Below are 54,053 nucleotides of genomic sequence, written 5' to 3' on the forward strand. Positions count from 1 at the left end.
CCGCCGCGTCGGTGTAGAGCGGATACACGCTCTTCTCGACCGGGATGGGGATGCTGAGCGGCTGGTTGAAGCCGAACTTGTCCGCCTGGTCCTTGATGACCTCGGGCTTGAGTTGCATGCCCAGCTCGGCGAACGGGATGTTGCACGACAGGATCTGCGCGGTCGCGATCGACACCGTCGCGCCCGGTCCACAGGTGGTCAGGGAGTCGTTCTTGACGACGGTGGGGGAGTCCGGCAGCGGCAGCGACGCCGGGTTCGGGAGCTGGCTGTCCTTCGTGTACTGGCCGGTGCCGAAGGCGGCCGAGCTCATCACCGGCTTGAAGGTCGATCCGGGCGGATTGAGGTTGCCGCCGATCGTGCGGTTGATGAGGGGATCGCCAGGAGCGGCGAGCAGCCCCTGATACGCCGTGTCGACCGCCTTGCCATCGTGCGACGCGAGCTGGTTCGGGTCGTACGTCGGCTTCGAGACCATCGCGAGGATCTTGCCCGTCTTGGGCTCCAGCAGGACGACGGCGCCCTGCAGGTCGCCGAGCGCATCCCACGCCGCCTGCTGGGCGACGGGGTCGATGGTCGTCTCGACGGTGGCCCCCTGGGGATTCTTGCCGGTCAGGATGGCGTTGATCCGGTCGAAGAACTGCGAGTTGGCGGAGCCGCTGAGCTTCGCGTTGAGGGCGCCCTCGAGGCCGGTCGGCTCTCCGTTGATCGGGAAGAAGCCGGTCACGGCCGAGTAGAGCGGGCCGTTGCCGTAGACCCGCTGCCACTTGTAGACGTCGTTCGACGGCACGGACTGCGCAATCGGCTGACCCTTGACGAGGATCGCGCCGCGCTGCGCCGAGTAGCTGTCGTTGAGCGCCCGGGTGTTGCGAGCGTCCGTGTTGAGCGTGTCCGCCGAGAACACCTGCAGGATGGACGTCGACACGAGCAGCGCGAGGAACATCCCGAGCACGATCGTGCTCACACGCTTGATCTCACGATTCATGTGTCAGCTCACCACCAGCCGGGGTTGATTGCGGACGGTGTCCGACAGGCGCAGCAGCAGCGCCACGATGATCCAGTTGGCGACGAGGGACGACCCTCCCGCCGCAAGGAACGGCGTGGTGAGGCCGGTCAGCGGGATCACGCGGGTCACGCCGCCGATCACGATGAAGCACTGCAGGGCCACGGTGAACGACAGGCCGACCGCGAGGAGCTTGCCGAAGTCGTCCTGTCCGGCGAAGCCGATGCGCAGGCCGCGCGCCACGAACACGAGGTAGAGGGCGAAGATCGCGAACAGACCGGCGAGACCGAGCTCCTCACCGATGCTGGCGATGATGTAGTCGCTCTGCGAGATCGGCGTGATCCACGGCTGACCCTGACCGAGTCCCGTGCCGATGAGGCCGCCGTGCGCGAGGCCGAACAGCCCCTGCACGAGCTGGTAGCTGCCGCCGAGCTCGGCGTCGTAGCGGCCCGAGGTGAAGGGCGTCAGCCAGTTCGCGAACCGGTCGTGGACGTAGGGCAGGATCTGGCTGGCGATCACCGCTCCGCCGATCACGAGCAGCAGACCGAGGATGACCCAGCTGATCCGGGAGGTCGCAACGTACAGCATGACCAGGAAGAGGCCGAAGATGAGCAGGCCGGTGCCGAGGTCGCGCTGGAAGACGATGACCGCCATCGACGCGAGCCAGACGACCAGGATCGGGCCGAGGTCGCGGGCGCGCGGGAACCGGATGCCGAGGAACTTCTTGCCGACGACCGACAGCGAGTCCCGGGTCTGCACGAGGTAGCCGGCGAAGAAGATCGCCAGGCAGAGCTTCGCGATCTCGCCCGGCTGGAAGCTGAACGGGCCGATGCCGATCCATACCCGTGCGCCGTTGATCTCCTTGCCGATCCCAGGGAGCATCGGAAGCAGCAGGAGGATCAGCGCCGCGAAGCCGAACACGTAGGTGTAGCGCTGCAGGATGCGGTGGTTGCGGATGAGGCTCACCACGAGGATGGCGGCCACGATCGCGATCGCCGCCCACACGATCTGCTTGACTCCCGCGCTGTCCCAGCCCGCGTCCTTGTAGTGGATGTCGATGCGGTAGATCTCGGCGATGCCGATTCCGGTCAGGAGGGTCGCGATCGGCAGGAGGAACGGGTCGGCCTGCGGTGCGACGAAGCGCAGCGCGATGTGCATGCCGACCACCAGCGCGGAGAGACCCGCCCCGAGGTAGACCAGGGTGAGGTCGACGTGGCCGAGGGCGCCCAGCTGCACCAGCACGACCGCGGCGGCGTTGATGGCGCAGGCGATGACGAGGAGGAAGAGCTCCAGGTTGCGGAGTTTGGCGGGGAGGCGCAGCCGTTTCACCGGACCGGTGGCGGTCCGGGGTCGCTGGGGCGCCTGCGCGCTACTGCTTGCCGGCATCGCTCAGCTGCTCCACGATCGTCTTGGCTGCTTGGAGGTCGTCGGCGTTGATGGTCTGCTCGACCTGCTGCTGGTCGTACACCGGGAGGTCGTCGACCGTCACATTCGACTCCTGGTAGAGGTGCGACAGGCTGATCGGCCCGATTCCCTGCTGCACGCCCTGGTAGATCGCCACCTTGCCGTCAGGCGACGCGCCCACGTAGTAGCGGGACTGCGTCCACTGGTACCCGACGACGATCGCGAGGACGATCGCCAGGACCAGGAGGATGAGCCCGATCATCCAGGTGAGGCGCCGGCGGCGGGCGCGGCGGGCATCCTCTTCGATGAGCTCGTCGAGGTAGTCCTCGGACTGCGGCTCGAAGTGGGTCGGCCCGGTGGCCGGCCGGATGGGATGCAGGCGCAGGCCCGGGAGCCGCGCGGCACGGGTCGTCGGCTTCGGCTCGGCGCCGAACTGCAGCGGGGAGGCGGCGGACCCGACGGTCACCGGGTCCTTCATGACCTCGCCGCGGGCCGTGTCCGCGATGTCGAGCACGACGGCGGTGACGTTGTCCGGCGCTCCCGCGTCCAGGCTCTGCTTGAGCAGCCGTTCGGCGACCTGCTTCGGGCCCTCCTTCGACGCGAGGGTGGCGAGCATGTCGTCGTGCTTGACCACGCCGCTCAGGCCGTCCGAGCAGATCAGCCAGCGGTCGCCGGGCTTGGTGTCGAGCGTCCAGGTGTCGATCTCAGGCGAGGCGTCAACATCCCCGAGCACGCGCATCAGCACGGAGCGGCGAGGATGGACCATCGCCTCCTCCTCGGTGATGCGTCCCGAGTCGACGAGGCGCTGCACGAAGGTGTGGTCGGTGGTCACCTGCTTCAGCTCGCCGTCGCGGAAGAGGTAGATGCGCGAGTCGCCGATGTGCGCGAACGCGATCTGGTCGCCGACGCGGACCATCGCGCTGACGGTCGTGCCCATCCCGGTGAGCTCGGGATGCTCGAAGACGGTCTCGGCGAGGAGCGAGTTGGCCGCGATGAGGGCCGACTGCAGGGCGAACTCCGCCTCGGAGGACGACGCGTACTCGCGGTCGGCCTCGCGGATGCGGTTGACGGCGATCGCGGAGGCGACGTCACCGCCGGCATGGCCTCCCATGCCGTCGGCGACGACGAACAGGTCCCGTCCGGCGTAGCCGGAGTCCTGGTTGTTCGAGCGGATCTTCCCGACATGGGAGATGGCCGCCGCCTTGTTCGCCGCCACGGGTTACCGCCGCAGCTCGAACGTGGTCGTGCCGATCTTGATCGGCGTGTCGAGCGGGACCTGGGTCGGGACGGTCACCCGGCGGCCGTCGAGGAACGTGCCGTTGGTGGAGTCGAGATCCTGGATCATCCACTCGTCGTTCCAGAGGAGCAGGCGGGCGTGGTGGGTGGAGGTGTAGTCGTCGCGGATGACGAGGTTGGACTCGCTGGAGCGCCCGATCGTGATCGGGTCGCGGCCGAGCGGGAGCTCCGTGCCGGCGCGCGGTCCGGACGTGATGACGAGGCGGCGGGCGGTCTGGACGCTCGCGTTGGTCTGCGTGCTCGCGCGGTTCGCGCCCGACGGGAGCGAGGAGACCGGTGCGGCCTTCATGACCGGCTCGGTCGGGCCGGCGGGGACGGCGGCGGGAGCCGGGACCGGGGCCGGTGCGACGGCCGGGCTCGAAGGGAACGGTCCGGCGGGCGCGGCGGCCTGCGACTCCGGCAGCTTGCGGACGCGCTGCCCGAACAGGTCGGTGCGCAGCGCGTAGACGATGCCGAACACGAACAGCCAGAGCAGGAGGAGGAAGCCGAACCGCAGCACCAGCAGGGTCAGCTCACTGGGGTTCACGACGGACTCCAGAAGTTGCCGGCGTCGCTGCGGCGGGTTCCGCCAGGCGCCGCCTGCGGGAGCACGCGGAAGACGATGCGGGTGCGGCCCAGCGTGATGACCGACTCCGGCTCGAGGATGGCCTTGCGCAGCGGCTGGCCGTCGAGCTTGGTGCCGTTGGTCGAGCCGAGGTCCTCCACCTGGGCGCGGTTGCCGTCCCAGGTGATCATGACGTGGCGGCGGGAGATGCCGGTGTCGTCGACGGTGATGTCCGCATCCGCGCCGCGGCCGACGACCGTGCGGGAGTGCGTGAGCGGGTAGTGGGTGCCGTTGACGTCGAGCACCGGGGTCCAGGCGACGTCGCCCTTCACGTTCTCGGACTCGACCTGCAGCATCCCGACGGAGAGGTCGTCGTCCTTCTCGAGGTCGATCGAGATGCCCCCGGCGAACTGGTAGTGCTGCGCGGCGGCGTGCTTGGTGACGAAGTCGATGAGCTCGTCGGTGAGCGCGGCGCCCATGGAGCGCATGCGCGCGTAGTCGTCGGCGGACATGCGGAGCACGAAGCGGTTGGGCGCGAGGACGCGGTCGCGCGCGACGACGGCGGCCTTCGTGTCCAGCTCTTTGCGGAGCGCGCTGGTGAGCTCGACAGGCTGCAGCCCGGAACGGAAGGTCTTCGCGAACGCGCCGTTGACGGCACGCTCGAGCCCCCGCTCGAAGTTGTCCAGAATGCCCACGCTCTCCCGCTTCCGGCTCGATGACTACATGCATGTTAGTCGGAACCCTGGAAAACCCCCTGGCGATCCGGTGAAGATCAGTCGTCGGAGGTACGGCCCGATTCGTGAACGGTCCGGGCGTCGTGTTAGAGTTCCTGGGTTCGCGCGAGTGGCGGAATTGGCAGACGCGCTGGCTTCAGGTGCCAGTGCCCGCAAGGGCGTGGGGGTTCAAGTCCCCCCTCGCGCACGGACGAATGAAGGGCCGGATCGACTGTATAAGTCGCTCCGGCCCTTCGCCGTCAGACCGCTGATCGGGCAGAGTAGCGGTGTGCAGACTGCCAACGTGCCGACCGCCCGTCACGTGGTGCGGCCTCCGGGGCTGCACCGGCTCGGAGTGCGCCCACCGGTCTGGGTCGACGATGTCGGAGTCGAGGTGCGGGACGCGGCCACGCTCGCGCGGCTCGCGGCGCTGCGCATCCCGCCGGCGTGGACGCACGTGTGGGCGGCCCCGAACGGAGACGCGCCGTTGCAGGCGACCGGGGTGGATGCGCGCGGGCGCACGCAGTACCTCTATTCTCCAGAGGCGGTCGCGCGGGCGGAGGGCCACAAGTTCGCAGCGCTGATGGACTTCGCCGCGGTCCTCCCTGCACTGCGCGAGAGGGTGGAGGCGGACCTCGGTGGGGTGGACGCTCCGTCGCCCGCGGTCCCGCTGACCGCCGCAGCGGTCCGGCTCCTCGATCAGGGGCTGTTCCGCGTCGGAACGGATCGGTACGCGCGCGACAACCACACCTTCGGGCTGACGACGCTGACCCGCGCCCATGTCAGCGTCGACGGGGATGCGCTCGCCTTCGACTTCGTCGGCAAGGAGCACATCGCGCACCACATCGTGGTCGAGGACGCCGCGGTCGCCGGGGTGATCCGCGGGCGGCTGGCGTACGACGACGGCGACGACGCGGCACTGTTCTCGACGGCCGAGCGACCGACACCGCGGCGTATCGACAGTGTGACGGTCAACTCCTACATCCACGCGCATTCGGGCACGGCGTCGAGCGCGAAGACGTTCCGGACGTGGGGTGCGACGGTGGCCGCCGCGGCCGTCGCCGGAGGGGCGCGGTTCGATGCCGACAAGCGCGTGCGCGACGATCTCGCTCCGTATCACGCTGCCGCGCAGCTGCTCGGGGACACCCTCGCCGTCGCGCGGCACTCGTATGTGCACCCGTCGGCGACGCTCGTCGGCGGTTCTGCGCCGGTGAGGGAGGCGGTGTCGGCGGCTTCCGCGGAGGCGGGCACGGACGCAGTACACGCGATCCTGCGTGCCGAAGTCCTCCGCAGGGCTGTGTACGAAGGGCTTCTCTCCACAGATTCATGACCCGCTCCCCGCCGAGCGATCGTGCCGCCTAGTCTGAGCCTCAACAGCGAAGGGAGGTGCCGGATGCGCATCGTGCAATGGCTGGGTCGGCACGATCCCGGCTTCAGCGCGCTCCGTCGCGCGGGAAGGGCAGCGATCGTGATGCCGCTGCTGTTCGCGCTCGGGACGCAGGTGATCCGCAACCCGGATGTCGCCTTCTTCTCGGCGTTCGGGACCTTCGCGATGCTGCTGTTCGTCGACTTCGGCGGCACGCTGCGCGAGCGGGTGCAGGCGCTGGTCGCGCTCGCCGTGGTCGGCGCGGTGCTGGTGTGCCTCGGCACGCTCGCGTCCGAGCCGGTGTGGCTGTCCGCGATCGGGATGGCCGTCGTCGCGCTGCTCGTGCTCTTCGCGGGCTCGGTGAGTTCGGTCACGGCGTCGGCGAGCACGTCCCTGCTGCTGGCGTTCATCCTGCCGGTGACGCTGCCCGGCACGGTCGCCTCGATACCGCCGCGACTGGCCGGGTGGGGGATCGCGTCGGTGGTGTGCATCGTCGCGGTCACGGTGCTCTGGCCGGCGCCGGCGCGGGAGCCGCTTCGCGGCCCGGCGGTGAAGGCGATCGACGCGCTCGCCGCGCGGCTGCGGGCGGAGTCGGCGTTCCTCCGCGGCGACGGGGAGGCGGCGCTCGCCGCAGAGCGCGACCGCGCGACCGCCGAGGCGGGCTCCGCGGTCGGCGCACTGCACGAGGCGTTCCTCGCCGCGCCCTACCGGCCGACAGGACTGAGCACACCGGCGCGAACGATCGTCCGGCTGGTCGACGAACTGGTCTGGCTCGACACGGTCATGACGCAGTACGACCGGCTCGACCGGCCGCGCGGGGATATCCGATCAGCCACGCACGCGGCCGCGTGGACGGTGAAATCGGCTGCGGCCGACGTCCTCGATGCCGGGGCTCTGGCGCTCGCCCAGCACGGCGCCGATCCGGCGCCGCTCGAGGATGCGCTGCGCCGCCTCTCCGAGGCGCGCGTCGCCGTGGAGGCGGCGATGCTGGCTCAGCCGGCGGTATCGGCGGGTGCCGGTGCTGTGGCGCAGGAGATGATGACGACGCTCGACCCGGGGTTCCGTGCGCAGGAGCTCGCCTATGCGGCCGCGATCGTCGGGCGGAACATCGCGCTCACTGCACGCGCGGAGCGGCGGGGGTGGTGGCAGCGGATGCTCGGGCATCAGCCGGGCGGGCTGAGCGGGCCGGTCGCAGCGGCGGCCGAACGGGCGAGCGGATTCGTCGGCTGGAACTCGGTGTGGCTGCGTAACAGCATCCGTGGGGCGATCGCGCTGGCGCTCGCGGTGTTGCTCGCGAAGCTCACCGGTGTGGAGCACTCGTTCTGGGTGGTGCTCGGCACGCTGTCGGTCCTCCGGTCCAACGCCCTGAGCACCGGGCAGAACGTGCTCCGCGGCGTGCTCGGGACGGTGGTCGGCGTGATCCTCGGCGCCGGGCTCCTGCTGCTCATCGGCAAAGAGCCGGTGGTGCTCTGGATCGTGCTGCCGATCGGAATCCTGATCGCCGGCGTGGCGCCGGCGGCGATCTCGTTCGCTGCGGGCCAGGCGGCGTTCACGGTCGTGCTCGTCCTTCTGTTCAACATCATCGCGCCGACGGGATGGACGGTCGGGCTCATCCGGATCGAGGACGTCGCCCTCGGCTGTGCGGTCAGCCTTGTGGTGGGCGCGCTGTTCTGGCCGCGAGGAGCAGCGACGTCGCTGCGGCGCGCGCTCAGCGACGCGTATCGGGAGGGCGTCCGGTACCTCGAGTCGGCGGTCGCGTACGGCGTGGGGGAGCGGGACGCGTCGAGCGACCCGCGGGCACAGGAGACCCGGGCGGCGGCGGCGTCCCGCCGACTGGATGACGCGTTCCGCACCTATCTCGCGGAGCGCGGCGCGAAGCGACGCCCGCTCGCGGAGGTGTCGGCGTCGGTGACCGGGGTCGCAGGCGTGCGGCAGGCGAGCGACGCGATCGTCGAGCTGTGGCGCGGGCAGCCGGCGGCGGACGTCCACACGGCCGAGGCGAGGGAAGCCCTCGATGCGGCGCTGGAGAGTCTTCGTTCCTGGTACGCCGAGCTCGCGGCCCAACTGCTCGCTCGCGGCGCGCTTCCCGAGCCGCGACCGGCCGATCCGGCGATGGTACAGCAGCTCGCCGGCGCGGTACTCGACTCGCAACGCTCCGCGGACGACATGCACGACACCGCGACGGCGGTGCGGCTCATCTGGACGGCCGACTACCTGGAGGTGGTCAGTCGGCTCGAGACGGCGATCGTCGCTCCCGTGGGCGTGCTCAGCGACGACGTGTCCCGCTGACCGGTGGAGCTACCCGTCAGTCCGCGCGCGGCAGCCGGACGGTCACCACGGCGCCGCCCTCCGCGGCGTTGACGGCGGCGACGGTGCCTCCGTGCCGGCTCACCACCTCCGACACCAGGGCCAGTCCGAGCCCGTAGTGACGCGGACGGTCGTCCGCGGGCTGCGCATCCCGGGCGGTGGCGAAGCGCTCGAACGCCCGGGCCTCCGTGCCCGCCGAGAACCCCGGCCCGTCGTCCCGCACGACCAGCTCGACGCGGTCCCGGGCGACCGTCACGGTCAGCCGGACGCGCGACACCGCATGGTCGAGGGCGTTGTCGAGCAGGGCGACGACCATGCGCCGGAGGGACACGGGCGCACCCGTGACCACCGCATCCTGTGCGGTCTCGACCTCGATGCGGAGGCCGCGCTCGGCGGCGCTGGGCTGCGCCGACCGTGCGACGGCACGGGTCACCTCTCCGAGGTCGACGCCCTCGCTCTCAGCGGTCTGGCGCGGATCGGCAGCGGTCAGCAGGTCCTGCACGATCTCGCCGAGGGCTCGACTGTCGTCGACGATCTCATCCAGTCCCGCACGCACCTCGGCCTCGGAGGCGGCGCCTCCGGCGACCTGACGTCGCAACAACTGCGCGCGCGTGCTCAGCAGCGTGAGCGGGGTGCGCAGCTCATGGCCGGCATCCGCGACGAACCGCCGCTGCAGGCCGAGCGCATCCGCGAGCGGGCGGATCGACCGTCGTGCCAGCAGCAGCCCGATGCCCGCCGCCGCGACGGTCGCGATCAGACCGGAGATCACGAGCGCCACGACGAGTCGGTTCAGCTCCTCCTGCTGCTCGCCGAGCCCGTACGCGATCTGCACGACCTTGCCATGGCGAACGTCCGTCTCGACGAGGTAGCGCTGACCTCCGGCCTCGACCGTTCCGGAGACGGAGCCGCCATTGGCGATGACCGACTGCAGGGCCGCCTCGTCCGGGAGCCCGTCCGGCATGTTCGGCGAGCTGTCGCGCCCCTGCGGCATGACGACGGTCACCAGCAGGTTGCGAGGCGCGTCGTGCGTCGAGTCCACCATGGAGGCGTCCTCGAGCACCCGCTTCGCCGCCTCCGCCTGACCCGCGGCGACGACGGTGTACACGACGACGCCGAGGGCGATGAACAGGCCGAGGATGATGAGCGCGAACTGCAGGGCCAGGCGCCGTGAGGCCGAGCGCAGCTCCTGATCGTCGCGCATGCCCGTCACAGGGACCCCATCCGGTACCCGACGCCGCGCACCGTCTCCACCAGGGAGCGGCCGAACTTGCGGCGCAGGTGGTGCACGTACGTGTCCACCACGCCGGGGTCGTCGGCGTCCGCGAACACCTCCTCCAGCAACAGCGCACGGGAGAACACCTGGGCGGGGCGCCGGGCCAGGCGCTCCAGCAGCGCGGATTCGCGTTCGGACAGGGCGATGCGCTCTCCGTCGTCGAGCGTCACTGTGCGACTCTCGGTGTCGAGGCGCCCGCCGGGGAAGCGGACGGTCGGCACCACCGCGGAGGCCCGGCGGGTGAGAGCGCGGACCCGTGCGACCAGTTCGTCGATGTCGAACGGCTTGGCGAGGTAGTCCTCCGCGCCGGCGTTGAGCCCGTCGACGCGGTCCGGGGGAGTGCCGAGGGCGGAGAGCACCAGGATGGGTGTGGTCACACCGCTCTCGCGGAGCCCCCGCAGGACGTCCAGCCCCTCCAGTGCCGGAAGGCCGCGGTCGAGCACGATCGCGCCGTAGGCGGACGTGAGCCCGAGGTGGAGCGCCCGCTGGCCGTCGCGCGCCAGCTCGACGTCGAACCCCTCCGAACGGAGCAGGGCGTCCAGCATCCCGGCGAGACGGCTGTCGTCCTCAGCGATCAGAACGCGCACCCGGTCGTCCACATCCACAGTGTAGAAGCGGGAGTCCGGGACCGGCTCGGCAGGCGTGTTCATACGTTCGCGGCGGGCGGTGCGAAGTCAAGGTCGCCGACGCCGAGGAGTCGGCCGGACGCGTCCAGCGCGAGCACGCCGCGCGCCCCGTGCTCGAGCGCCCAGCGCAGTCCGGCGGCTCCGAGGACGAAGACGGCAGTCGCGAGCACATCGGCGGTCGCCAGATCGTCCGCGACGACGGTCGCGCTCAGGAGGCCGGACGGGATGGAGCCGTCCCGCCCGTCCACGATGTGCGGTCCGCGCTCGTACAGCCCGGAGGTCGCGACGCCCGCACCGGTCACCGCGAGCACGGCGAGCATGTCGGCGGGGGCGTGCGGGGACCTGATGCCGACGCTCCACGGCCGGCCGTCGCCCGGGCTCCCCGACACGACGACATCGCCGCCGGCGTTGAGGCAGTAATCGCGGATGCCCTCTGCGTCCAGGACGCGCGCGGCCCGCGCGGCCGCCCATCCCTTCACGACCCCGTCGAGGTCCCAGGTGCCGTCGGGCCGTCGGATGCGGAACGCTCCGTCCGACGCGCGTGCCACTTCTTCGCCGAGGGCGATGACCTCACGGAGGTCCGCGCTGGGTTCGCTGATCGCCCCTGCAGCCGCGTTGGCCCGGCTCACCTCACTGTCGGGGCGGTACGTGCTGAAGCGCGCATCCGCATCCCGCAGGACCGCGAAGGCGCGTTCGGCGGGGGGCGCCGCATCCACGTCGTCACGGATGTCGATCGACATGGGGATGCCCATGACGGTCTCCACGAACCTCATCGCTTGTCGATCGCCGACTGCAGCGACTGGATGTAGCCCTCCGACGTATAGGTCGCGCCCGACACGGTGTCGATGTTCGCGGACTGCGACGACAGGGCCTCCTGCTGCAGGATCGGCAGCGCCTGGTCGTTGATCTCGATGTCGCGCCCGTTGCCGCTCGGCGACTGCACCGTGTCGACGGCGGTGATCGTCGTGCCGGAGAACGTCACCTTGACCTGGACGGGACCGTAGCGCGTGTCGACGGCGTCCCCCGTCACCGTCGTCGTTCCGGTGGAGGTGGAGGCGGAGGCGCTGGGGGAGGGCGTCGAACTGGCGGAGGAGTCGTCACCGGACGAGGTGGAGCTCGATCCTGTATCGCTGCTCGATCCGCTGCCCGTGCTCCCGGAGGTCGTCGACCCGCTCGTGGTGGACGCGGCGGCGGGTGCGGCGGCGACCTGCTCGCCCACCCCGTAGAGCTTGAGCCCGACCGTGGCCCCCATCACGACGAGGATGATGGTGAAGAGTGCGGTTCCGCGCCAGTTGCTGCTCATGACATGCTCAGTTCTTCTCGGTGGATGAAGCGTTTCGGCATCCGCAGGGTGCGCAGGGAGGCCTGGACACGGTCCGCCATCCCCGCAGGTCCGCAGATGAAGGCCTCCCAGTCGTGGACGTCCGGGATGAGTCGGTGCAGAGCCTCCGCGGCGAGCGGGTCGAAGCCGAGCTCGGAGCGGCGGCCGACCAGTGGGATGACGGTGACGCCGGGCATCGCCTGCAGTTCGCCTAGCAGGGCCAGGTGGCGGGCCGAGCGGGCGCGGTACAGCACGACGGGCTGCGCACCGCGGCGGACCAGCTCCTCGGCGAGGGCCCGGATCGGCCCGATCCCAGCGCCGCCGGCGACGAGCAGGATGCGCGGCCGGCTCGCGCGGTCGGCGGTGAAGCGGCCGAACGGCCCCTCGGCGAAGACGAGCGAACCGGGCCGCAGGTTCGGCAAGCGGCTGGAGTGGTCGCCGAGCGCCCCCACGGTGATCCGCAGGTAGCCGTTCGCGGGCACCGCCGAGACGGAGTAGGGATGCGCGGTGCCGAGGTGGCCGCGGCTGAAGAAGCGGAACAGCAGGAAGTTACCCGCTCGCACACCCAGGTCGGCGACCCGCGGCCCGGTCAGCCAGACGCTGTTCACGCCTTCGCTCTCCGGGACGACCGCGGCGACCCGCATCCGGCCGCGCCAGGCGTCCAGCCCCGGAAGGATGAAGCGCCAGGTCAGTACCGCCGCGGCCGTGCCGAGGTAGAGGGCGAGCCACAGGATGCGGTTGACCGGCTGCGACACGAAGTGAGCTCCGCCGCTCAGCTGGTGCAGGAAGGTGAGGAAGATCGAGATGTACGTCGTCACGTGCAGCCAGTACCAGACCTCGTACGACAGCTTCGTGCGGATCAGGCGGGCGCTGCTCAGACCGACGACGAGGAAGGCGATGGTGCCGACGAGCGCGGTGACCATGTCCGGGTAGGAGTTCAGGATGGAGACGAACTCCGTCCACGGAGGGTTCCGGTCTGCGAGCTCACCGCCGAGGACGAGGAGGAGCACGTGCGCGACGATGAGGAACAGCACCGAGGCGCCGAGCGAGCGGTGCCAGGACACCAGCTTGTCGAGCCCGACCGCGTTCTCGAACCACGGCACCCGGGCGATCAACAGCACCTGCGCGCAGACCAGGAACCCGCCCACCATGCCGGCCAGCTCACCGAACGACGTCAGAGCGTTGGCCGGTGTCGCGGCGTAGCCGGCCGGGACCGTGAACCACCACATCCCGAGCACGACGACGGCGCCCAGAACCAGCGCCGCTCGAACAGCGAACGCCGAGCCCCGGTGACGACCGGCCCGGCCGGCTCGCCGCGGGCGCACCTGCGGCGCCGGTGCGGTGACGCTCAACGTGTGATCCATGCAGTTCAGAATGCATCCGCATTCTTTCGGGATTCTTACGTCGGCTGTGGATGGGCTGAAGGACCCTTATGGCCTTGCCCAGACCGCGTCAGACCGCCTTGTTGAACCCCGTCACCGGCTGGTTCTCGTCGAAGGCGGCGACGGGTCGGCGGAAGCCACGCGTGAGGAACAGCAGGTACGCGAAGCCGATGACCGCCCAGATGATGCCGCCGATCAGGGCATCCGCGTGGAGGTTGACCCACAGGATGCCGGTCAGCAGCATCCCGATGCCGGGAAGGACGATGAAGCGCAGGACGTCTTTCGCCGTGTGCCGGCGCCCCTGCCTGATCGCGAACCAGGCGATGACGGAGATGTTCACGAACGTGAAGGCGATCAGCGCGCCGAAGTTGATGAACGCCGAGATCAGCTCGAGGGAGAAGGTGGCCGCCAGGAGCGAGATCACGCCGACCAGGATGATATTGAACGTCGGCGTCTGCGTCTTGCCGTCGATGTGGCCGAAGAAGCGGTGGGGGAGCACGTTGTTGCGTCCCATCACCAGCAGCATGCGCGACACCGAGGCGTGCGAGGCGAGCCCCGACGCGAGCGTGGCGGCGAAGCCGGCCGAGACGAAGATGGCCTGGAACACCGGGCCGCCGACGATGAGCCCGATCTGGGGGAGCGGGTCGTCGGTGAACTCGCCGAAGGGCGCGTTGGTCGGGAAGCGGAGCTGCGCGAAGTAGGCGGCGACCAGGAAGATCGCGCCGCCGATGAGCACGGTGAGCAGGATGGCGCGAGGCATGACCCGCGGCGTCTTGGCCTCCTCCGCGTACATGGTCACGGCGTCGAACCCGATGAACGAGAAGCAGACGACCGTGGCGCCGGTGAGCACCGCGCCGAGGGTGACGCCGTCGTGGAAGAACGGCTTGACGGAGGCGACCGTGCCGTCACCCGCGCCGTTCGCCAGCTGCACGACCACCATCGTCACGAACACGGCCATGACGACGATGGCGAACACCAGCAGGATCATGTTGACGTTCGAGGTGCCCCGCATCGTGAAGTAGATGAGCGTGGTGACGCCCGCGCAGTACAGCACCACCCAGATCCAGCTCGGCACCGCGGGGAAGACCTGCTCCAGGTACAGGCGGATGATCAGGCAGTTGACCATCGGCAGCAGCACGTAGTCGATCAGCGAGGTCCAGCCGACCATGAAGCCCAGGTTCGGGTGGATGGACTCGCGCACATAGGTGTACGCCGATCCCGCGCTCGGGATGGCGCCCGCCATCTTGCCGTAGCTGACGGCCGTGAACAGCATGACGACCAGCGCGACGAGGTACGCGGCCGGGACGGCGCCCTTGGTCTCGTCCGACACGATCCCGAAGGTGTCGAAGACGACCGTCGGCGTCATGTACCCGAGGCCGAGTCCCACGATGGCCCAGAGGCCGAGGCTTCGCCGGAGCGAGGCTCCCTTGGTCGCGGATGCGGGCGCGGTCGTCGTCACGGGCTCTCCTTCGTCGCTGTGAGGATGTTCAGAGAACGTTATCCGATTCCGCGGGCCTCCCTTCACCACCGCTGTTCTCCCTGCGATGCTGGGGGAGTCGGAGGGAGACGGCAGTGGACGACAACGCGTTCTTCGAGCGGGCGATCCTCGCGCACGCGGCGGGACCGGACGACGAGGATGCGGTGCGGCGGCTCCGCGAGGAGTTCACGGCCGACGAGTTCGCGGCGTGGGAGGAAGCGGCTCGTTCGGAGCATCCGGTCGTGGTGGCGGTGGAGCACGACGACCTCGCGGACCGCTATGTGGCGGAGTTCGGCGAGTTCGGAATCCGCGGCGCGTCGCCGGACTCGTACGAGGCGGCCATCGCCGACCTGGTCGGACGCGTGCGTGCCTGGGCCACGGAGCTGGGGGACGACGGCTCGCGCCTCGGCGCGACTCCGGAGCTCTCCGCACTGGTGAAGCAGCTCTCCGGGCTCGACGACGACGCGCTCCGTACGTACCTCCTGGTGCGCGTCTCGTTCGACCGCGGCGGGCTCAGCTTCCGGCTGGCCGACTTCGTCGAGGAGGACGGGACGACCACGCAGCGCGCCGTCCCGTTCGCGGACGGCCAGCCGCCGGCCGAGATCGAACTGCCCGTGGACGGCAGGAGGAAGCTGTACCAGTCGAGCACCCGCGGCGACCGGGTCGCGTTCTCGCCGGTGGGGGCGGGGCCCAGCATCGCCGACACGCTCCGCCAGGAGGAGCCGACGGGCGACCTGCGCGCGGACTTCCCCCAGCAGGGCTTCGGCCCGGAGGAGCGCGAGTTCCGGACGCGATGAGAGAACAGACGAGCGCGTACACCCGTTGACAGCTGGTCCGCCGTCCGGTTCTATCGCAGGGACCCTGTGGAGGAGGTAGCGGGTGACGACGGCCGAGCTGGACGCGCAGGACCTTGCCCACGCGATCGAGACGGACCAGCTGCGCATCCACGTGCAGCCGCAGATCGACCTCTCCACCGAGCGCGTCGTCGCCGTCGAAGGACTGAGCCGCTGGACGCATCCCGCCCTTGGCCCGATACCGCCCGCGGAGTTCGTGGCGCTCGCCGAGTCGACCGGCCTCATCCACGACCTCGGGCTCTTCGCGCTGCGCGAGTGCTGCCGCATCGGCCGGGAGTGGCGTGAGCGCGGATTCGACCTCGCTGTCGCCGTGAACGTCTCGCCGCTGCAGCTGCAGACGGACCGCTTCTTCGACGAGCTGGAACGCCAGCTCGGCGACTCGGGGCTGGCGCCTGCCGACCTCATCGTCGAGGTGACGGAGGCCGAGCGGATCGCCGACTACGGGACGGTCGCCGGGCGCCTCGACATCATCCAGCAGTGGGGCGTGACCGTCTCCATCGACGACTTCGGCTCGGGGCACTCCTCCATCGAGCGAGCGGTCGCCGTTCGCGCGCGCGAGTTGAAGATCGACCGGGCGCTCGTGGCGTCCGGCGACTGGGCCCAGGTGGCCGACGCCGTCTCGCTCGCCCACGACGGCGGCATGCGCGTGGTCGCCGAAGGCATCGAGACCGCCGAGCAGCTGCAGCGGGTGCGTGAGGCGGGCTGCGACCGGGGGCAGGGATACTTCATCGCCCGGCCGAGTTCACCTGATGAATTCATTGCCTGGTTGCAATCATTCGTAGGCTAGGTTTATGTGACCACCCGCCATCAGCGGTCCGGCCTCCTGAAGGGAATGACGAGCGGTGCGCCCCATTACTGCGGACGACCTGCCCTGCGCCCTTGTGGAGTTGGATGCAGAAGGCAGGATCGTCGATTCCAATGACCTCTTCCGTCAGTGGACGGGATTGTCGCCCGACGAACTGAGCGGGCGGCCGTACGCGTCGCTGCGCCAGCGGATCGTCGGGATCGGCGGCCGTTCGGAGAGTCTTGTTCGTCTGGCGAACATCGACGGGACGTCCCGCGCCGTGATGGCCAGCAGCCGCACGGTCGACGGGCGTGATGTGGTCGTCCTCGTCGACGCGAGCGAGCGGGCCGAGCACGAGCGCGAGATGCTGCAGTCGCAGGTGCTGCAGGAACGTACCCGTAACCGGCTCCAGCTCATCATCGACTCCTCGATCGCGTTCTCCGGCGCCACGACGGAGCAGGAGCTGGTCGACATCCTCGTGACGACCGTCGCAAAGGCGTACCAGGCGGAACAGGCGGCGGTCTTCCTCCTCGATGACTTCGGGGCCTTCACGCAGGCAGGCGGCAGCAATCCCCTTCTCGCGGTCGAAGATGCCGCTCCCCTCGTCGCACAGGCGTCGAGCCTGCAGAGCGTGATGACCATCAGCGGCACGACGGCTGCCGACGAGGTCACCCCCGTCCTCGGCCATGCCATGCGCGACGCCGGCGTGGATGCCGTCCTCGTCGCGCCGATCCAGCACGACGACGTGCTGTTCGGGGTCTTCGTGGCGTTCTTCCTCCACCCGCGCCAGTTCGACTCCGAGGCAGCCCCTCTGGCCGACGCTCTCGCCGGTCAGGCGGCGCAGGCGATCACGACCCTCCGCCTGCAGCGGCAGCTCGAGCACGCCGCGATGCACGACGAGACCACGGGCCTCCCGAACCGGCGCCGACTGGAGACGCAGCTGCTCGAGTACGCCCGGGCCACGCCCGCCCTCATCGCCACGCTGTTCATCGACCTGGACGGCTTCAAGCGCGTCAACGACAACCTGGGCCACCACGTCGGCGACCTCCTGCTGAGGGAGGTCGGATTCCGGCTGCAGACCACGGTCAGGACCGAAGACCTCGTCGCACGATACGGCGGCGACGAGTTCGTCGTCGTCTGCGAAGTGCCCGAGCTGGGCGCCGCCGAAGAGGTGGCGGACCGCATCCGTCAGGCCATCGAGCAGCCGTTCACCGACCTGCCCGACGGCTTCCCGATCAGCGCGAGCATCGGGATGTCGATCGCGCGCACCGAGGACCCGGGCTGGAACCCGGACCGGCTCATCCGCGAGGCCGACCACGCGATGTACGCCGCGAAGAACGCGGGCGGCAACCGCGTGGTCGGCACCTCGGTCGGCTAGTCCCGGTCCGCGTTCTCGCGCACCTTCCGGGACTCGTCGATCAGCTTCTCTTCCTTCTGCTCCGACTTCTCGCTGAGCTTCGTGTCGCGCGGCGGCAGCTGGATGGTCTCCTCGGCCTCCATGCCGGCCTGCAGCTCGCGGCCGCGCTCGGTCTCGGCGTCGAACTCCGCGCCGAACAGCAGCGCGATATTCGCGATCCACAACCAGAGCAGGAAGACGATCACGCCCGCCAGCGGTCCATACGTCTTCTCGTAGTTGGCGAACGTCGCGACGTAGAACGCGAAGAGGAAGGTCGCGATCGCCAGCACGACGATCGCGATCACCGCTCCCATGCTGATCCAGCGGAACTTGGGCTGCTTGGAGTTCGGGGTCGCGTAGTAGAGCACAGCGATGATGACCACCACGATGATCAGCATGAGCGGCCACTTGGCGATCTCCCACGCGACGCGGACGCCCGAGCCGAGGCCGAGGGCGTTCCCGACGGCCGTCGTCACAGGACCGGTGACGACCAGCATCAGCGCGACGATCGTCACGAGCACCAGCGTGATGACGGTGACGAGCAGCTGCTGCGGCTTCAGCTTCCAGAACGGCCGGCCCTCGTCGATCTCGTAGATCCGGTTCATGGCCCGCGAGAAGGCGCCGACGTAGCCGGAGGCCGACCAGATCGCCAGCACGATGCCGAAGACGAGCGCGAAGCCGGAAGCCGGTGAGTTCACGGCGTTCTGGATGGGGCCCTCGAGCAGCTTCGCCGTCGAGCCCGGGGCGACCTGCGTGACGATCCCCATGAGCGCCGTCGTCGCCGACGTGCCCTGTCCGAAGATGCCGAGAAGGGAGACCAGTGCGATCAGGCCGGGGAACAGCGACAGCACGCCGTAGTACGTCAGGGACGCAGCGATGTCGGTGCACTTGTCGGTGCTGAACTCGCGGAGGGTGCGCTTGAACACCAGCTTCCACGAGGGCTTGTCGAGGTGCTGAGGTCTGTCGGGCTTCCGGTCGTCCTCAGGGGCGGGGGCATCGGCCAGTCTCTTGCTGGCGCCGATATCGCTCATGGGTGGGTCCTCTCTTAACAGGGAAACGCGGCGGAAGGTCCGGGGGGATGGCCTTCCGCCGCGCGATTCAGGGGATGCGGGCTACTGGTCCGACTGCAGCCGCTGTCCCGATTCCTTGGCCTCGTCGGCGACCTCGCTCGCGCGGTCGGTGGCCTCGTCCTTGACGGTGGCCACCCCCTCCTGCGCGGTCTCCTTCACCGACTGGACGGCCTCCTGGGCCGGCTCCTTCATGTCGTTCGCGACCTGCTTGCCCACCTCGGCGGCCTCCTGGAGGAGCGGCTGCGCGGCGTCCTTGGCGGATGCGGCCAGCTCCTTCTCCTTGCTGCTCGCCGGGATGAGGGACGCCACCAGGGCGCCGACGCCGAAGGCGATGAGCCCGACGGCGAGCGGGTTGCCCTGCGCCTTGTTCACGACGGTACGGCCGGCGTCGGCGACGGTGCTGCCGGCGTCGGAGACGGCGCCGTGCACATTGCTCGACACGTCGTCCGCCGTGCCCATCACGCGGTCGGTGACGGAGTGCCAGGCGCCTTTGACCTTACGGGCCTGGCGGTCCACGATCTTGCTGGGGGTGACCTTGTCGGCCAGGGCGTCCACATCACCGCTCAGGTTGCGGCGGGTGGCTTCGATTTCGGCGCGGATCACGTCCGGGTCGTCGCTCATCGGTTCTCTCCGTTCGGTTTCAGTGTCGGGGGGATTTCCTTGACCGTCTCGACGGTCTGCGGGGCGCCTTTCACGGCCGCCAGCTGCTTACGCCCGACCAGGTACAGGACGAGCGCGACGATGGCCCAGATGATCGCGACGATCACGCCGGACCAGGCGTTGCCCACCAGGTAGCCGAGCGCCCACCAGAGGGCGATCGACAGGAAGAACACCGCCATGAGGCCGGCGTATCCGGCGCCGCCGAGCAGCCCTGCGCCCTTTCCGGCGCGGGTGGCGGTCTGCCGGATCTCGGCCTTGGCGAGTTCCATCTCCTGGCGGATCAGGGTGGAGAGGTCACGACTGACCTCTCCGAGGAGTTCGCCCAGCGAACTGTTCGCTGCGCGTTCCTCTGCGGGACTCGGCTGGTCGGTCATGCCCGGCCTCCGGTGTACCCGGCGCCGGGGATCTCCGGGAGGTCGGTGCCGGCGCCGTCGTCGTACAGGTCGTCGTCGCCCAGGGCGCCGCCGGTTCCGCCGACGCCGGCCGTGCCTGCGGCGTAGCCCACGTCGCTGCCGGAGTATCCGCTGGCGGTGCCGGTTGTGCCCGTGGTGCCGGTGGTGCCGGTGTACGACGTGCCGGTGCTCGAGGAGCCGCTGCTGCCGCTCGAGGAGTCGTCACCGCCGCTGGCGAGGGCGCGGGTCAGGCGACCCGCTAGAGCGCCGGCGATCGCGGCCGCGGCGATGAACGTGCCGGGGTTACGCCGTGCGTACGACTTCACCTCGTTGAGCAGCGAGCCCGGGTCGCGCTGGTCGAGCCAGCCCGCGACCGAGTGGGCGCGCTGTGCGGCCTGGCGCACCAGGTCGGTGGCGATGCCGCCCTGCTGGGTCGAGGAGGCCATCTGATCCAGCTCGTCGCCGACGGAGTGGAGGCCGCTGGCGACCCGCTCCTGCTGCTGGGCGGCCTGATCACGCAGCTCCCGCTGCGTCCGGTGGTAGAGCTCTCTGGCCTGGGACTTCGCCTCACCGGCGACATTCTTGGCCTGCTCCTTCGCGGTGCCGGCGACGTCCTTGCCGGCCTGCTTCGCCGTTTCCGTGACGCGGCCCGCTTCTTCCTTGACGCTGCCGCCTTGACCGCCGGTGGAGCTCGTGCTCGTGCCCCCGGTGGTCCCGGCCGTGCCTTCAGGCAGCACCGTCTCCGGCAGACCGGCCTCCGGGTCCAGCGCGTCGCGCCTGCTGTCGAAGATCGGTGTGTCCGCGGACTGGTCGTCTGACATGGTCATGACTGACGTTTCCTTTCGGTGGTGTGTCCGGTTGGGATGTGCGGCCCACTGAAGACACCCGGTGGAGGCGGGTCCAGAGATTGACACGGCACTCGCTCGGGGGGTACCTGTGCGCGCAGGTGCGCCTTCCTGAGCTTGGGGCTAGCGTGTGGCGCATGGACGCCGTGGACTGGTTGCTCGATTCCGACCCTGCGATCCGCTGGCAGGCGCTCCGGGACCTGACCGATGCGACACCCGCGGAGGTCGCGGCCGAACGGGCCCGGATCCCGCACGAGGGCTGGGGAAGGACCCTCCTCGGGGAGCAGGCCGAGGACGGTCTCTGGGACGGCGGCACCTACCGGCCCGGGTGGATCTCGCCGGAGCGCGACGGCTTCGACGCCTGGAGCGGGACGCACTTCACGCTCCAGCAGCTGGTCGATTTCGGGCTGGATCCGGAGAGCCCGGAGGCGCGGACCGCGGTCGGGCGGGTCCGTGAAAATGTTCGCTGGGAGCACGCCGGCGAGCCGTACTTCGAGGGCGAGACCGAACCGTGCATCAACGGAGTCACCCTCACCATCGCGTCCTACTTCGGCGAAGGCGGTGACACGATCGCCCGGACGCTGGTCGATTCACGGCTGGACGACGGCGGCTGGAACTGCTGGGCCGAGTACGGGGCGCGCGTGTCGTCCTATCACTCCACGATCTGCGCGGTGGAGGGCCTGCGCGACTGGCAACGGGCCGGCGGCGACGATCCGCAGGTGGAGGAGGTCGCCCGCGCCGGCGAGGAGTACCTGCTCGAGCGCGGGCTCTACCGCCGGCTGTCGGACGGCTCCGTCCCCGATCCGCGGATGACGATGCTGTCGTATCCGGTGCGCTGGTACCACGACGTGCTGCGCGGGCTCGAGCACTTCCGGCGGCTGGACCGGCGCGATCCCCGGCTCGCGGATGCGGTCGAGCTGGTCCGCGGCGAGGCGGACGCCGAGGGGCGTTGGGTGCTCGAGAACCTGCACGAGGGCTCGGTGATCGTCGAGTTCGAGATGGAGGGCTTCCCGAGCCCGTGGATCACCCTCCGGGCGCTGCGCGTGCTGCGGTGGTGGGACGCCGCCTGACGGTCACGGCGCGACGGCCGTGAGGTCGTCGAACGAGACCGTCACCGGCGCGTTGGCGACGCCGCCCGACAGGTACCCGGTGAAGGCCAGGCCGCCGGCGCCCTGGAGAGCGGCGGTGCTGTCGCTCGCGGACCGCTGCCAGGCGGCCGGCTCCGTCGTGCCGTCGACCCAGACCTTCATCTGCACCAGGGTCGGGGACGTGCCGGTCGTCTGCACCCGCACGTCCAGCCGTGTGCCCGCAGTGTACGTGAGGCCCAAGGTGGTCCCGGCTTGCACCGTGACCTCGTTCCCGCCGTTCTGATCCAGCCGGACGAGCTGGACGGTGACCTTGCCGGCGGACGAGATGATGACCTTGCCCGCGTACGATCCCGCCGTCGCGATGCGCCGGCCCTGGAGGGTGAGGTAGACGCTGCCGGACGAGGGCAGCTTGTCGACCGCGACGGTCGTCCGCAGGTCGATGCCCGTGGCGCTGACGCCCGCCAGCCGTCCCGTGCTGCTCGTGCCGGCCGGGAGGGAGAGCTTGGCCGTGCCGCCGCTCACCGAGAACAGGCTCGAGATACCGGCCACCGTCCAGGCTCCGCCTGTCGGAGCCGTTCCCCAGCCGTTCGTCACCGTGCGCTCGAACGGGTCGGCCGCCAGGGTGCTCGGCGGAGGCGGAGGTGCTGTCGGACTGACGCTGCGCGTGGTCGTCGCCGTCGCCCCGGCGTCGTCCGTCACCGTCAGTCGAGCCGTGTACGTGCCCGGCGCGGCGTACGTGTGGGAGGCGGTGACGCCGGTGCCCGTCGAGCCGTCGCCGTAGTCCCAGGCATAGGACCCGATGGTGCCGTCCGGATCGCTGGACCCGCTTCCGTCGAAGGAGCAGGCGAGGTCGGTGCACGACGTCGTGAAGGAGGCGTTCGGCGGTTGATTGCCGGCCGGCGGTGGACCGATGACGAAGCTGTCGGAGTAGGCGGCGCCTGCCGTGCGCACGAAGTTCGCGTTGAGCTGGGTCGACGTGGCGGTCACGTCGAGCAGCCCCCACAGCGGTGCCGCGCTGCTGCCGTAGGCCGTGGCGAAGTAGCCCGCCTCACTGTCGTTGGGGTTGATGTCGTAGTTGGTGTTGCCGCCCGTGCCGACGGTGGCGAAGACCGTGCCGGCGCCCTTCGTCAGGGTATTGCCCGCATTCGCGACGCATCCGGCGGCGTAGACCCCCGGGGTGATGGACGCGCATCCGCCTCCGGTCGCGAGCTGCTTGGTGCGCTGGTACAGGTGTTCATGCCCGGAGAGCACGAGGTCGACCCGCTTGGAGACGAGTAGGTTGAGGAGGTCGGAGCCGGGGTCGCACGCGTACTGGCCCATCGTGAGGCAGGGCTTGTGCATGCCGACGACGACCCACGGGACGTTGGCGGCGCGGGCGCCGTCGATCGCGTTCTGGGTCCAGGTGTAGTGGCTGGTCCCGCTGGCGTAGGTCCAGGTGCCGTCGGAGAACGGCAGGCCGGGGGAGATCATGATGAACCGGACCAGGGGCGCTCCCTGGGGCACGTCGACGTAGTACTCGCGACCATACGTGCCGACTGCTCCCGGCAACTGGTTGGGCAGGCAGGCGGAGAAGTCGTTGATGTTGCCGTTCTGCCCGTTGCTCTCGTGGTTGCCGGAGACCAGCTCGAACGGGAAGCCGGCTCCGACCGTGCGCGTGACGAAGTCGCACCATGCCTGCTCCTGTCCCGTCGTCCCATAGGAGAGGTCTCCGAGGGCGAGGTTCAGGTCCGGAGCCGCGTTCTTGATGCCGGTGAGCACCGACTGCGCGGACGACGCGGACGCGTAGTCGCCCGCCGCGGTGAAGTGCACGCTCGCGGCTCCCGGAGCGATGCCCTGCACGCTCTGGGGCACGCCGAGCGTCAGCACGAGCACGGCGGCCGCCGTCCCGGCGACCGCAAGGACGCGATGTCTGGTCATCGCCGGCCTCCTCCGGCCCGGCCTCCGCCTGGCCTTCGGGCACAGGCTAGTGCGTCGTCCCGATATGCGCGAGTAGAAACTGAGGTCTTGTCACCGAACGGCGTAGTGCAGACCGACCGCCCCGCGCGCGAACCGGCGCTCGTCGAGCAGCTCGAGGTCGAGACGCAGACCGACGGGCAACGCCGGCGTGCCTCCGCCGACCGAGACGGGGGAGAGGAACAGCCACACCTCGTCCACCAGTCCGGCGGCGAAAGCCTCGGTCGCCAGTGTCGGGCCGCCGATCGAGACATCCCGCTCGGAGTCCTCGACGAGATGCCGCACCTCGTCCGCGTCGAAGCGCTGCAGCACTCGCGTCCGCGGCGTCGTCGCCTCGGCCAGCGACGACGAGTACACGACCTTGTCCGCGTCCTGCCAGATCGCGGCGTACTCCGCGTAGACCCCGTCGTCCTCTGTTAGCGGCGGATCCTGCCAGAAGCGCATGGTCTCGTACATCCGCCGGCCGTAGAGATAGGTGCCGATCCCGCGCTCGAGATCGTTGACGAACGCGTGCAGCTCCGGTTCGGGCTCGGCCCAGTCGAAGGAGCCGGACGCATCCACGGTGTAGCCGTCGAGCGAGGCGATGGCGGAGAAGATCAGGCGTCCCATGCCGCGACTCTAGGGCCGCGTGCGCGCGGCGGCCAGCCTCAGCCGAGCTGCGGCAGGAGCGCCCGCAGCGTCCGGAACTCATCGTCGAAGACCCACGGCAGGGCGATGTTCAACACGAGCCCGATCCCGATGGTCAGCAGCGCGAGACCGGTCGCCACGAGCAGCAGCGTGACCGCCAGCTGGAGGTACGGGTTCCCGGTGACGGCGGCGAGCAGCCCCCGCGCTCGCCGCCGCACCGGTTCCGACGGCGATGCGAGCGTCGGTGCGGTTCGCACTCCGTGGCCCAGCGTCGTCATCGGTCTCCCCCTTCACGTCGAGGCCGGGGCGGATGCCCCGGCCGACGTCTCCGAGTCAACCGCGGGAGCACGTGGCGGGGCATCGACCGGAGGTCGGGGGAGGGTCATCCCGTGGGATGATCTGCGCGGCGTGTCAGACGGGCGTGACGGTGCACCCGCAGCCGTGGGCCGGCTCCGGGATGCGGTCCTCCGCACCGGCCAGCCGGCGCGCCAGGAGGTCGCGGCGCCGCTCCAACTGAGCGATGGCCGCATCCAGCTCCGCGAGGCCGTCCCGGTACGCGTCCCGGGAGGCCGGGCACTCGTCGCTGTGGGCGTGGCCGGACCCGAGGCAGTCGATGAAGGGCCGCGCCTTCCCCGGCGGGATGCCCGTCGCCGCCAGCTCCCGGATCTCGCGGACCACCCGCAGGTGGTCGTCGCCGTACTCGCGGTAGCCGTTGCCGAGTCGCGCGGGGGAGACGAGCCCGAGCCGTTCGTAGTAGCGCACGGCCTTGACCGTCACCCCGGCCTGTTCGGCCAGTTCGCTGATGCGCATGTCGCCCTCCGCCGTCAGCGTAGACCCTGACCCCCGGGTCAGGCTCCAGCGGGCTCCGGGATCCGCGCCGCGGCCGAGATGATCGTGTGGAGGCTGTTGCGCAGTTCGGCCAGCTCGGCCTGCGGCAGCCCCAGGCGCTCGACGATGCGGCCCGGGATCTTCTCCGCCTCGGCCCGCAGCGCCCGGCCGCGCTCGGTCAGTCTGACCTCCAGGGCCCGCTCGTCGGCGGCACTGCGCTTGCGCTCGACATAGCCGATGGCCTCCAGCCGCTTGAGCAGCGGTGACAGGGTCGCGGGCTCGAGCGCCAGCGTGTCGCTCAGGTTCTTGACCGACCGGGGCTCCTGCTCCCAGAGGGCGAGCATCACGAGATACTGCGGATGCGTCAGGGACAGCGGCTCGAGCACCGGCCGGTACAGGGCGATGACGCTCCGGGCCGCCACGGCGAGACCGAAGCACACCTGATTCTCGAGGGCGAGGACGTCGTCTGACACCCGGCCATTGTAGGGGCGCGACTCAGTACTCATCGGTGGTGCGCTCGACCCGCTCGCCCGTGGCCGGGTCGATGGTCTCGCGCCGCACCGTGGTCCGCGGCCGGCGCCGGAGGGCGAACGCCAGCGAGATCACGAACACGACGAGTCCCGCGCCCATGAGGATGTATCCGGTCACCTTGAGGTCGATCCAGCTGACTTCCACCTGCAGGGCGAAGGCCAGGATGAGACCGACGACGAAGATGAAGATGCCGCTCCCGATGCCCATGCGTCACGCTCCTTCACGTCCGTGGGCTCAAGCTACTCCCTGGACGCCGGGGCGCGCACCACACCGGCCGCGGATCACTCGGCGCGCGAGAACTCCGAGGCGCGGGCGACCTGCTCGGGCGTCAGAGCGACGCCGGTGTAGCGCTCGAACTGCCGCGCCGCCTGCAGCGCGATCACCTCGGCACCGGTGATGACCGGGGTGCCCGCCGCTCGGGCGGCCGTGATCAGCGGTGTCTCGGAGGGGAAGGCGACGACGTCGAACACGGTCGCGGCCCGGTCGATGAACGGCTGCGCGAAGGCGAGCTCGGACTCGTGATCGCCGCGCATCCCGAGCGGGGTGACGTTGACGATGACGTCGAAGTCGGGCTCCGGGTCGTCCTGCACCCAGCGGTAGTCGTAGCGCTCGGCGAGGGCGGGGCCCGCGTCCGCGTTGCGGGCCAGCACGGTGAGGTCGTCGAAGCCCGCGCCGCGGAATGCCGCGACGACGGCCTTGGCCATCCCGCCCGACCCGCGCACGAGCACGCTCTGTCCGGGGTCGACCTCGTGCTCGGCGAGCAGCTGAGCCACCGCTTCGTAGTCGGTGTTGGATGCGGTGAGGAACCCGTCCTCGTTGACGACGGTGTTGACCGACTCGATCGCGACCGCCGACGCCTCCAGGTTGTCGACCAGCGGGATGATCGCCTCCTTGAACGGCATCGAGACCGAGCACCCGCGGATGCCGAGCGCCCGGATGCCGCGCACGGCGCCGTCCAGGTCGTCGGTGGTGAACGCTTTGTAGACGAAGTTCAGGCCGAGCTCGTCGTACAGGAAGTTGTGGAACCGCGTACCGATGTTGCTGGGACGGCCGGCCAGCGAGATGCAGACCTGCATGTCCTTGTTCAGGATAGGCATGCTCCCATCATCGCAGGGAGCTAGCCCTCCGCTCCGGCGACGATCGTCCCGATGCCGAGCGCCGCGAGGATTCCGGCGGAGGTCCGCTCCAGGGCGCGGGTCACGCGCGGGCGGCGCAGCCAGGCGATCATGCGGGAGGCGAGCAGCGCGACCGCGATGAGGTACAGCATGCCGATGAGCCCGTCGATCGCCCCGAGGAGCAGGGTCTCGCCGAAGCTCGCGTGCGCCGAGACGAACTGAGGCACCACCGCGATGAAGAACAGGCCGACCTTCGGGTTGAGCATGGTGGACAGCATCCCGGCGAGCAGGCTCGATGACGACCGGCGCCGCGGGGCGGGCAGCTCGGCGGCGACCTCTCCCTCGGCGCGGCGCGCCTGCCGGCGGCTGGCGATGAACGCCGAGACGCCCAGGTACAAGAGGTAGAGACCGCCCGCGATCTTGACGATGCGGAAGACCTCGGCCGACTGCTCCAGCAGCGCGGCCAGCCCGAACCCGACCACCGCCGCCCACACCAGCGACCCGATGGCCGTCCCCGCCGCCGCGGCGATGCCGTCTCGCGCCCGGCCCATGCTGTATCGCAGCACGAGGAAGGTGTCGGGCCCGGGCGTCAACGCGAGCACCAGGCAGAGCCCGCCGAAGGCCAGCAGCGAGAGGATGGTCATGAGGAAGATCATAGGGATCGGCGTGTGACCTGATCGCGGGGTGGACGATTGCGTTCACAGCTTGACTCCAACACGTCGATCGTTCACGCTTATCGTCATGACCGCCACTCAGGGGCTGATCCCCCGTGGCGCACGCAACCCCGGGTCGCAAGGCGCCCTGCGGCATCTGAATCAGGAGCGACTCGTCGAGTTCCTTCTGGCACACGGACCGTCGACCCAGGCAGAGCTGGCGCGCGGGACCGGCCTGTCCACCGCCACCGTGTCCAACATCGTCCGCGACATGGCGGCGAAGGGCGTCGTCGCGACCAGTCCGGTGACGTCGAGCGGCCGCCGAGCCTTGCTGGTGCAGTTGACCGACACCGGCGACATCGCGGTCGGCGTGGACTTCGGGCGGCGGCACGTGCGCATCGTCCTCTCCACGCTCGGCTACGACGTGATCGCGGAGGAGCAGGTCGCGCTCGAGCCCGGCTACGACGTGGTCGGCGCCGTCGGGGAGGCGGCGCGGCTGCTCGACCGGATGCTGGCCGACGGCGGCCACGACCGGGAGTCCGTCCTCGCCGTGGGCGTCGGCATCCCCGGGCCGATCGACCGGCGGACCGGCACCGTGCTGCAGGGTGCGATCCTTCCCGAGTGGGTGGGGATCACGCGGCGCGAGCTGGAGGATGTGTTCGGCTTCCCGGTCGTCGTGGACAACGACGCCAACCTGGGCGCGCTCGCCGAGGTCACCTGGGGCGCGAACCGAGGGGAACGCAATCTCATCTTCGTCAAGATCGGCACCGGGATCGGCGCCGGCCTCATCCTGAACGGCCAGCCGTATTACGGGTTCCTCGGCATCACGGGCGAGCTGGGGCACACGCCGGTCGCGGAGCACGGCGTGATCTGCCGCTGCGGCAACCGGGGCTGCCTCGAGACGGTCGCCTCCACCAGCGTCATGCTGGAATCGCTCGGTCACGGCACGGGCGGCGGCCTGACGACCTCCGACATCCTGCGCCGCGGCCTGGCTCAGGACCCGGCGGTTCTGCGCGTGGTGAGCGATGCGGGCACCGCCATCGGCCAGGCCATCGGCAACATCGCCAACGTCATCAACCCCGAGCTCGTGCTGATCGGCGGTCCGCTGGTGGGTCTCGGGGATGCGCTGCTCGACCCGATCCGGCGCGGGATCCAGCACAACGCGCTGCCGATCATCGCCGGAACCACGTCCGTGCGCGTGTCGTCGCTGGGCGACCGGGCCGAGTCGCTGGGCGCCGCGGCCATCGTGATCCAAGGCGCGCTCGCCGGTAACGACTGACTGTTATCGCATCGTTGTCTTCACTATTTGACGACAAGTGAGAACATAGCGTTTACTACTTAGGCACATCCATTACCGAGCTCGAACAGGAGCGACGATGCCGTCGAACGCAGTCATCCTCGAGATGCGCGAGATCACCAAGGAGTTCCCTGGTGTGAAAGCCCTGGAGGATGTCTCCCTCACCGTGCACGCCGACGAGATCCACGCGATCTGCGGCGAGAACGGCGCGGGGAAGTCCACCCTCATGAAGGTCCTCTCCGGCGTCTACCCGTACGGCACGTACTCCGGCGACATCGTCTACCAGGGCGAGGTGGTGCGCTTCAAGGACATCAAGTCCAGCGAGCACCAGGGCATCGTGATCATCCACCAGGAGCTCGCGCTGATCCCCGAGCTCTCGATCACCGAGAACATCTTCCTCGGCAACGAGCCGGGCCGCGGTGGCGTGATCGACTGGCAGGAGGCGAAGACCCGCGCCGTCGAGCTCCTGGCCCGCGTCGGCCTGAGCGACGACCCCGACACGCAGATCAAGAACATCGGCGTCGGCAAGCAGCAGCTGGTCGAGATCGCGAAGGCGCTCAACAAGAACGTCAAGCTGCTCATCCTCGACGAGCCGACCGCCGCGCTGAACGAGGCCGAGTCGCAGCACCTCCTCGACCTCATCGTCGGGCTCAAGGGCCGCGGCGTCAGCTCCATCATCATCAGCCACAAGCTCAACGAGATCGAGCAGATCGCCGACCAGATCACGATCATCCGCGACGGCCACTCCATCGAGACGCTCGACGTCAAGGCGGACGGCGTCGACGAGGACCGCATCATCCGCGGGATGGTCGGCCGCACGCTCGAGAGCCGCTACCCGGAGCGCACGCCGAACATCGGCGAGACCTTCTTCGAGGTGCGCGACTGGGTCGTCCAGCACCCGCAGATCCCCGAGCGCCTGGTCGTCAAGAACTCCAGCTTCTACGTGCGCCGCGGCGAGATCGTCGGCTTCGCGGGCCTCATGGGCGCCGGCCGCACCGAGCTCGCGATGAGCGTCTTCGGCCACTCCTACGGCAACTGGATCTCGGGCGAGATCTACAAGGACGGCCACAAGATCGAGGTGCGCAACGTCTCCGAGGCCATCGACAACGGCATGGCCTACGTGAGCGAGGACCGCAAGGTGCTCGGCCTCAACCTGCTCGACGACATCAAGCAGTCGGTCGTCGCCGCCAAGCTCAAGAAGATCGCCAAGCGCGGCGTGGTCGACGACCTGCAGGAGTACGCGGTCGCCGACGAGTACCGCAAGCGTCTTCGCATCCGCACGCCCGATGTCAACCGCGGCGTGAGCACCCTGTCCGGCGGGAACCAGCAGAAGGTCGTCCTGGCCAAGTGGATGTTCACCGACCCGGACATCCTGATCCTGGACGAGCCCACGCGCGGCATCGACGTCGGCGCCAAGTTCGAGATCTACGGGATCATCCAGCAGCTGGCCGCACAGGGGAAGGGCGTCATCGTCATCTCCTCCGAGCTGCCCGAACTGCTCGGCATCTCCGACCGCATCTACACGATCTTCGAGGGTCAGATCACCGCCGACTTCCCGATCGCGGAAGCGACCCCCGAGACGCTCCTGAAAAGCATGACATCCGCCAAGAAGAGGGTGACCCGATAACCATGACCACGCAGATCGCAGAGAAGAAGAAGTCCGGAGGAATCCGCGACCTCGGCATGATGTTCGGCGGCGGCCAGTCCACCGGACGCCAGTTCGGCATCCTGGGCGCGCTCGTCGTCATCATCCTGCTGTTCGAGATCCTGACCGGCGGCAAGACCCTCGAGCCGGTCAACCTGATCAACCTCGTCAACCAGAACGTCTACGTCCTGATCCTGGCGATCGGCATGGTCATGGTGATCATCGCGGGCCACATCGACCTGTCGGTCGGCTCGGTCGCGGCGCTCGTCGGAATCATCGTCGCCAAGGCGATGAACGACTGGAATGTCCCGTGGCCGCTCGCCATCGTGCTCGGCCTGGTCGTCGGTGTCATCATCGGCGCGTGGCAGGGCTGGTGGGTCGCTTATGTCGGCGTCCCCGCGTTCATCGTGACCCTGGCCGGCATGCTCATCTTCCGCGGCCTCAACCAGCTGATCGGAAACGCGAACACCATCCCGGTGCCGGACGGCTACACGTACATCGGCGGCGGCTTCCTCCCCGAGTGGGGCCCGAACACGGGCTTCAACAACTCCACCCTGCTGCTCGGCCTGATCATCGCGGTCGTCATCGCGCTGATGGAGGTCCGCACGCGCCGCAAGCAGACCAAGATGGGCTCCGAGAAGGCGCCGCTCTGGGTCAGCGTCTTCAAGGTGGTCATCCTCGACGCCGTCGTCGTCTACGCCGCCGTGCTCTTCGGCAGCGGCCGCGTCGGCACCTCGTTCCCCGTCGCCGGTGTCATCCTCGGCGTGCTGATCATCCTGTACTCGTTCATCACGCGGAACACGATCTTCGGTCGTCACATCTACGCGGTCGGCGGCAACTCGCACGCCGCGGAGCTGTCCGGCGTCAAGATCCGCCGGATCAACTTCTTCGTCATGATGAACATGTCGGTGCTCGCCGCGCTGGCCGGCATGATCGCCGTCGCCCGCTCGGTCTCCTCCGGCCCGCAGGACGGTCTCGGCTGGGAGCTCGACGCGATCGCCGCCGTGTTCATCGGTGGTGCCGCGGTCTCTGGCGGTATCGGTACCGTCGCCGGCTCCATCATCGGTGGTCTGGTCATCGCCGTCCTGAATAACGGCCTCCAGCTGCTCGGCGTCACCTCCGACAAGGTCCAGATCATCAAGGGCCTGGTCCTGCTCATCGCGGTCGGCATCGACGTCTACTCCAAGCGCCGCGGCGGTCCCTCGCTCATCGGCAGGATGTTCAACCGCGACAAGACGCAGCGCATCGACGCCGCGGCCGAAGAAAAGCCCGCTGTCGTTCCGACCGGCGACCAGGCCGAGGACTCCTCGAGATCCCTCACCTCGTAGGCCCCTTTCGCTTCACCTCCACCCTGCAACACCCCCACACACAGAGAAAGTAGATTGCAATGCGCAAAATCGCACTCGCGACAGTGGCCGTCGCTGCTGCCGCCGCGCTCGCCCTGACCGGCTGCTCCGGCAGCGGCCGTGGTTCGAGCGGTGACTCCACCGCCTCGGGCTTCGACAAGGGAGCCACCATCGGCGTCGCCCTCCCGACCAAGACGTCGGAGAACTGGGTTCTCGCCGGTGGCCTCTTCGAGGACGGCCTCAAGTCGGCCGGCTTCAAGGGCGACGTGCAGTACGCCGGTGGCTCGGGCGTCTCCGACCAGCAGTCGCAGATCCAGTCGATGATCACCAACGGCGCCAAGGTCGTCATCATCGGCGCCGTCGACGGTGGCCAGCTCGCCGCGCAGGCCAAGGCCGCGCACGACGCCGGCGCGACCGTCATCGCGTACGACCGCCTCATCCTCAACACGAACGACGTCGACTACTACGTCGCGTACGACAACGAGAAGGTCGGCGAGCTGCAGGGTCAGGCCCTGCTCGACGGCATGAAGGCCAAGTACCCGGGCAAGACCAAGTACAACATCGAGCTGTTCTCGGGCTCGCCCGACGACGCCAACTCGAAGGTGTTCTTCGACGGCGCCATGAAGATCCTGCAGCCGAAGATCGACGACGGCACGCTGACGGTCGTCTCCAAGCAGACCGACATCAAGCAGACCTCCACCCAGGGCTGGCTGCCGGCGAACGCGCAGACCCGCATGGACACCCTGCTCGCCGCCAACTACGGCTCGACCGAGCTCGACGGCGTCCTGTCGCCGAACGACACCCTGGCCCGCGCCATCATCACCTCGGTGAAGGGCGCCGGCAAGCCGGTCCCGATCGTCACCGGTCAGGACTCGGAGGCCGAGTCGGTCAAGTCCATCATGGCGGGCGAGCAGTACTCGACCATCAACAAGGACACCCGCAACCTGGTCAAGCAGGCGATCACCATGGTCGAGGACCTGCAGAAGGGCAAGAAGCCCGAGGTCAACGACGACAAGTCGTACGACAACGGCAAGAAGGTCGTCCCGGCCTACCTGCTGAAGCCGGTCATCGTCACCAAGGAGAACGCGGCCGAGGCGTACGCCAACGACCCGACCCTGGAGCCGCTGACCAAGTAACTCCCGTTCGCACCCTCGTGTGAACAATGAAAGGGCCCGGAGCGAGATCGCTCCGGGCCCTTTCCCGATCCGTCCCCCGACTGGATCGGTCCCCCTGGCCGAGACACTGACAGGTTAGGGGCGCCGGGCCGGCTGCGGCATCCGGGCCAGCACGGATTCAGGAGTGCGGCGAAGCGCAGCCCGGTAGTAGCGCACCAGTTCGGCGGCCGCCGGGCGCTGGGCCGCCATCGCCCCCGCGTCGGTACGCCGGGCGGCGAGGTGGTGGCGCCAGGACTCCGCGGCGCAGCGGTGGTCCCACGCGACGGCGGCCGCCGCCTCCAGCGTCCGGCACCATCCGATGAGTTCGCGGCCCTCAGAGGACGGGGCCCAGGTGACCACCCGGAACCAGATGTCGGGTCGGTTCTGGTCGCCGAACGCGAACCGCCGGATCACGCCGTAGGGCGTGCCGAGCGCTCCCTGGCGGAGCAGCCACTCGGTGGGCTGCGCATTCGCCACCGGGTGCCAGGATGCGCTCACGGCGTCACGTTACGGGGCGCCGCCGACACGCAGCGGCCGGAGGATCAGGCGACGAGCTCCTGCGGCAGTACCACCACATCCACCAGGGCGCCGTTGCGCCAGAGGGTGAGCTCCATCCGCCGGCCGATCGCGCGCTCGACCATGAGGCGCTGCAGGCCCGTCGGGTCGACCACCGGGATGCCGTCGAGGGACACCACGATGTCGCCGGGACGCGCTCCGGCCTCGGCCGCCGGGCTGCCGGCCACCACCGTGGCGATGCGGATGCCCATCGGCGCGCCGACCTTCTCGGCCGCCTCCGGTGTGAGCCGGACCTTCGTGCCCGCGACACCCAGCCAGGCGCGGCGGACGCGGCCCGCGGTCTTCAGCGCCTCCACGATCTCGAGCGTGCTCGGGTTGATGGGCACGGCGAGCCCCAGGCCGATGCCCGCGACGGCGGTGTTGACGCCGACCATCCTGCCCGCGCTGTCGGCGAGGACGCCGCCGCTGTTGCCCGGGTTGAGGGCGGCGTCCGTCTGGATGACCTCGTCGATGACCCGGCCGGACGCCGTCGGCAGCGAGCGGCCCAGCGCGGAGACGATACCCGCGGTCACGCTTCCTGCGAGGCCCAGCGGGTTCCCGAGGGCGACCACGAGCTGGCCGACGCGGAGCCGCGCCGCGTCGCCGAGACGTAGCGGCGGGGGAGTGGCGCCGCGGGCGCGGAGCACCGCGAGGTCGGACAGCGGGTCGGTGCCGACGACCTCGGCGTCGACCGTGGTGCCGTCGGCGAAGGACAGCTCGGTGCCGGTCGCGCCCGCCACGACGTGCGCGCTGGTGAGCAGGTGCCCGTCGGAGCTGATGACCGATGCGCTGCCCGCCCCGGCGCCGGAGCGCGTGCGGACCGACACGGCCGCGACCGACGGGAGCACCGTCTCCGCGACCCTCACGACGGCGGCCGAGTACGCGTCGAGCGCCGCCCGGTCGTCCACCTCGTCCTCGTTCATGGCATCAGTGTCGCTCTCCGCGACGCCGGGGAGGCTGCCGGTTCGCCCACGGCGCAAGGTCGGCCGCGGTCTCATGCTCGCTCGGCGCGGGTCGCGAGGGACGGCCTCGGTGGCAGTCCGCGCGGAAGGGAGGAGGTTCCGGTCGACACGCCGCGTGGCATGGCAGAACGGAGGATCCTGGTTTCGCGAGGCGGAGCGGTTCCTCCCTGGTTCGCTGCGGACGCAGCGATCAGGTGAACAGGCGGATCAGCGCCGCGACCACCGCAGCCGCGGGCACCACGACGATGAACGGCACCCGCAGCGCGTACAGTCCGGCAGCGATCGCCACGGCCGGCAGCCGCGCGTCGAGCTCCAGGGATTGTCCGGCGCCCAGCGTCTGCACGCAGATCAGGGCCGCAAGGAGCGCCGCGGTCAGCAGGTCGCTGACGCGCGCGACGGTGGGATGGTCGAGCGCCTTGGGAGGGACCAGCCAGCCGACCGCCTTCAGCCCCAGCACCGCGATGGATGCGAGCAGGATGACGTGCCACGTGGTCACGGCTCCACCTCCCGCTCCATGGGGATCGCCTCGGGATGCGGCGGATCGTCGCGGCGGCCGAAGACGTTGAGGACGCCGAGAACGATCGCGACGACCGCGGCCGCGAGCACCGGGAGGCCGGGCATGAGGAACGGCGTGAGCAGCGTCGCGACGAAACCGCCCGCGACGGCGACCGCCTGCGTCTGCCGCGCTTTCAGCCGCGGCCACAGGAGGCCGAGGAACGCGGCCGCGGCCGCGGCATCCAGTCCGTAGGCCTTGACGTCGCCGATCAGGTTGCCGAGCAGCGCGCCGGCCAGCGTCATGATGTTCCAGCCGATATAGACCACCAGGCCGGTCACCCAGAAGCCGATGCGCTGGGCGCGCGGCTCGGTCTGCGCGGTCGCGACCGCGGTCGACTCGTCGATGGTGAGCTGCGTCGCGCCGGCCCGCCGCCAGAAGCCCGGGCCGATGATGCGGGACAGGCGGAGCGCGTAGAAGGAGTTGCGCACGCCGAGCAGTGCGGCACTCGCGATCGCCGTCCCGCCGGCCGCAGCGCCGCCCGAGGCGAGCACGCCGATCAGGGCGAACTGCGACCCGCCGCTGAACATCACGAGGCTCAGGACGCACGCCTGCCAGACGTCGAGGCCAGAGGCCGTGGCGAGGGCGCCGAAGGAGATCCCGTAGAGAGCGGTCGCGATGCCGACGGCCCAGCCGGAGCGGGCCGCGGCGCGTTCCTCGCTGGTCCGTTCCTCAGGCATCGCCTCCCGACACTACCTGCTCACGCGCGGGTCAGCGGAACAGCCGGGCGACCAGATGTTCGGCCGTGGAATCGTCCAGCGTCCAGGGGAGGAAGATGACGCGGTAGATGACCGGCGCGATGACCACGTCGAGGATGTCGTCGGCCGTGACTCCCGACTCGGGGTAGCGGTCGAGCAGCAGGTTGGCCTCGACACGGCGGTTGCGCAGGCAGTAGGACTGCTGCTCGCCCGCCGCGGATGCGCCCCCGCGCAGCAGCGCCGCGTTGACCGGCTTGCGGTAGTGCTCGACGATCTCGCGCGTCCACGCCGTCAGGTCGGCGCGCAGGTCGCCGTTCGCCGGCAGCGGGCGCTCCGGGTCCAGCCGGTAGGTCGCGATGTCGTTGATCAGGGTCGGGAGGTCGCCCCAGCGACGGTAGATGCTGGTCGGGTTGACCCCGGCGCGCTCGGCGATCATCGGGACGGTGACCTTGTCCTGGCCCTTCTCCTCGACGAGCTCTTCGACGGCCGTGCGCACGTTGTGGATGACCGCAGCGCTGCGGCCTCCTGTGCGCTTGGCCGGTGTGGTCGTCGTTTCCATGGGAATAGCTTAACGCAAATATTGTTGCTTTTTCCTGAGCACGCCTCTATAGTCGCAAAAGCAATAGAAATTGCTTTAAGGAGTCGACATGACTACAGCCGAGACCCGCACCGGTGGGATGCTCGCCGTCCGCCCCGCCGACGCCCGGCGCTCGCGCGGCTTCCGCCTTCGCCCCGCGGCCGCCTTCGCCGGCACCGCGCTGACCTTCGTCGCGGTGGCCCTCGCCGTCGGCGCGCCCAGCCCCCTCTTCGTGCTGTACCAGCAGGAGTGGGGCTTCCAGCCGTGGCTGCTCACGGTCGCCTTCGCGATCTACGCGGTCACGCTGCTGATCACCCTCCTCGTCGCGGGCTCGCTCTCCGACCACATCGGCCGGCGACCCGTCCTCATCGCGGCGCTCGCGCTGCAGGTCGTGGCGATGCTGGTCTTCCTCTTCGCGCCGGACATCGGCTGGATCATCGGCGCCCGCTCTGTTCAGGGCGTCGCGACCGGTGCGGCGATGAGCACCTTCACCGCGGCCCTGGTGGAGCTGGCCCCCGAGCGGCAGAAGAAGCTCGGCGCGACCATCGGCAGCACCGCGCCGGTCGGCGGCATCGCGATCGGCGCATTCTTGACCGGTGTGGCGGTGCAGTTCGTGCCGCAGCCGACGACCCTCGTGTTCGTCACCCTGGCGGTGCTGTTCGCCGCAGGCATCCTGGTCATCGCCGCGTCGCCCGAGACGGTGACGCGACGTCCGGGCGCCGCGCGGTCGCTCATCCCGCGTCTCCTCATCCCTCGGGCCGCCCGGCGCGAGTTCGTCGGCGCGATCCCGCTGTTCCTCGCGACCTGGATGCTCGCGGGCCTGTTCATCGGGCTGTCGCCGTCCATCCTGCACGGCGTCTTCCACCTCGACAGCGGCCTGCTCAACGGAGCCATCGTGGCCGTCCCGCCCGCCGTCGGCGCGATCGCCGGACTGGTGCTGACGCGCGCCGTGGCGCGGACCACGGTGGTCTGGGCGATGGCGGCGATCCTCGTCGGAGTCGCGGTGGCCGCGGTCGGGATCGCGGCCGCGGTGCTCCCGCTGCTGTTCGCCGGCGCGACCATCGCCGGCGGCGGGTTCGGCGCCGGCTTCTCGGCGATGCTCCGCATCCTCGCCCCGCTCGCTCCGAACGACCAGCGCGCCGAGCTGTTCGCGGGCGTGTTCCTGGTCAGCTACCTCGCCTACGGCGTTCCGGCGCTGGTCGCCGGTGAGCTGATCGGAGCGATTGGACTCCTGCCGACCGCGCTGGGCTACTCCGCCGCGATCGCGATCGCCTCGGTGGTCGCGCTGGTGGTGCAGGCGGTCACGCCACGTCGATGAGCACCTTGCCCACGGCGCCGTTCTCGACGGCGTCGTGGGCGGCCGCGGTCTCGGCGAGCGGGAAGCGCGTGATCGGGAGACCGTGCTCGGCTCCGACCCGGAGTGCGCCGTCCGCTGCCGCTGCGGACACCGCACGCACGGCGGCGTCCTTGGTCGCCGGAGCCACGGTGTAGGTGAGCACGAACTGCCAGCGCAGGTTCTTCGACATGCTCGGCCGCACGGGGATCGTCACCGCGTCGGCGCCGGGGGCGTCGGCGTAGCTCGCGATGGTGGCGTTCGCGCCCGTCACCTTCACGTCGAGCTCAGCGTTCGCGGACACGTTCACCTCGACCACGATGTCGACGCCGCGCGGCGCGAGCGCGCCGATGGCCTGCGCGGTGTCGGGTTCCGTGTAGTTCACGACGTGGTGCGCACCGGCCGCACGGGCGAGCTCCGCCTTGTCGTGGCTGCTGACGGTCGCGATCACCGTCGCGCCGGCCCACACCGCGAGCTGGATGGCCGCGTGGCCGACCGCCCCCGCGCCTCCCGCGACGAGCACGGTCCGGCCGTCGAGCGATCCCGGCGCGAGCTCCGTCGGCGCGTGCTCGTAGGAGGTGAGCGCCCGGTGCGCGGTGAGCGCCGGGATGCCGAACGAGGCTCCCTCGTCGAAGGTCACGTCGTCGGGCAGCGCCACCACCTGCCGCTCGGGCAGCACCACGAGCTCCTGGGCGGTGCCGTCCGGACGCTGGTAGGCGGCATCCCACACCCACACCCGGTCACCGGGCGCGAACGCGGTGACGCCCGCGCCGACCTCGTCGACGACGCCCGCGCCGTCCTGGTTCGGCACCTGCGGCCGCGGCAGCTCCTTCGGGCCGCCGCCCTTCCGCGCCTTCCAGTCGGTCGGGTTGACCCCGGAGACGTGGATGCGCACACGCACCTCGCCGGGACCCGGACGGGGCTCCTCGCGCTCGCCGAGGGTGAGGACGTCGGAGCCGCCGGTGGTGGAGTAGGTCACAGCCTTCATGGCTCCAGCCAACCATGTCCGGCGGCGGGTTTCGAGGGCGATCAGCCCGCGGTGCACGCCCCCGAGCTGATCGGGGTGGACCCGACGGACGACAGGACCGGCCGCAGCTCGGCGAGCGTGAGCGCGTAGCCCGTGTCGGGATCGGTGGCGCTGCGGGCGAAGACGACGCCGGCGACCTGTCCGTTCGCGTCGAGCAGCGGACCACCCGAGTTGCCGGGACGGACGCTGCCGCGCAGGGAGTAGATGTCGCGGTCGACGCTGCCGCTCTGGTAGATGTCGGTGCCGCGGGCGGTCACTCGGTCGCGGACGCGCTGCGGCGAGATCGTGAACGGGCCGTCGCCGGGGTAGCCGGCGGCGTAGGCCGCGGCTCCGGCCGTGAGGTCCGGGCCGATGTCGAGCGGGGCGGCGTTCAGGTCGGTCACGTCGAGAACGGCCAGGTCGCGTGACGGGTCGAAGGCGATCAGCGTCGCGCGCTCGACCGACGTGCTGCCGGACTCCCGGACGACGACGGAGGAGGCTCCCGCGACCACATGCGCGTTGGTCACGACGCGGCCGCGCTGGACGACCCATCCACTGCCCTCCGAGTCCAGGCCGCACGCGGGCTTCGACGCGAGCACCGTGACCACGGACTGCTCGGAGCGTGAAACGGCGGCGGGGATCGACGGGTCCGGCTCCGGGACGGCGCGGATCGTCTCGCCGCCCTCGAAGACCTTCGGCAGTCCCGCGCCGGCGAGGGCGTCGTCCATGGCGCCGAGCACGGTGGAGGAGGGGAGCGGCGCGACGCTGTTCAGGGTCGCCACCACCCGCGACGAGCTGGCTGCCTGTACCACGGTGGCCAGGCTGGTCGCCATGGCGAATCCGGCGAGCAGCCACACGACGACCGCCCAGGTGGCCAACCCGAGGACGGCCCCGACGAGCGAGTCGAGCCAGCGCACCGGGCCGTGGCGCAGCACCTTGCCGACGATGGAGGCGAGCGCGCCGGTGAGGGCGTACACGACGCCGGCGCAGACGAGGATCACGACGCCGGCGACAACGGACCGCTGGGTCACGCCGCCGAAGCCGGCGTCGGCGAACCAGCCGACGACGACAGGGGCGAGCATCAAACCCAGCCACAGCCCCACGCCGAGACCGATGAGCGTGCCCGCCGAGCGGATGGCGCCCTTGGTCCACCCGGCGGCGATCGCCAGGACGGCGAGCACCACGAGCACCACGTCCACCACGATCTCCACGAGGGCCACACTGCCTCACGAGACTGGACGACTGCTCAACTCTCACTAAGGGAGTACCGTCCGACGCCTAGAGACCTAGGAGGGCATCATGTCCGATCCCCGCGCCAACGGCGACGACGAACGGGAAGACCTCGACCCGGGCGAGCGCCAGTACACCAGCGCCGACCTCACCGCGCACGACCCCGAGGAGGGTCAGATCCGCGAGGAGGGCGAGGAGCCCGCTTAGAGCCGGCCGTCTTCCTCGTCTCCGTCGTCGACGGAGTCGGGTGCAGGCTGCGGCGCCGGCACGATGTCCGGATCCATCTGCTCCTCGGGGACGACGTCCGGGAAGTCGGCGGTCTGCTGGTCGCTCTGTCTGGCCATGCGCGAACGTTACGCCCGCGGGCCGGGCGCGGATAGTCCCAACGGGACGGCTTCGCAGCCCGGCGCCGGAGGTGTAGCGTTCACCGCTCAGGGTGTGGAGTCGGACTCCTCCGCAGGCCCAGCGGGCGGCTTCCGCCGCGCGGTGAGCAGCACGATCACCACGCCGATGACCGCCAGCAGCACGATCCCGATCGCGATGCCGATGACGAGCCCCAGGTCGGTGCCGTTCGACGTCGCCGTCGGCTGGGGTGTGGATGCGGTGGCCGTCGCGGGCGCCGTGGGTCCGCCCCCGGAACCGGCCGCCTCCCCGGTCGAGGCGGCGCTCGGCGTCGGCTTCGCGCCGCACGGCGACGCCTCCGATCCCTGCGCGGCCTGTGTCCCTGCGGGCGGCTGGTAGGCGAACGCGTACGACGACGACACGGTGTGCCCGTCCGCGGAGACGACCTGATAGGTGACCGTGTACGAACCCGCAGGTCCCAGCGCCACCGGGGCGCTCACCTTCGTGTCGGCGACCGTCGCGCATCCGGTCTCGAAGTGGCGCGCCTCGGTGCCCGGTCCGGTGACGGTGAGCAGGTTCGTCGAGCCGTCCCCGGAAAGGTCGAGCACCCGGTCGTTGAACGTGACGGTCACCGACTGCGGCGGCGTCGTCACGGTGGAATCGGCGGCCGGGTCGCTGCCGACGACGTAGTCGTGAGCCGCGGCGACCGAGGCGGGGACCAGCACGAGAGCGGCGGCCGCGGCGATGCCGGCGGCCCCGGCGAGCAGCCTGGTCCTCATCCCTGCACCTTACGCTCGGCGCCGCGCCCGGTCCGGGTGAGGGCGAAGACGGCGATGACCAGAGCGATCGCCCCCAGCGCGAGCCCGCCGACGCCGAGCGCGATCGAGACGACCGTGGCCGTCGTTCCGGAGTCGGCGGCCTGCGGCTTCGGCGCGTCCGTCGCCAGCAGGGCGCTCGAGCCGTCCTCGGACGGAGCAGGGCTGTCGATGTACAGCGTCGGCGCGGGGTGCTCGGGCTCCTTGCCCGACGCCGGGGTCGGCTGATCCCAGTCGACGACCGTGCCGTCGGAGTAGTACTGGTGCGCCGGGAGCTCCACCGAGCCGGTGTCGGGCACGGCGCCCGCCGAGACGGTGAACTGCTGGAACTGCCCAGGCGCGACCTGCACGCCGCTGTCGGCGGTCCAGGTCACCCGCACGGGCGCCTCCGTGATCGTGCCGTCGTCGGTCTTCACCGGCTTGGCGAGCTTCTCGGTGTCGACGGTGGTGGTCCATCCGGCCAGCGGGAGGTAGCTGACCGAGGTGAACGGCGTGGTCGTCGGCAGATCGACCACCAGCTTGACGGTGCCGGCGGTGGCCGACTCGTTCGGCACTTTGAACGTGAGGTTGGTGTAGTCGCCCGGCGCCGCCTGGTCGGGATCGACGTGGACGTGCGCGCTGGCCGCGAGGGGCGCGGAGAGCAGGAGCAGAGCGGTGGAGGCCGCCGCGACGGACGCGGCGAACGTGGACTTCTTCATGGGTTTTCCCTTGAGCGATCGGATCGTCGGTGAGCGCTGTGCGCGTGACCGGCCGCGTCCGGGAACCCCGGAGCGGTCAGAACGCGCCGGCGAGCGCCGGCGGCCCGCGGTGCCGCAACCGCGCGAGCGGCAGGCCGAGGTCGCGCAGCCGCGCCGGCTCGGCGGCCGCCGCGGGGGCGGCGACGGAGCGCACCGGAACGGGCACGGCGACGAGGCGGTCGGTCGCGCGCGCGACCCGCACGCCCGCCGTCCGGAACAGTCCCCAGAAGGCCTGCTCGCCGAACCGCAGCGCGACCACGGTGATCAGCACGGCGGTGACATGCGTGAGCCACATCGACGGGCTGAGCTCCGAGCCGTGGGCGGCCGGCATCGAACCGGTCGACATGACGAGGTGCATCCCGGGGTGGAGGTGATTCATCCCACCAGGAGCGGTGAACCGCGTGCTCCCCTCGCCGAGCGAGAACAACGCGTGGAAGAGGAACTGACTGAGGCCGACCGCCACGATGAGACGCCAGAGCGACAGCCGCCGGGCCGTGAGGGCGATGGAGGCGAGAGTCGCGAAAGCCACGCTGAGCGCGAGCGCGACCGGCCCCGGGGCCGCGCCGCCGCCCGCGACGTGGAAGAGCGCCGCCACGAAGATCGCGGTCGCCGAAGCGAGCATGCCGCGACAGACGCGAGCCCACCTCGATCCCATGCGCATCCTCCGTGTCGAAAGGCTCTTCGTCGCCAGTCTACGGAACGGATGTTCTCGTCCTGTCCGCGCGCCGGCTGCCGGACCACTACTGGGGTGACGCGGACCGGCGGATCAGAGGCGGCACCGCGTTATCCTGTGCGAGTGGCGGTGGACACATGGCGACGCAGGGTGCTGGTGGTGGAGGACCACGCCTTGATGCGCTCGCTCGTGGTCGACGCGTTCGCGCAGCGCGGTTTCGACGCCACCGGCGCCCCCGACGCTGCTGAGGCGCTGGAAGTCGCGGGAGCGACGGACCCCGACCTCCTGGTCACCGACATCGATCTCGGGCGCCGGCCGAACGGGGTGGAACTGGCGACCATCCTGCAGCAGCGCGCTCCTCACATCGCGGTGATGTTCCTCAGCAACCTGTCGAGGGACGCCGCCGCCGCACAGGCGCGTAGCACCGTCATGCACGCCTCCTTCGTCAACAAGGCCGCGGTCGAGTCGGTGGAGGAGCTGGTCGACGCCGCAGAGGCGGTGCTGGCCGACCGGCCGGTCGCCAGGGAGCAGGCGGGCACGGACGCGCGTTCCCGGCTCCTGGCGCTCACGGCGGCGCAGCTCGAGACGACACGGCTGCTCGCGGCCGGGCTCACCAACGCGGAGATCGCCCGCCGACGGAACGTGACCGTCCGAGCGGTCGAGAAGAGCGTCGAGCGCGTCTTCGCGGCGCTCGGCCTCGCCGGCGGTGAGCGGACGACCCCACGGGTGGCGGCGGCGACGCTCTACGCGGCGACCTTCGGCGATCCGGTGACCGGGCTCTGACCGCAGGATGACGACGTTCCGCCGTTCGGTCGTACGCTCGTACGGCCCCAACGCGATCACCTGGTGGACCTGGCTGCTCTCGCTGCCGTTCGCCCTGACCGTGATGTCCGGGCTCCAGTACGTGACGGGCGGACCGCTCGCCGTGCTCGCCGTCGCCGCCCTGCAGCACGCGATCCTCGGCGGGCTGCTGCTCCTCGGGGTGGCGGTGCTGCGCCTGATCCGGGGACGCGGGCGGGCGCTCGCCGTGTATGCGATCTTCGGCGTGGTCGGCGCGGTGCGGCCGCTGCTGTTCCTCGAGGCGGGCGGCCTCCTCGGCATCCCGGTCGCGCCGGGCGATCTGGCCGGCCGGATGCTCGTCAACCTCGTGGTCTGCGTGGTCGTCTTCGCCCTGACCGCCGTCGGCGTCGACCTGGTGCGTGAGCATCGCGGGGTGTTCCGGCGTCTCCGAGCCGCCCAGCAGGCATCGGAGCGCGACGTCGAATGCGCCGCCGAACGGCTGAGGCGGCTGCGGAGCACCGCAGTCGACGAGGTGCTTTCGGCGATGGAGGAGGCGGCAGCCGCCGCCGCCGAGGAGCGGCTGGAGCCCCGCGAGGCGGCCGGTGTCCTGCGCACCCTCGCCGAGGACGTCGTGCGGCCGGCGAGCCACCGCGTCTACAGCGACGAGACGGCCGACGGCGCGCCGGACGCCGAACCGCTCGGTCGCGGCGAGTGGTCCAGGTCGGTGATCGGCGGGATGCGCGCAGCGCCGCCCCTCTCCACCGCGCTGCTGTACACCGCTCTCGTCGTGCCCTTCGGCCTCACCCTGTTCGGGCCGTCGAGTCTGCTTCCCCTCGCGACCGGCCTCGTGGTCCTCCTGGCCGCCGGGGCCGCCGCGACCCTCGTGCCGCTGCCGTCCCGGCCGTCGCTGCGTCTGGCGACGCTCGTCCTGCTCTCGATCGCGATCGGTGTGCTCGTCGCGCTGACCAGCGCCCTCGGCCTGATGCTCGGCGGCCTGGACGCATCGTCGGCCTGGTTCGAGGCGCTGACGTATCCGGTCATCGCGCTCGGCGTCGCCCTGGTCGCGTCGCTGACGCTGCGCGTCCGGAGCGACCAGGCGGAGCTCGAGGAGGCGCTGCAGGCGAACGTCGGCACCGCCGCGCGCATCCGCGCCGAGTACGACCGCGAGCGCGCGTCGCTCGCCCGGCTCCTGCACGCCGGCGTCCAGTCGGAGCTGATCGCCGGGGCGCTCGCCCTGACGGCCGCGCCGGCGGCCGGACCGGAGACCGCGGCGTTGCGCATCGCCGAGGTCGTCGGCCGTGCCAGGGATGCCCTCCGCGGCGGCCACGAGGAGCCGCAGGCGGCCGACGAGGTGCGTGCGCTGGTGGAGAGCTGGTCGTCAGCGATCGAGCTCCGCGCCCGGTACGGGGACGACGTGTGGGAGCGCCTGGCCGATCCGTCACGCGCGTCCGCGGTCGTCGACGCCGTCTCGGAAGGACTCGCCAATGCGGTGCGGCACGGCGACGGCTCCCGCGTCGAGGTCGAGCTCCGGCCGAGCGGACCGGACGGCGTGGAGGTCGTGATCGCCTCGGGCGGAAGCCTCGACACGCGCGGCCCGGGTATCGGCCTGCGACAACTCGCAGAGCGCGGGACGGTCGTGCTCCGGGAGCTCTCCGGGCGTGTCGAGCTCGTCGTCGGCATCCCCTGATCGGACGCTGGGAGGAGCGTCGTACCAGCCGTACCGCGCGGTGCACCATCGCCTCGACACGCCTAGATTTTCAAGGGACGGCGACTTCCAGCCGTCGTGGTTCCGGATGGGGGCCCCTGCGTGACCCGAACGCGCGGGATGGGCCCCCGACCGGAATCTATTCGTCTGCATTGATGGAACATCCAGGCGAAATCGGGTAGAAAAGATCGTACGCTTTCGCGCCGTCCCGGTGCGTCGACCCCGACCGACCTCCCCAGGAAGACCCAGCAGCTTGCCCCAGTCCACTCCTTCCGTGCGGCCTCGCCGCGCCGCCAAGGCACCCATCGTGGTGGATGTGGAACAGCAGCCGGAGCTCTCCGCCGACCCGGTCAGGGCGTTCACGACCCCCGAGCAGCTGACGGCCGCTCAGCCCTTCGTGAGCCGCCGTGCCGCCCTCGAGGCGGAGCGCAGCCGGCCGCGCAAGAAGGCCCGTGCCGTTCAGAGCCCGCGCGTTCAGGGCGCTGCCGTCCAGGAGCGGGCCGTCCGCGAGCGCATCGTCGTCAAGCCCAAGCGCGCCGAGCGGGCCCCGAAGGCCGCGCGTGTCGCGCGCTCCGAGCGCCCGGCCCGCGCGCCACGCGTGCGCTCCGCGCATCCGGAGCGCCGCCGCTGGGGTGTGCACGCGGTCGTCATGCTGGCGCTCGCCGCGTTCTTCGGCACCGCCGCCCTGCCCGCGTACGCCACGACGGGCGAGGGCTCGACCGTCGGCGCCGCACGCACGGCGCTCGCCGTGCAGACCCTGACCGGTGGCGGCGTCACCCAGGTCGTCGCTCGCGACGGCCTGGCCATCCAGGAGAGCCCGCAGGCGCTCGACTCGACGACCAACTCCACGGTCTCGCCGACGGTGCAGGCGCTCGCGGTGCAGATCATGGGTGCGGTCGCCTCCGGTCGCCTGGTCGGCTCCACGCCGAACCACATCCCCGAGATCGCCGACCTCGCCGAGGGCCAGGCCGTGCCCGGCTGCGGCGTCGACTACCGCGTGCTGCAGGCCATCTCGGTCGCGCTGGACAACTTCAACCAGGTCGGCGTCAGCGACATCAACCGCCGATGCACCGGCCAGATCGAGGGCGCGGGCACCGAGTCGGCGCACTACGCAGACGGCGGCGGCCACGCGGTCGACTTCTACCTGCTCAACGGCTCGCCTCTGACGGGCGGCGACGCCAAGTCGGTGGAGCTCATCAAGATCCTCGACCCCCTGGTCCCGAACGGCACCGGCCTCGGTCAGATCGGATGCCGCTCGTCGATGGACCTCTCGAACTTCAAGCCGTTCGACGACACGTGCAACCACCTGCACATCGACTTCCTCAAGTCGGACGGCGCCGCCCTCCGCTACGGGTGATCCGGAACCTCAGCCGAAGAGGTTCAGCGCCGCCCACTGCACGAGGATGACGGTCTTGCCGTCGGCGATGCGGCCGTCGCCCACCCACGCCAGCGCCTCGTCGTAGGGGACGATCACCGGCTCGATCTCCTCGCCCTCGTCGGCGACACCGCCGCCGCCGGCGATGTCAGCCGGGACGTAGGGCGCCGCGTAGAAGTGGACGCGCTCGGTCACCGAGCCCGGGCTCATGTACAGGTCGAACAGGTGCGTCAGCTCGCCGATCCCCACCCCGAGCTCCTCGGCGGCCTCGCGCCGGATCGCGTCCTCGGGGCTGTCGCCGTCGAGCAGCCCTGCCGCCGACTCGACCAGCATCCCGTCGGGGTGACCGTTCACGTAGGCGGGGAAGCGGAACTGACGCGTGAGCAGCAAGGTCCGGCCGACCGGGTCGTACAGCAGCACCGTCGCGCCGTTGCCGCGGTCGTAGGTCTCGCGGGACTGCGTCGTCCAGCTCCCGTCGCGGCCGCGGTAGTCGAAGGTGGTGCGGCGCAGCACGTGCCAGCCGTCCGAGGTGACCTCGATGTCGCGGATGCGCACATCCGGGTTGCCATCCAGCTCGCGGCCGGTGGCATGCAGACCCGTGCGTCCGCGACTGTCCGGGAGGTCGTGGCCGGGTCGCGCGTCGCTCATACCTCGAGGCTAGCGCGGGGTCAGTGCTTGACGCCCGTGCGGTACTTGCGTCGCAGATCGCGCGCCGCCAGGATGTCTCCCGCGTGCGCCTCGCGCGCCTTGACCAGAGCCTTGTCGGACTTCAACGGGAGTCGCAGCACGTCATCCGCCTCGATGCCGGCCACCAGTTCCCGTGCCCGCTCCACCTCGGAGTCGAGCTCGGCGCCGAAGAGGAGCGCGTTGTTCGCGATCCAGATCCACAGCAGGAAGACGATGATCCCGGCGAGGGTGCCGTAGGTGCGGTCGTAGTTGCCGAAGTTGCCGACGTAGAAGGCGAAGCCGACCGAGGCGATCCCGAGCACCACGATGGCCGCGATCGACCCGGGCGTCAGCCAGCGGATGCGCGGGTGCTTGATGTTCGGCGTCGCCGCGTACAGCACCGCCACCAGCAGAACGATGACGACGATCACGATCGGCCAGCGGATGATCGACCACGCGATCACGAAGGCGTCGCTCAGCCCGATGAGGCTGCCGAGGAACTGCGCCACGGGTCCGGAGACCACGAGCATCAGCGCCAGCAGCGACATGAGCACCAGCGCCAACAGGGTCACACCGAGCTGCACCGGCCGCAGCGTGATGAACGTCCGGCCCTCCTGCACTCCGTACACGCGGTTGAGCGCGCGGCCGAAGGCGCCGACGTAGCCCGACGCCGACCAGACGGCGCCGACGATTCCGATGACGAGGGCCCAGCCCGTCGCGGGGGAGGACGCGAGTCCCTGGATCGGCCCCTTCAGCACGTCCGCGATCCCCGGGGCCAGGTCGTCGATCATCCCGAACAGTGCGTCGATGCCCGCCTTGCTCTGGCCGACGATCCCCAGCAGGCTGACGAGTGCCAGCAGTGCGGGGAACAGCGACAGCACCGCGAAGTAGGTCAGCCCGGCCGCGAGGTCTGTGGCCTGATCCGTGGAGTAGCTGCGCATCGTCCGCTTGAGGATGAATCCCCACGGCAGCCGGTACCAGGGGAGGCTGTTGCGGTCCTCGATCCGCCGCACCGCGTGTGCGCGGTCGCTGCCCACGCCTCCGCGGTCAGTCGGCACGCCCGCGCCTCCGCATGAGCAGAGTGGCGATGCCGGCGGCCGCTCCGGTCAGCGCCAGGAAGAAGCCGGCGAAGAAGACGGGATGCGAGCGGATCTGCACCCGGATGTTGAACGTCGCGAAGAGGTCGTCGAGGGTGCTCGCGAGCTCGTCGCGGGTGACCTCCAGGTCGAGCTTGAGCGTGTTGATGCCCGCGCCCTTCGGCACCGGCGGGCGTCCGGCTGGTCGCTGACCCTGGCGGCTGATCGACGGCGTCGTCTCGTTGGTCACGGCTGCTCTCCCTTCAGGGCCTTGGCGTCGGCGCTCAGCTCGCTGCCGAGGTCGTCGGGGACGGGGGGCACGCCCTTCTTGAGGCTGCGCATCCCGATCAGTCCGAGCACCACGGCGATGACGATCAGGATGACGCCCACGATGATCGCGGCCAGCCAGGCCGGCAGGATGAGCGCGAAGCCGAGCACCGCGGCGGTGATCAGCACGCCGAACGCGAAGAAGAGGAACAGCAGGGCGCCGACCAGCAACCCGGCGCCGATCCCGGCGGCCTTCGCCTTCGCCGCCATCTCGGCCTTGAACAGGGCGAGCTCGGTGGAGATCAGGCGGCGCAGCTGGGCGACCAGATCCTTGGTCAGCTCGGGGAGCGGACGGAGGCCGCGGGTGGTACGGCGGCGCTCGCGCGGCAGCGGTGGCTTGTCGGCCATCGGGTCGGGCTCCTCTCAGACGCTGGTAGGCCGAACGTACCCCAGCGGCCCGCGCGAGTGAACCCGTGAGATGGTGCACACTAGGGGCATGAACGGCAACGAGCGGGCAGGACGCGGCGGCATCCTGGCGGCGGTGGTCCCCGGACAACCGGTGGCGGTGCTGGAGCAGGCGGCTCGCCTGGCTGACGATCTCGACGTCCCGCTCGTCTGCGCGAACGTCGACCCGGACCGCTATGTCGTGTCGAGTTACGTCGACGGCACAGTGGTCGCCCTGCCGTACGACCCCGACCTGCCGGAGACCGAGGACAAGCGGTTCGACCCGGACCTCGAGGCGCACATCCGGTCGGTGCTCGACGGCCGCGGCATCCCGTACACGCTGCAGCAGCTCGCGGGTGACCCGGCCTGGTCGCTGGCTCGGCTGGCGGACGACATCGACGCGCGCTACATCGTCGTGGGAACGCGCGAGGCCGGGCTGCGGGGCAGCGTCCGGGAGTTCTTCAACGGCTCGGTCGCCGTTCACCTGGCCCATCGCCAGCACCGTCCGGTCATCGTGGTCCCGCTCAACCCGCAGCCGGGAGCCCAGCGCTTCCCGTGGGAAGACACGCCGGTCTAGTGCCGGCCGATCACTCCAGGAGCCCGCTCCATCTGCGGCCGCGCTCCCTCCTGCTCGTCTTCGCCGGCGGCGCGCTCGGCACCGCGGTGCGGTACCTCCTCACGCTGTCGGTCCCGCCGGTCGGAGGCGTCCCGCTGATCACGCTGCTCATCAACGTCACCGGCGCGTTCGTGCTCGGCTGGCTGCTGCAGACGCTCGCGCTGCGCGGTCCGGACGAGGGTGCCCGGCGTGACGTGCGCCTCTTCGCCGGGACGGGCATCCTCGGAGGGTACACGACCTACAGCTCGCTCGCGGTGGACACCGACGGGCTGATCGCCGCCCAGAGCGTGGGGCTCAGCATCCTGTACGCGGCGGCGACCATTCTCATCGGAGCGCTCGCCTCGATCGGCGGGATCGCGCTCGCGTCAGCCATCGCTCGGCGCCGGGCGGCGGGCGGACGGTCGTGACCGCGCTTCTCGTGCTCGCGGTCGCGGCGGCCGGAGGGGTCGGCGCGGTCGCCCGGCTCGTATTCGACGGACTGCTGCGGTCGTGGCTGCGGGTCGGCTATCCGATCGGAACGACCGTCATCAACGTGACCGGCTCGTTTTTGCTCGGCCTGGTCACCGGGCTCGCACTCGCCCACGGCCTGCCACCGGAATGGCGTGCGGTGCTCGGCACCGGCTTCCTCGGCGGCTACACCACCTTCAGCACCGCCAGCTACGAGACCGTGCGGCTCGCGCAGCAGCGGCGGTACCGCGCGGCGCTGCTCAACGGCGTCGGGATGCTCGTGCTCGCGCTTACCGCGGCCGGACTCGGACTCTGGCTGGGCCAGCTGGCCTGACGACGTCCGTCAGCCCGTCAGCCCTGGTCGGGCTCCTGCTCCATCCACCACTCGGTGAACTCCTCGGCGCGTCCGTCCTCGGCGAGGCGGATGATCCACAGGTTGCTGTAGATCGGGCCGTCCCGATAGTCGGTGACGCCCTCGACGAAGTACACCGGGCCGTCCTCGCCCAGCAGGCGCCACTCGAAGGTCGCTGCCCCCGGGTCGTCCTGGGCGTCGAGCCACCCCTCGACGATCTCCTCGTAGCCGTCCCACGGCTCGGCGAACGGCTCGGTGCGGTAGCTCGCATCCTCGGTGAACAGGGCCCGGATGTCGTCGGGGTCGTTGCTCTCCCACGCGCGTCGGTACAGGTCGATCCAGCTGGTGATCGCGTCCGCCATGCCCCCGTTATACGCCCTGGCGGAGGGCACCGCTACGCTGGGCCGCATGCTGGAGCCGTTCGACGCGTGGTCCGAGTTCAACGTCGCCGTGGCCGGAGCCGGCGCGGCGCTCGGCGGCCTGCTGATCGTCGCGCTGTCGGTGAACATCCGGATGATCGCGGAGTCGCGCGGCCTCGCCGCGCGGGCCAGTGCGTCCATCGCCGCGCTCATCCTCGGCGTCGCGCTCTGCTGCCTGGCGCTCATCCCGGGGCAGGAGCCGACCGGGTACGGCATCCAGGTGCTGGTGGGAACCGCGTTGTGCGGTTTCGTCGTCGTGCGCTCGGCGCTCGCGGTGCGGCGGGACGCGGTGCAGACGGGCTTCGGCCGCTACACGGCCGAGCGCATCGCCCTCTTCGCGGCTCCGCCCGTCCTCTACGCGGTCGGCGGGGTGCTGCTCATCGGGCTGCATCCCGCCCAGGTCGGGCTCGTCGTCGTCGCGGTCGGCACCATCCTCGCCATCGTCACGACCGTGCTGTTCTCGTGGGTGGCGCTGGTCGAGGTGCTGCGCTGAGACGTCAGGCGGGCTGCGCGCTCAGCTGCGGGAGCGCATCCACCAGCGGGGAGAGCTCCGGGATGTCGCGCGCGCCGTCCAGTGCGCGGGCCAGCGCATCGTCGTGCACCGGCCGTGCCTCGTCCAGCAGGCGGTGGCCGTCGGCGGTCAGCTCGGTGTAGATGCCGCGGCGGTCGTCGGCGCACAGGATGCGCGTGAGCAGACCGCGCTCCTCCAGCCGGTTGACCAGCCGGGTGGTGGCGCTGGGGCTGAGCGCGCTCGCGCGGGCCAGCTGCTGCATCCGCATGTGCCACCCGTCCTGACGGGCCAGCGCGTCGAGGACGGTGTATTCGACCACGGAGAGCCGGACGCTGCGGCTCAACTCGCGCTCGAGCTCGGCCTCGATGTAGCCGTGCAGAGCCGCGAGGGTGCGCCAGCCGTGGGCGCGGACCTCCACGGCGTCGTCGGCGATGCCCATGTCGTCTCCCTCCGCACTTGCGCTCTTTAGTTGCACGTGCAACTATTTATGACGCGTCTGCAACTAACAGACTAGCGCACCCCACCTGATCCTGAAGGAGTCACCATGCCCGCCGGCCTGATCGCCCTCGCCCTCGGAGGGTTCGGCATCGGTCTCACCGAGTTCGTCATCGCCGGGCTCCTGCCCGAGGTCGCGGCCGATTTCCACGTCGACGAGGCCGCCGCCGGCTGGCTGATCTCGGGCTACGCGCTCGCCGTGGTCGTCGGGGCGCTGGGTCTCACGGCGGCCGCGACGCGCATCCCGCGCAAGGCGGCGCTGCTCGGGCTCATGGTCCTCTTCATCGCAGGCAACCTGCTCTCGGCGCTCGTCCCCTCCTACGGCGTGATGCTGGGCGGCCGCGTGCTCGCGGCGCTCTGCCACGGCGCCTTCTTCGGCATCGGCTCGGTCGTCGCGGCGGGACTCGTCGCGCCCGAGAAGCAGGCACGAGCGATCGCCGTCATGTTCACCGGTCTCACCGCAGCGAACGTGCTCGGAGTACCGTTCGGGACGCTGCTGGGTCAGGCGCTGGGCTGGCGCTCCACGTTCTGGGCGATCACCGTGATCGGCGTGGTCGCGTTGATCGGCATCGCGATCCTGGTGCCGCGGAGCGCCGCCGACACGCCGACGGCCGGACTGCGCAGCGAGCTGTCCGCGTTCCGCTCCGGCCAGGTATGGCTGTCCCTGTCGGCGACCGTCCTCGGCTTCGGCGGGATGTTCGGTGCGTTCACCTACATCGCCTACACGCTGACCGGGGTGTCGGGCTTCCCGTCCGCCGCGGTGCCGTGGCTGCTCATCCTGTTCGGACTCGGCCTGTTCACGGGCAACTGGGTCGGCGGACGGCTGGCGGACCGCTCGATCGACGGGACGTTGATGTGGCTGCTCGCCGCGCTCGCCGTCGTCCTGGTCGCGTTCGCGCTGGTCGCGGGGCTGCCGGTGGGTGCCGTCATCGCGCTCGTCCTGATGGGTGCGTTCGGGTTCGCCACCGTGCCGGCGTTGCAGCTCCGCGTGCTCTCCTACGCCTCCCACGCACCCACCCTCGCGAGCGGAGCGAACATCGCGGCGTTCAACCTCGGCAACGCGCTCGGCGCGTGGCTCGGCGGCCTCACGATCGCGGCCGGACTGGGCTACACCTCGCCGCTCTGGGTGGGTGCTGCGATGACCGTCGGCGCCCTGATCGTGGTGGTCTTCGCCGCCACCGCGGCGCGCCGCGGGCGTTCGGGAACCGAACAAGGTGCACAGGCGACGTCGGAATCCACTCTTCCTGTCTAGTAGACAGCGGCGTACACTCGCCCTCGTCTCGAACGGTCAGGGGGTGATCGTATGCCGGAGGTGGCCGAGTTGGCGCACCGTCGCTTCATCACCCCTGCGCGCGTGCTGATCGGATCCCTGATCGCCGGCGCCGGACTGACCGTGCTGGGCTTCCTGGCGGGTGGCCCGTCCGCTTCGGCGGCCGAGCCCGCGCCGCCTCCCGGGCCCGTCGGATCCCTCGTGTCGACCGCCACCGGTGGTGCCGGTGACGCGCTCGGCGCGGTGACGCAGGCGGTCGCTCCGGCCGTCCCGGCTCCCGTTCAGGAGGTGGTCTCGGCGGTCGTCACGCCCGTCACCGAGGTGGTGGACGAGGTGGCCGAGCAGACCCCGGCCCAGAGCGTCGTGGAGCCGGTGGCGTCGACCGTCGACGAGGTCGTGGCGGCGGTGCCGGTGGTCCGGGACGTGCTCCCGGCGGCCCCGGTTTCGTCGGTGACGGAGCCCGTCGCGGGTGCCGTCTACCAGGCGGTGTCGGATGCGGTGGGCGCGGTCGACACGGCCGTCTCGCCCCTCGTTCCCTTGGTGCCGGCGGTGCCGGTCGTGCCCGGCCTTCCGGGTGGCTCGGTGAGCCCGACGCCCGCTCCCGAGCCGGGATCGACGGTGTCGGACGCGTTGACTCCGCTTTCCCCGCCCCAAGCTCTTTCGGCGCCGCTCTCCGGCGCATTCGGCGCCGCCACCGCGGGCTCGGCGGCCTTCACCGCTGCGCTGCCGCTTGCTGCGGGCGCGGCCTCAGCGCCTGCCGGTCCGCTCGGTGGCGACCCTTCTGCGCCCGGTGGAGACCCCGGGAGGGGTCTGCCCGCGGGCGGTTCCGCCGGTGCTTCGGGCGCCTCGGGCGCCCCCGGTGGCGCTGCGCCTGCGGCCGCGGCGACCGCGGATCGGTTCTTCCTGCCCGGCTCCCTCCGGAGCGGGCTCAGCGGCACGGCCGCGGGTGACCACATCCCCGCCGGCCCTGTCGCCGACCACGACATCAGCCCCGACTGAGTGGGTCCCGGCTGCCATCCCGGCAGCATGCGACCGTGCCCGGCGCCTCTGTGCGCGCCCGGGCCCTCCCACTCATTTTCGGAAAGGCTGACTCATGAACAAGTACGTTTCCAGAGGGATGTGGTTCACCCTCTGCGTCGGCGGCCTCTGGCTCGCCGGAACGGCCGCGGCCAACGCGGCCGAGAATCCAGGTGGCGACGGCGTCG

Annotated in this window: 62 protein-coding genes and 1 tRNA gene (2 of these 63 running past the window's edge); 23 read left to right on the plus strand and 40 right to left on the minus strand. The window is 70.6% G+C overall.

Annotation, left to right across the window (positions count from 1 at the left end; genetic code table 11):
- The 5 genes in view from AB0P25_RS07670 to AB0P25_RS07690 are tightly spaced (at most 3 nt apart) and all read right to left on the minus strand, a layout consistent with a single transcriptional unit that may run on beyond the window.
- Positions 1-979, minus strand: the 5' portion of a protein-coding gene (locus AB0P25_RS07670; protein WP_363806430.1) for a penicillin-binding protein 2. 476 nt of this gene lie to the left of the window's left edge; only the first 979 of its 1,455 coding nucleotides appear in the window; it begins with the start codon at positions 977-979; its stop codon lies off the left edge, out of view.
- 3 nt (positions 980-982) lie between these two features.
- Positions 983-2,383 (minus strand): FtsW/RodA/SpoVE family cell cycle protein, encoded by a 1,401-nt coding sequence (locus tag AB0P25_RS07675; RefSeq protein WP_363806431.1) that lies wholly within the window; start codon positions 2,381-2,383, stop codon positions 983-985.
- A complete protein-coding gene (locus tag AB0P25_RS07680) occupies positions 2,367-3,617 on the minus strand; it encodes a Stp1/IreP family PP2C-type Ser/Thr phosphatase (protein WP_363806432.1) in 1,251 nt (416 codons plus the stop codon). The genes AB0P25_RS07675 and AB0P25_RS07680 overlap by 17 nt, the downstream gene beginning before the upstream one ends.
- Positions 3,618-3,620: 3 nt before the next feature.
- Positions 3,621-4,223, minus strand: a complete 603-nt coding sequence (locus AB0P25_RS07685) for an FHA domain-containing protein (RefSeq protein ID WP_363806434.1) — start codon at positions 4,221-4,223, stop codon at positions 3,621-3,623.
- Positions 4,220-4,936: a DUF3662 and FHA domain-containing protein gene (locus AB0P25_RS07690; protein ID WP_363806435.1), complete on the minus strand. Its 717-nt coding sequence runs from the start codon at positions 4,934-4,936 to the stop codon at positions 4,220-4,222. Before AB0P25_RS07690 ends, AB0P25_RS07685 begins: the two co-directional genes overlap by 4 nt.
- Before the next feature lie 142 nt (positions 4,937-5,078).
- Here AB0P25_RS07690 and AB0P25_RS07695 point away from each other — a divergent pair.
- The 3 genes from AB0P25_RS07695 (at position 5,079) to AB0P25_RS07705 (ending at position 8,609) form a co-directional block, all read left to right on the plus strand.
- Positions 5,079-5,162 (plus strand) — tRNA-Leu (locus tag AB0P25_RS07695).
- A gap of 81 nt (positions 5,163-5,243) precedes the next feature.
- Positions 5,244-6,284 carry a DNA topoisomerase IB gene (locus tag AB0P25_RS07700; protein ID WP_363806436.1) on the plus strand — a complete coding sequence of 347 codons (1,041 nt, stop codon included), beginning with the start codon at positions 5,244-5,246 and terminating at the stop codon, positions 6,282-6,284.
- A 63-nt stretch (positions 6,285-6,347) separates the two neighbouring features.
- Entirely contained in the window at positions 6,348-8,609 is a 2,262-nt protein-coding gene (locus AB0P25_RS07705; RefSeq protein WP_363806437.1) for an FUSC family protein, read from the plus strand.
- A gap of 16 nt (positions 8,610-8,625) precedes the next feature.
- Here the strand turns inward: AB0P25_RS07705 and AB0P25_RS07710 are convergent, their stop codons facing one another.
- The 6 genes from AB0P25_RS07710 to AB0P25_RS07735 form a co-directional block, all read right to left on the minus strand.
- A complete protein-coding gene (locus AB0P25_RS07710) occupies positions 8,626-9,828 on the minus strand; it encodes a HAMP domain-containing sensor histidine kinase (protein WP_363806438.1) in 1,203 nt (400 codons plus the stop codon).
- 5 nt (positions 9,829-9,833) lie between these two features.
- Entirely contained in the window at positions 9,834-10,550 is a 717-nt protein-coding gene (locus AB0P25_RS07715) for a response regulator transcription factor (protein WP_363806439.1), read from the minus strand.
- Positions 10,547-11,299 carry an FAD:protein FMN transferase gene (locus AB0P25_RS07720; protein WP_363806440.1) on the minus strand — a complete coding sequence of 251 codons (753 nt, stop codon included), beginning with the start codon at positions 11,297-11,299 and terminating at the stop codon, positions 10,547-10,549. The genes AB0P25_RS07715 and AB0P25_RS07720 overlap by 4 nt, the downstream gene beginning before the upstream one ends.
- Complete coding sequence (locus tag AB0P25_RS07725; RefSeq protein ID WP_363806441.1) at positions 11,296-11,829, minus strand: FMN-binding protein; 534 nt, start codon at positions 11,827-11,829, stop codon at positions 11,296-11,298. The genes AB0P25_RS07720 and AB0P25_RS07725 overlap by 4 nt, the downstream gene beginning before the upstream one ends.
- Positions 11,826-13,211 (minus strand): ferredoxin reductase family protein, encoded by a 1,386-nt coding sequence (locus AB0P25_RS07730; protein ID WP_363806442.1) that lies wholly within the window; start codon positions 13,209-13,211, stop codon positions 11,826-11,828. Before AB0P25_RS07730 ends, AB0P25_RS07725 begins: the two co-directional genes overlap by 4 nt.
- Before the next feature lie 88 nt (positions 13,212-13,299).
- On the minus strand, positions 13,300-14,688 hold the full coding sequence (locus tag AB0P25_RS07735) for an APC family permease (protein ID WP_363806443.1): 1,389 nt from the start codon (positions 14,686-14,688) through the stop codon (positions 13,300-13,302).
- Between the two features lie 113 nt (positions 14,689-14,801).
- Between AB0P25_RS07735 and AB0P25_RS07740 the strand changes: the two genes are divergently transcribed.
- From AB0P25_RS07740 to AB0P25_RS07750, 3 genes are all read left to right on the plus strand, one after another.
- Positions 14,802-15,503 carry a hypothetical protein gene (locus tag AB0P25_RS07740; protein WP_363806444.1) on the plus strand — a complete coding sequence of 234 codons (702 nt, stop codon included), beginning with the start codon at positions 14,802-14,804 and terminating at the stop codon, positions 15,501-15,503.
- 82 nt (positions 15,504-15,585) lie between these two features.
- Complete coding sequence (locus tag AB0P25_RS07745) at positions 15,586-16,347, plus strand: EAL domain-containing protein (protein ID WP_363806445.1); 762 nt, start codon at positions 15,586-15,588, stop codon at positions 16,345-16,347.
- 55 nt (positions 16,348-16,402) lie between these two features.
- A complete protein-coding gene (locus AB0P25_RS07750) occupies positions 16,403-17,722 on the plus strand; it encodes a diguanylate cyclase (protein ID WP_363806446.1) in 1,320 nt (439 codons plus the stop codon).
- Here AB0P25_RS07750 and AB0P25_RS07755 read toward each other — a convergent pair.
- The 4 genes from AB0P25_RS07755 to AB0P25_RS07770 all read right to left on the minus strand — a co-directional run bounded on the left by AB0P25_RS07755 (position 17,719) and on the right by AB0P25_RS07770 (position 20,689).
- Positions 17,719-18,771, minus strand: a complete 1,053-nt coding sequence (locus tag AB0P25_RS07755) for a YihY/virulence factor BrkB family protein (protein ID WP_363806447.1) — start codon at positions 18,769-18,771, stop codon at positions 17,719-17,721. The two genes, AB0P25_RS07750 and AB0P25_RS07755, sit on opposite strands and share 4 nt — an antisense overlap.
- 81 nt (positions 18,772-18,852) lie before the next feature.
- On the minus strand, positions 18,853-19,431 hold the full coding sequence (locus tag AB0P25_RS07760) for a DUF3618 domain-containing protein (RefSeq protein WP_363806448.1): 579 nt from the start codon (positions 19,429-19,431) through the stop codon (positions 18,853-18,855).
- Positions 19,428-19,844: a phage holin family protein gene (locus AB0P25_RS07765; RefSeq protein WP_363806449.1), complete on the minus strand. Its 417-nt coding sequence runs from the start codon at positions 19,842-19,844 to the stop codon at positions 19,428-19,430. Before AB0P25_RS07765 ends, AB0P25_RS07760 begins: the two co-directional genes overlap by 4 nt.
- Positions 19,841-20,689 carry a hypothetical protein gene (locus AB0P25_RS07770; protein WP_363806450.1) on the minus strand — a complete coding sequence of 283 codons (849 nt, stop codon included), beginning with the start codon at positions 20,687-20,689 and terminating at the stop codon, positions 19,841-19,843. The genes AB0P25_RS07765 and AB0P25_RS07770 overlap by 4 nt, the downstream gene beginning before the upstream one ends.
- 155 nt (positions 20,690-20,844) lie before the next feature.
- On the opposite strand from AB0P25_RS07770, the gene AB0P25_RS07775 reads away from it, so the two are divergent.
- On the plus strand, positions 20,845-21,777 hold the full coding sequence (locus tag AB0P25_RS07775) for a hypothetical protein (protein WP_363806451.1): 933 nt from the start codon (positions 20,845-20,847) through the stop codon (positions 21,775-21,777).
- Between the two features lie 3 nt (positions 21,778-21,780).
- On the opposite strand, the gene AB0P25_RS07780 is transcribed toward AB0P25_RS07775, so the two are convergent.
- From AB0P25_RS07780 to AB0P25_RS07815, 8 genes are all read right to left on the minus strand, one after another.
- Positions 21,781-23,712 carry a PKD domain-containing protein gene (locus AB0P25_RS07780; RefSeq protein ID WP_363806452.1) on the minus strand — a complete coding sequence of 644 codons (1,932 nt, stop codon included), beginning with the start codon at positions 23,710-23,712 and terminating at the stop codon, positions 21,781-21,783.
- A gap of 90 nt (positions 23,713-23,802) precedes the next feature.
- Positions 23,803-24,357: a dihydrofolate reductase family protein gene (locus tag AB0P25_RS07785; RefSeq protein WP_363806453.1), complete on the minus strand. Its 555-nt coding sequence runs from the start codon at positions 24,355-24,357 to the stop codon at positions 23,803-23,805.
- A 38-nt stretch (positions 24,358-24,395) separates the two neighbouring features.
- Positions 24,396-24,653 (minus strand): hypothetical protein, encoded by a 258-nt coding sequence (locus AB0P25_RS07790; protein ID WP_363806455.1) that lies wholly within the window; start codon positions 24,651-24,653, stop codon positions 24,396-24,398.
- Between the two features lie 133 nt (positions 24,654-24,786).
- Positions 24,787-25,185, minus strand: coding sequence for a MerR family transcriptional regulator (locus tag AB0P25_RS07795; RefSeq protein WP_363806456.1), 399 nt, complete (start codon positions 25,183-25,185; stop codon positions 24,787-24,789).
- Positions 25,186-25,223: 38 nt separating this feature from the next.
- Positions 25,224-25,676, minus strand: coding sequence for a MarR family transcriptional regulator (locus tag AB0P25_RS07800; RefSeq protein WP_363806457.1), 453 nt, complete (start codon positions 25,674-25,676; stop codon positions 25,224-25,226).
- Positions 25,677-25,698: 22 nt separating this feature from the next.
- Positions 25,699-25,941, minus strand: coding sequence for a DUF6458 family protein (locus AB0P25_RS07805; protein WP_064110497.1), 243 nt, complete (start codon positions 25,939-25,941; stop codon positions 25,699-25,701).
- 74 nt (positions 25,942-26,015) lie between these two features.
- Positions 26,016-26,831: a shikimate 5-dehydrogenase gene (locus AB0P25_RS07810; RefSeq protein ID WP_363806458.1), complete on the minus strand. Its 816-nt coding sequence runs from the start codon at positions 26,829-26,831 to the stop codon at positions 26,016-26,018.
- A 20-nt stretch (positions 26,832-26,851) separates the two neighbouring features.
- A complete protein-coding gene (locus AB0P25_RS07815) occupies positions 26,852-27,493 on the minus strand; it encodes a LysE family translocator (RefSeq protein ID WP_363806460.1) in 642 nt (213 codons plus the stop codon).
- 97 nt (positions 27,494-27,590) lie between these two features.
- Between AB0P25_RS07815 and AB0P25_RS07820 the strand changes: the two genes are divergently transcribed.
- From AB0P25_RS07820 to AB0P25_RS07835, 4 genes are all read left to right on the plus strand, one after another.
- Positions 27,591-28,781: an ROK family transcriptional regulator gene (locus AB0P25_RS07820; RefSeq protein WP_363806462.1), complete on the plus strand. Its 1,191-nt coding sequence runs from the start codon at positions 27,591-27,593 to the stop codon at positions 28,779-28,781.
- Positions 28,782-28,878: 97 nt separating this feature from the next.
- The gene (mmsA, locus tag AB0P25_RS07825; protein WP_363806464.1) at positions 28,879-30,426 is read left to right on the plus strand and encodes a multiple monosaccharide ABC transporter ATP-binding protein; all 1,548 of its coding nucleotides are present in this window, start codon (positions 28,879-28,881) and stop codon (positions 30,424-30,426) included.
- A gap of 2 nt (positions 30,427-30,428) precedes the next feature.
- Entirely contained in the window at positions 30,429-31,772 is a 1,344-nt protein-coding gene (gene mmsB / locus AB0P25_RS07830) for a multiple monosaccharide ABC transporter permease (protein WP_363806467.1), read from the plus strand.
- A 59-nt stretch (positions 31,773-31,831) separates the two neighbouring features.
- A complete protein-coding gene (locus AB0P25_RS07835) occupies positions 31,832-32,926 on the plus strand; it encodes a sugar-binding protein (RefSeq protein ID WP_363806470.1) in 1,095 nt (364 codons plus the stop codon).
- 114 nt (positions 32,927-33,040) lie between these two features.
- Here the strand turns inward: AB0P25_RS07835 and AB0P25_RS07840 are convergent, their stop codons facing one another.
- The 5 genes from AB0P25_RS07840 to AB0P25_RS07860 all read right to left on the minus strand — a co-directional run bounded on the left by AB0P25_RS07840 (position 33,041) and on the right by AB0P25_RS07860 (position 36,271).
- Complete coding sequence (locus tag AB0P25_RS07840) at positions 33,041-33,442, minus strand: hypothetical protein (protein ID WP_363806471.1); 402 nt, start codon at positions 33,440-33,442, stop codon at positions 33,041-33,043.
- A gap of 44 nt (positions 33,443-33,486) precedes the next feature.
- A complete protein-coding gene (locus AB0P25_RS07845; RefSeq protein ID WP_363806472.1) occupies positions 33,487-34,422 on the minus strand; it encodes a trypsin-like peptidase domain-containing protein in 936 nt (311 codons plus the stop codon).
- 229 nt (positions 34,423-34,651) lie between these two features.
- Complete coding sequence (locus tag AB0P25_RS07850; protein ID WP_363806473.1) at positions 34,652-34,957, minus strand: AzlD domain-containing protein; 306 nt, start codon at positions 34,955-34,957, stop codon at positions 34,652-34,654.
- Positions 34,954-35,694 carry an AzlC family ABC transporter permease gene (locus tag AB0P25_RS07855; RefSeq protein WP_363806474.1) on the minus strand — a complete coding sequence of 247 codons (741 nt, stop codon included), beginning with the start codon at positions 35,692-35,694 and terminating at the stop codon, positions 34,954-34,956. The genes AB0P25_RS07850 and AB0P25_RS07855 overlap by 4 nt, the downstream gene beginning before the upstream one ends.
- Before the next feature lie 31 nt (positions 35,695-35,725).
- Complete coding sequence (locus AB0P25_RS07860; RefSeq protein WP_363806475.1) at positions 35,726-36,271, minus strand: TetR/AcrR family transcriptional regulator; 546 nt, start codon at positions 36,269-36,271, stop codon at positions 35,726-35,728.
- 88 nt (positions 36,272-36,359) lie between these two features.
- Here AB0P25_RS07860 and AB0P25_RS07865 point away from each other — a divergent pair, with 88 nt between their 5' ends.
- A complete protein-coding gene (locus AB0P25_RS07865) occupies positions 36,360-37,607 on the plus strand; it encodes an MFS transporter (protein WP_363806476.1) in 1,248 nt (415 codons plus the stop codon).
- Here the strand turns inward: AB0P25_RS07865 and AB0P25_RS07870 are convergent.
- Both AB0P25_RS07870 and AB0P25_RS07875 read right to left on the minus strand, forming a co-directional pair.
- The gene (locus AB0P25_RS07870) at positions 37,591-38,610 is read right to left on the minus strand and encodes an NADPH:quinone reductase (protein WP_363806478.1); all 1,020 of its coding nucleotides are present in this window, start codon (positions 38,608-38,610) and stop codon (positions 37,591-37,593) included. The genes AB0P25_RS07865 and AB0P25_RS07870 overlap by 17 nt on opposite strands.
- A gap of 41 nt (positions 38,611-38,651) precedes the next feature.
- On the minus strand, positions 38,652-39,848 hold the full coding sequence (locus AB0P25_RS07875) for a MarP family serine protease (RefSeq protein WP_363806480.1): 1,197 nt from the start codon (positions 39,846-39,848) through the stop codon (positions 38,652-38,654).
- A 79-nt stretch (positions 39,849-39,927) separates the two neighbouring features.
- Here AB0P25_RS07875 and AB0P25_RS07880 point away from each other — a divergent pair, with 79 nt between their 5' ends.
- Positions 39,928-40,065 (plus strand): hypothetical protein, encoded by a 138-nt coding sequence (locus AB0P25_RS07880; RefSeq protein WP_363806481.1) that lies wholly within the window; start codon positions 39,928-39,930, stop codon positions 40,063-40,065.
- Here AB0P25_RS07880 and AB0P25_RS07885 read toward each other — a convergent pair.
- The 4 genes from AB0P25_RS07885 to AB0P25_RS07900 form a co-directional block, all read right to left on the minus strand.
- Positions 40,062-40,202, minus strand: coding sequence for a hypothetical protein (locus tag AB0P25_RS07885; RefSeq protein ID WP_167552380.1), 141 nt, complete (start codon positions 40,200-40,202; stop codon positions 40,062-40,064). The genes AB0P25_RS07880 and AB0P25_RS07885 overlap by 4 nt on opposite strands.
- Positions 40,203-40,289: 87 nt before the next feature.
- Entirely contained in the window at positions 40,290-40,979 is a 690-nt protein-coding gene (locus tag AB0P25_RS07890) for a copper resistance CopC family protein (protein ID WP_363806483.1), read from the minus strand.
- Complete coding sequence (locus AB0P25_RS07895; protein WP_363806484.1) at positions 40,976-41,713, minus strand: YcnI family protein; 738 nt, start codon at positions 41,711-41,713, stop codon at positions 40,976-40,978. The genes AB0P25_RS07890 and AB0P25_RS07895 overlap by 4 nt, the downstream gene beginning before the upstream one ends.
- Positions 41,714-41,789: 76 nt before the next feature.
- Positions 41,790-42,407: a hypothetical protein gene (locus AB0P25_RS07900; RefSeq protein ID WP_363806485.1), complete on the minus strand. Its 618-nt coding sequence runs from the start codon at positions 42,405-42,407 to the stop codon at positions 41,790-41,792.
- A 141-nt stretch (positions 42,408-42,548) separates the two neighbouring features.
- On the opposite strand from AB0P25_RS07900, the gene AB0P25_RS07905 reads away from it, so the two are divergent.
- From AB0P25_RS07905 to AB0P25_RS07915, 3 genes are all read left to right on the plus strand, one after another.
- Positions 42,549-43,208 (plus strand): response regulator transcription factor, encoded by a 660-nt coding sequence (locus AB0P25_RS07905; protein ID WP_363806486.1) that lies wholly within the window; start codon positions 42,549-42,551, stop codon positions 43,206-43,208.
- Positions 43,209-43,215: 7 nt separating this feature from the next.
- Positions 43,216-44,892 (plus strand): hypothetical protein, encoded by a 1,677-nt coding sequence (locus tag AB0P25_RS07910; RefSeq protein ID WP_363806488.1) that lies wholly within the window; start codon positions 43,216-43,218, stop codon positions 44,890-44,892.
- Positions 44,893-45,184: 292 nt separating this feature from the next.
- Complete coding sequence (locus tag AB0P25_RS07915; protein ID WP_363806490.1) at positions 45,185-46,267, plus strand: hypothetical protein; 1,083 nt, start codon at positions 45,185-45,187, stop codon at positions 46,265-46,267.
- Between the two features lie 9 nt (positions 46,268-46,276).
- Here the strand turns inward: AB0P25_RS07915 and AB0P25_RS07920 are convergent, their stop codons facing one another.
- Genes AB0P25_RS07920 through AB0P25_RS07935 form a run of 4 tightly spaced genes read right to left on the minus strand, consistent with a single transcriptional unit; the run spans position 46,277 to position 48,702 of the window.
- A complete protein-coding gene (locus AB0P25_RS07920) occupies positions 46,277-46,933 on the minus strand; it encodes an NUDIX domain-containing protein (protein WP_363806491.1) in 657 nt (218 codons plus the stop codon).
- A 20-nt stretch (positions 46,934-46,953) separates the two neighbouring features.
- Positions 46,954-48,009 (minus strand): YihY/virulence factor BrkB family protein, encoded by a 1,056-nt coding sequence (locus AB0P25_RS07925; protein ID WP_363806492.1) that lies wholly within the window; start codon positions 48,007-48,009, stop codon positions 46,954-46,956.
- Positions 47,999-48,277, minus strand: a complete 279-nt coding sequence (locus AB0P25_RS07930; RefSeq protein WP_363806493.1) for a hypothetical protein — start codon at positions 48,275-48,277, stop codon at positions 47,999-48,001. The genes AB0P25_RS07925 and AB0P25_RS07930 overlap by 11 nt, the downstream gene beginning before the upstream one ends.
- The gene (locus AB0P25_RS07935; RefSeq protein WP_363806494.1) at positions 48,274-48,702 is read right to left on the minus strand and encodes a phage holin family protein; all 429 of its coding nucleotides are present in this window, start codon (positions 48,700-48,702) and stop codon (positions 48,274-48,276) included. The genes AB0P25_RS07930 and AB0P25_RS07935 overlap by 4 nt, the downstream gene beginning before the upstream one ends.
- Positions 48,703-48,790: 88 nt before the next feature.
- On the opposite strand from AB0P25_RS07935, the gene AB0P25_RS07940 reads away from it, so the two are divergent.
- Genes AB0P25_RS07940 through crcB form a run of 3 tightly spaced genes read left to right on the plus strand, consistent with a single transcriptional unit; the run spans position 48,791 to position 50,135 of the window.
- Entirely contained in the window at positions 48,791-49,315 is a 525-nt protein-coding gene (locus AB0P25_RS07940; RefSeq protein ID WP_363806495.1) for a universal stress protein, read from the plus strand.
- Complete coding sequence (locus AB0P25_RS07945) at positions 49,315-49,761, plus strand: CrcB family protein (protein ID WP_363806497.1); 447 nt, start codon at positions 49,315-49,317, stop codon at positions 49,759-49,761. The genes AB0P25_RS07940 and AB0P25_RS07945 overlap by 1 nt, the downstream gene beginning before the upstream one ends.
- Entirely contained in the window at positions 49,758-50,135 is a 378-nt protein-coding gene (gene crcB / locus AB0P25_RS07950) for a fluoride efflux transporter CrcB (protein ID WP_363806498.1), read from the plus strand. Before AB0P25_RS07945 ends, crcB begins: the two co-directional genes overlap by 4 nt.
- Before the next feature lie 17 nt (positions 50,136-50,152).
- Here crcB and AB0P25_RS07955 read toward each other — a convergent pair whose 3' ends face one another.
- Positions 50,153-50,515 (minus strand): nuclear transport factor 2 family protein, encoded by a 363-nt coding sequence (locus AB0P25_RS07955; RefSeq protein ID WP_363806499.1) that lies wholly within the window; start codon positions 50,513-50,515, stop codon positions 50,153-50,155.
- On the opposite strand from AB0P25_RS07955, the gene AB0P25_RS07960 reads away from it, so the two are divergent.
- A complete protein-coding gene (locus tag AB0P25_RS07960) occupies positions 50,514-51,065 on the plus strand; it encodes a hypothetical protein (protein ID WP_363806500.1) in 552 nt (183 codons plus the stop codon). The genes AB0P25_RS07955 and AB0P25_RS07960 overlap by 2 nt on opposite strands.
- A 4-nt stretch (positions 51,066-51,069) precedes the next feature.
- Here the strand turns inward: AB0P25_RS07960 and AB0P25_RS07965 are convergent, their stop codons facing one another.
- Positions 51,070-51,522 (minus strand): MarR family transcriptional regulator, encoded by a 453-nt coding sequence (locus AB0P25_RS07965; protein ID WP_363806501.1) that lies wholly within the window; start codon positions 51,520-51,522, stop codon positions 51,070-51,072.
- Positions 51,523-51,627: 105 nt separating this feature from the next.
- Between AB0P25_RS07965 and AB0P25_RS07970 the strand changes: the two genes are divergently transcribed.
- The 3 genes from AB0P25_RS07970 to AB0P25_RS07980 form a co-directional block, all read left to right on the plus strand.
- The gene (locus tag AB0P25_RS07970; protein ID WP_363806502.1) at positions 51,628-52,830 is read left to right on the plus strand and encodes an MFS transporter; all 1,203 of its coding nucleotides are present in this window, start codon (positions 51,628-51,630) and stop codon (positions 52,828-52,830) included.
- Positions 52,831-52,881: 51 nt separating this feature from the next.
- A complete protein-coding gene (locus AB0P25_RS07975) occupies positions 52,882-53,847 on the plus strand; it encodes a hypothetical protein (RefSeq protein WP_363806503.1) in 966 nt (321 codons plus the stop codon).
- Positions 53,848-53,941: 94 nt separating this feature from the next.
- Positions 53,942-54,053 carry the start of a hypothetical protein gene (locus AB0P25_RS07980; protein WP_363806505.1) on the plus strand. 1,895 nt of this gene lie beyond the right edge of the window, so 112 of the gene's 2,007 nt are visible here — the first part of the coding sequence; its start codon is at positions 53,942-53,944; the stop codon falls past the right edge of the window.

This window comes from Leifsonia sp. NPDC077715, from assembly GCF_040686855.1.
Classification (GTDB): Bacteria; Actinomycetota; Actinomycetes; order Actinomycetales; family Microbacteriaceae; genus Leifsonia.

Excerpts from the sequence above, each read along its gene's own strand:
- AB0P25_RS07775 (WP_363806451.1), top strand. The coding sequence starts at position 20,845 with ATGGACGCCGTGGACTGGTTGCTCGATTCCGACCCTGCGATCCGCTGG.
- AB0P25_RS07860 (WP_363806475.1), bottom strand. The coding sequence starts at position 36,271 with ATGGAAACGACGACCACACCGGCCAAGCGCACAGGAGGCCGCAGCGCT.
- AB0P25_RS07845 (WP_363806472.1), bottom strand. The coding sequence starts at position 34,422 with ATGAACGAGGACGAGGTGGACGACCGGGCGGCGCTCGACGCGTACTCG.
- AB0P25_RS07920 (WP_363806491.1), bottom strand. The coding sequence starts at position 46,933 with ATGAGCGACGCGCGACCCGGCCACGACCTCCCGGACAGTCGCGGACGC.
- AB0P25_RS07965 (WP_363806501.1), bottom strand. The coding sequence starts at position 51,522 with ATGGGCATCGCCGACGACGCCGTGGAGGTCCGCGCCCACGGCTGGCGC.
- AB0P25_RS07675 (WP_363806431.1), bottom strand. The coding sequence starts at position 2,383 with ATGCCGGCAAGCAGTAGCGCGCAGGCGCCCCAGCGACCCCGGACCGCC.
- AB0P25_RS07910 (WP_363806488.1), top strand. The coding sequence starts at position 43,216 with ATGACGACGTTCCGCCGTTCGGTCGTACGCTCGTACGGCCCCAACGCG.
- AB0P25_RS07755 (WP_363806447.1), bottom strand. The coding sequence starts at position 18,771 with ATGAGCGATATCGGCGCCAGCAAGAGACTGGCCGATGCCCCCGCCCCT.
- AB0P25_RS07890 (WP_363806483.1), bottom strand. The coding sequence starts at position 40,979 with ATGAGGACCAGGCTGCTCGCCGGGGCCGCCGGCATCGCCGCGGCCGCC.
- AB0P25_RS07835 (WP_363806470.1), top strand. The coding sequence starts at position 31,832 with ATGCGCAAAATCGCACTCGCGACAGTGGCCGTCGCTGCTGCCGCCGCG.
- AB0P25_RS07960 (WP_363806500.1), top strand. The coding sequence starts at position 50,514 with ATGCCCCCGTTATACGCCCTGGCGGAGGGCACCGCTACGCTGGGCCGC.
- AB0P25_RS07870 (WP_363806478.1), bottom strand. The coding sequence starts at position 38,610 with ATGAAGGCTGTGACCTACTCCACCACCGGCGGCTCCGACGTCCTCACC.
- AB0P25_RS07705 (WP_363806437.1), top strand. The coding sequence starts at position 6,348 with ATGCGCATCGTGCAATGGCTGGGTCGGCACGATCCCGGCTTCAGCGCG.
- AB0P25_RS07785 (WP_363806453.1), bottom strand. The coding sequence starts at position 24,357 with ATGGGACGCCTGATCTTCTCCGCCATCGCCTCGCTCGACGGCTACACC.
- AB0P25_RS07880 (WP_363806481.1), top strand. The coding sequence starts at position 39,928 with ATGTCCGATCCCCGCGCCAACGGCGACGACGAACGGGAAGACCTCGAC.
- AB0P25_RS07885 (WP_167552380.1), bottom strand. The coding sequence starts at position 40,202 with ATGGCCAGACAGAGCGACCAGCAGACCGCCGACTTCCCGGACGTCGTC.
- AB0P25_RS07865 (WP_363806476.1), top strand. The coding sequence starts at position 36,360 with ATGACTACAGCCGAGACCCGCACCGGTGGGATGCTCGCCGTCCGCCCC.
- AB0P25_RS07975 (WP_363806503.1), top strand. The coding sequence starts at position 52,882 with ATGCCGGAGGTGGCCGAGTTGGCGCACCGTCGCTTCATCACCCCTGCG.
- AB0P25_RS07720 (WP_363806440.1), bottom strand. The coding sequence starts at position 11,299 with ATGAGGTTCGTGGAGACCGTCATGGGCATCCCCATGTCGATCGACATC.
- AB0P25_RS07805 (WP_064110497.1), bottom strand. The coding sequence starts at position 25,941 with ATGGGCATCGGGAGCGGCATCTTCATCTTCGTCGTCGGTCTCATCCTG.
- AB0P25_RS07715 (WP_363806439.1), bottom strand. The coding sequence starts at position 10,550 with ATGAACACGCCTGCCGAGCCGGTCCCGGACTCCCGCTTCTACACTGTG.
- AB0P25_RS07935 (WP_363806494.1), bottom strand. The coding sequence starts at position 48,702 with ATGGCCGACAAGCCACCGCTGCCGCGCGAGCGCCGCCGTACCACCCGC.
- AB0P25_RS07855 (WP_363806474.1), bottom strand. The coding sequence starts at position 35,694 with ATGCCTGAGGAACGGACCAGCGAGGAACGCGCCGCGGCCCGCTCCGGC.
- AB0P25_RS07710 (WP_363806438.1), bottom strand. The coding sequence starts at position 9,828 with ATGCGCGACGATCAGGAGCTGCGCTCGGCCTCACGGCGCCTGGCCCTG.
- AB0P25_RS07730 (WP_363806442.1), bottom strand. The coding sequence starts at position 13,211 with ATGGATCACACGTTGAGCGTCACCGCACCGGCGCCGCAGGTGCGCCCG.
- AB0P25_RS07955 (WP_363806499.1), bottom strand. The coding sequence starts at position 50,515 with ATGGCGGACGCGATCACCAGCTGGATCGACCTGTACCGACGCGCGTGG.
- AB0P25_RS07895 (WP_363806484.1), bottom strand. The coding sequence starts at position 41,713 with ATGAAGAAGTCCACGTTCGCCGCGTCCGTCGCGGCGGCCTCCACCGCT.
- AB0P25_RS07970 (WP_363806502.1), top strand. The coding sequence starts at position 51,628 with ATGCCCGCCGGCCTGATCGCCCTCGCCCTCGGAGGGTTCGGCATCGGT.
- AB0P25_RS07780 (WP_363806452.1), bottom strand. The coding sequence starts at position 23,712 with ATGACCAGACATCGCGTCCTTGCGGTCGCCGGGACGGCGGCCGCCGTG.
- AB0P25_RS07940 (WP_363806495.1), top strand. The coding sequence starts at position 48,791 with ATGAACGGCAACGAGCGGGCAGGACGCGGCGGCATCCTGGCGGCGGTG.
- mmsA (WP_363806464.1), top strand. The coding sequence starts at position 28,879 with ATGCCGTCGAACGCAGTCATCCTCGAGATGCGCGAGATCACCAAGGAG.
- AB0P25_RS07810 (WP_363806458.1), bottom strand. The coding sequence starts at position 26,831 with ATGCCTATCCTGAACAAGGACATGCAGGTCTGCATCTCGCTGGCCGGC.
- AB0P25_RS07770 (WP_363806450.1), bottom strand. The coding sequence starts at position 20,689 with ATGACCATGTCAGACGACCAGTCCGCGGACACACCGATCTTCGACAGC.
- AB0P25_RS07820 (WP_363806462.1), top strand. The coding sequence starts at position 27,591 with ATGACCGCCACTCAGGGGCTGATCCCCCGTGGCGCACGCAACCCCGGG.
- AB0P25_RS07765 (WP_363806449.1), bottom strand. The coding sequence starts at position 19,844 with ATGACCGACCAGCCGAGTCCCGCAGAGGAACGCGCAGCGAACAGTTCG.
- AB0P25_RS07790 (WP_363806455.1), bottom strand. The coding sequence starts at position 24,653 with ATGACGACGCTGGGCCACGGAGTGCGAACCGCACCGACGCTCGCATCG.
- AB0P25_RS07815 (WP_363806460.1), bottom strand. The coding sequence starts at position 27,493 with ATGACCATCCTCTCGCTGCTGGCCTTCGGCGGGCTCTGCCTGGTGCTC.
- mmsB (WP_363806467.1), top strand. The coding sequence starts at position 30,429 with ATGACCACGCAGATCGCAGAGAAGAAGAAGTCCGGAGGAATCCGCGAC.
- AB0P25_RS07795 (WP_363806456.1), bottom strand. The coding sequence starts at position 25,185 with ATGCGCATCAGCGAACTGGCCGAACAGGCCGGGGTGACGGTCAAGGCC.
- AB0P25_RS07900 (WP_363806485.1), bottom strand. The coding sequence starts at position 42,407 with ATGGGATCGAGGTGGGCTCGCGTCTGTCGCGGCATGCTCGCTTCGGCG.
- AB0P25_RS07760 (WP_363806448.1), bottom strand. The coding sequence starts at position 19,431 with ATGAGCGACGACCCGGACGTGATCCGCGCCGAAATCGAAGCCACCCGC.
- AB0P25_RS07725 (WP_363806441.1), bottom strand. The coding sequence starts at position 11,829 with ATGAGCAGCAACTGGCGCGGAACCGCACTCTTCACCATCATCCTCGTC.